This window comes from Prauserella sp. PE36, assembly GCF_003311655.1.
In the GTDB taxonomy this organism is placed as follows: Bacteria; Actinomycetota; Actinomycetes; order Mycobacteriales; family Pseudonocardiaceae; genus Prauserella_A; species Prauserella_A endophytica.
This window is the reverse complement of record NZ_QEQT01000110.1, coordinates 169,087-225,175: the sequence shown is the minus strand read 5'-3', so window position 1 is coordinate 225,175 and position 56,089 is coordinate 169,087. Positions and strand designations below refer to the sequence as shown.

The window sequence follows — 56,089 nt, the reverse complement described above, 5'->3', positions numbered from 1 at the left end:
TGCAGGGAGCCCCCTTCTGCAGTGAAGGCCACCTTGCCTGCGTTCAACGCAGTGAAGGTGGCCTTCACTGCAGTCGGGCCCACCCCCGGCCGCCACGTAGTGAGCAAGGGAGCTTTGCTCCCGGAAAACGGGAGTAAAGCTCCCTTGCTACCCCCTGGATGTGGCTACTGGGACTGCTGGGGCACCGGTGAGGGGCGCCGGAAGAGCAGGCCGGCCACTACGGCGCCCACCGCGAGAACACCGGCCGCCCAGCCGCTCGCCGTCGCGTAGCCGTGCACCGTCGCCGCGGCTCCACCCGCGACGACCGACGCCGTCGCGCTCGCCGCGATCGTGTTCAGCGCCGCCGTGCCGAGCGAGGCTCCCACCTGCTGCGACGTCGTGATGAACGCCGAGGCTACGCCCGCGTCCTTCGGCGCCACCCCCTGCGTCGCCGCGTTCACCACCGTCGGCATCACCAGACCCGCACCCGCGCCCAGCAGCACCTCGGCAGGCAGCAGCAGGCCGACATAGGAGCTGTCCGGCGTCAGCCGCGTCAGCAGCGCCATGCTCACCGCCAGCAGGAGCAGCCCGCCAACCAGCAGCGGCCTCGCCCCGACCCTCGGCGCGAGCCTGCTCGTCACCTGCGTCGACATCAGCACGTTGCCCGCCACGAACGGCAGGAACGCCACCCCTGCCAGCAGCGCGCCGTAGCCCATGATCACCTGCAGCTGGAACGTCAGGAACAGGAACATCCCGAACATCCCGAACGCCGCGAAAGCGACCCCGAGGAACGCAGCCGCCCGCGACCGCTCGGTCACGACGCTCAGCGGCAGCAACGGTCCCCTCACCCGCGCCTGCCGCGTCGCGAACACCGCCACCAGAACCAGCGCTGTCGCGAGCAGCCCGAGCACGAGCCCTGAGCCGAAGCCGCGCTCCGCCGCCTCCGACAGCGCGTAGACGAGTGACACGATTGCCCCGCCGCCGAGTGCGGCGCTGATCCAGTCGAGCGGGGTCTCGCGATGTCCCTCGACCTTCGGCAGCACGAAAGCGCCCAGCACGGCGGCCAGCGCCGCGATCGGCAGGTTGACGTACAGGCACCAGCGCCAGTCGAGGTACTCCGCGAGCGCCCCGCCCGCGACGAGTCCGAGCGCGGCGCCCGACATCATGATCGCGCTGAAGATGCCGAACACGCGCGCCCGCTCGCGCGGTGCGGTGAACGTCGTGGTCAGCAGTGAGATCGTCGACGGCGCGAGCAGCGCCGCGAAAACGCCCTGGCCCGCCCTCGCCGCGATCAGCATCTCCGTGCTGATCGCGGCGCCTCCGACGGCCGAGGCGAGCGCGAAGCCGACGGCGCCCACGAGCAGTGTGTTCTTGCGGCCGAGCCGGTCTGCCAGCCGCCCGCCGAGCAGCAGCAGCCCGCCGAACGCCACGGTGTAGGCGGTGATCGCCCACTGCCGGCCGGCGTCGGACATGCCAAGCTCCCGCTGCGCCGACGGCAGCGCGATCGTCATGATCGTCATGTCGACGATGACCAGCAGCTGGGCCAGTCCGATCACCGCGAGTGCCCACCATCTGCGCCGGTCGGTGGTTTGCCCCACCGGTGCAGGAGCGGTCGTTGTCATGATTTCCCCTTGTGAGACTGTGTGGAGGCCCCGAAATGACTGGAAAGCACCGGGTTCGCCGATTGCTTACCGGTCGGCTAGTTAGCTTGTATGGTGGAACCGTAAGTGATTGCTAGTCGGGCGTCAAGTAAGTTGAAGACGGTCTCAGGAAGGGCTGGCTGACATGGTGGGGCGGCGCAGCGACACGAGGGAGCGCATCCAGCAGGTCGCGCTGGAGCTGTTCGCCGAGCACGGCTACGAGAAGACGTCCCTGCGGGAGATCGCGGAGCGCCTCGCCGTGACGAAGGCCGCGCTGTACTACCACTTCAAGACCAAAGAGGACATCGTCCACAGCCTCGTCGAGAACCTGGTCGACGGCCTCGATGAGCTGCTCGCCTGGGCCAAGGAGCAGCCGAGGTCGCAGGGGACCACGGAGGAGGTTCTGCGCCGGTTCTCCGCGCTCGTCAACGACGAGCACGGGCCGGAGATGCAGTTCATCCAGCAGAACATCCCGACGCTCAAGAAGTTCGGCGTCATGCACCCGCTCGGCGCGAAGGTCAGGGAGCTCTTCCAGCTGATCAGCGCCGAGGGCGGCGACCCGGCCACGGAGCTGCGGGCCAGGCTCGCCCTGGTCGCACTCGTGCTCGGGATCAACCCGATGTTCGGCGGACCCGGAGCGGCCCCGCCGCCCGAGGTCGCGCTCCAGGTCGCATTGGAGCTGGTCGCGCCGCGCGGCTGAGCCGGCCAAGTACCCTTGACCCGTGCTCGCCGTCGTTCCACCGCCCGTGACCGTGAGGGTGCCCTCCAAGGTGAACCTGCACCTCTCCGTCGGTGACGTTCGCGACGACGGGTTCCACGAGCTGACCACCATCTTCCAGGCCCTATCCCTGACCGACGAGGTCACCGTCGCCGCCGCCGAGGAACCGGGCGTCGAGGTGTTCGGCGAGGGCGCCAAGTCCGTGCCCACCGACGAGGGCAACCTCGCGTGGCGGGCGGCCCGGGCGCTTGCCGAGCACGTGGACCGCACCGAGGACATCGACAAGGTCGGCGTGGTGCTGCGCAAGGGCATTCCCGTCGCTGGCGGCATGGCGGGCGGCAGCGCCGACGCCGCCGCAACGCTCGTCGGCCTCAGCTCGCTGTGGAAGCTCGACCTCGCCAGGGACGAGCTCGCGCAGATCGCCGCCACGCTCGGCAGTGACGTGCCGTTCGCGCTCTACGGTGGCACCGCGCTCGGCACCGGCCGCGGCGAGGAGCTCGTCCCCGTGCTTTCCCGCCACACGTTCCACTGGGTGCTCGCGTTCGACCAGCGCGGCCTGTCCACGCCCCGCGTCTACGGCGAGCTCGACCGGCTGCGCGCCGACGGCGACCCGCCGAGGGTCGGCTCCCACGCGCCGGTGGTCGAGGCGCTCGCCTCAGGCGACCCGAAGCAGCTCGCGCTGCTGCTCGGCAACGACCTCCAGGCGGCCGCCGTCTCGCTGCGGCCCGGCCTGCGCCGGACCCTGCGGGCCGGCGTCAACGCCGGTGCCCTCGCCGGCACGGTCTCCGGCTCGGGTCCCACGTGCGCGTTCCTCTGCGAGAGCGCGGACGCCGCCCTGGAGGTTGCCGCCGAGCTGGCCGGTGCCGGAGTGTGCCGTACGGTGCGGGTCGCGCACGGGCCGGTCCCCGGCGCACGCGTCGTCGGCGGCGACGACGCTCCCCGGCACCCAACGCCGCCCCAAGTGCACGCCTAACCTCAACAGCTTTCGAAGGGTTACCTGCCGGATGGCCAACCTGGTCAACCTCGAATCGGTCAGCAAGTCCTACGGCGAGCGCATGCTGCTCGACGGCGTCTCACTCGGCGTCGGCGAGGGTGAACGCATCGGTGTCGTCGGCCTCAACGGGGGCGGCAAGACCACGCTGCTCGAGGTGCTCGCGGGCCTCACGCCGCCCGACTCAGGGCGGGTGAGCCGCGTCCGCGACCTGCGGATGCGCGTGGTCACCCAGCGCACGGCGCTGCCGGAGGGCAGCACGGTGCGCGACGTCGTGCTCGCCGAGTACGCCGCCGAGCACGAATGGGCCGCCGACGCCCGCGTCCGCTCCATTGTGGACGGACTCGGCATCTCGGCGATCGGGCTGGAGACCCCCACGGCCACGCTGTCGGGCGGGGAGCGGCGCCGGGTCTCGCTCGCCGCGGCGCTGGTGGCCGAGCTGGATCTCGTCGTGCTCGACGAGCCCACCAACCACCTCGATATCGAGGGTGTGCGCTGGCTCGCCGACCATCTGCTCGCGCGCCGGATCTCCCTCGTGGTCGTCACTCACGACCGCTGGTTTCTCGACACCGTGTGCGGCCGGACGTGGGAGGTCGTCGGCGGGAGTGTCGAGCAGTACGAGGGTGGCTACGCGGACTGGGTCTACGCGCGGGCCGAGCGGGCCCGCCTCGCCGCGACGGCGGAGGAGAAGCGGCAGAACCTGGCGCGCAAGGAGCTCGCGTGGCTCCAGCGGGGCGCGAAGGCCCGCACGTCGAAACCGCGTTACCGGGTCGAGGCCGCCGAGTCGCTGATCTCCGACGTGCCTCCGCCCCGTGACTCCGTCGAGCTGCTGACGTTCGCCAAGCGCAGGCTCGGCAAGACCGTGCTGGAACTCGAGGACGTGACGCTCGGGGCGGGGGAGCGCACGCTCCTTGACGACGTCACGTGGCGCATCGGCCCAGGCGACCGGATCGGCCTGGTCGGCGTCAACGGCTCCGGCAAGACGACCCTGCTGCGGCTGCTCGCCGGCGAGTCGGAGCCCGAGACGGGCAGGCGGATCGAGGGCAAGACGGTGCGGCTCGCGCACCTGCGCCAGGAGCTCGACGATCTCCCCGGTGACCTTCGTGTCCTTCAGGCCGTGGAGGCCGTGGCGGGCCGGGTGACGCTCGGCAAGCAGGAGCTGTCGGCCTCGCAGCTGGCCGAGAAGCTCGGGTTCCCGCCCGCGCGGCAATGGACGCCCGTCGACGACCTCTCGGGCGGCGAGCGGCGCCGTCTCCAACTGGTGCGGCTGCTGATGGCGGAGCCGAACGTGCTGTTGCTCGACGAGCCCACCAACGACCTGGACATCGACACGCTCCAGCAACTGGAGGATCTGCTCGACTCGTGGCCGGGCACGCTCGTGGTGGTCTCGCACGACCGCTACCTGGTGGAGCGCGTGTGTGACACGGTGGTCGCCCTCTTCGGCGACGGCAAGATCACCCACCTGCCCGGCGGCATCGACGAGTACCTCACACGCCGCGCCCAGGCCCCCGCGCCCAACGGCCCCCTTGGTAGCGCTGAGCGCAACCAGGGTGGCCTTGGGGAGCGTTCAGCCGGCGGGAACGGGAAGGTTTCCGCCGCGGAATGGCGGGCCGTCACCAAGGAGCTGGCAAGGCTGGAGCGCAGGCTCGACGTCGTCCACGAGAAGGAGGCCAAGCTGCACGATGCGCTGGCCGCCGCGGCGACCGAGCCCGAGCGTCTGATGGAGCTCAATTCCGAGCTGAAGGCCGTCCAGGCGGAAAAGGACGAGCTCGAGCAGAAATGGCTGGAGACCTCTGAGGCCGTGGAGTAAAGACGCGGCCTCTAGAGTTCTCCCCATGAGTCGGTTCGTGGAGACGATGGTCGCCACCGCGAACGCGGTTGGCCGGCAGCGGGGCATGGTGACGGGGGAACCCAAGGAGCCTGTCCGCAGGACGTGGTACGAGGTGCACGAGCGGGCCCGCCGGGTCGGGGGTGGGCTGGTCCGGGCGGGACTGGAGCCGGGCAGCGCCGTCGCGGTGCTGGCCGCCGCGCCCGAGCTGATCGCGCCGACCGTGCAGGGCACGTGGCTCGCGGGCGGCAGCGTCACGATGCTGCACCAGCCGACGCCGCGCACCGATCTCGCGCAGTGGGCCGCCGACACCATCCAGGTGCTCGAGATGATCGGCTCGCGCCTGGTGCTGCTGGGGGAGCCGTTCGACCAGCTCGCGCCCGTGCTCACCGAGCACGGCATCGACTACCGCAAGATCGAGGACCTGCTCACCGACGAACCGATCGCCGAGGCCGTGCCCATCGGCGAGGACTCGCTCGCACTCCTGCAGCTCACCAGCGGCTCCACCGCCGAGCCCAAGGCGGTGCGGATCACGCACGGCAACCTCTACTCCAACATCCGGGCGATGGTCGACCGCGCCGAGCTGGACTTCGACACCGACGTAATGGTGTCGTGGCTGCCCACCTTCCACGACATGGGCATGGTGGGCTTCCTGACGCTGCCCATGACGTTCGGCGTCGAACTCGTCAAGGTCACGCCGGTGGAGTTCCTTTCCGGGCCGCTGCTGTGGCCCGAGCTGATCAGCCGCTACAAGGGCACCGTCACGGCCGCGCCGAACTTCGCCTACGCGATCGTCGGCCGCAGGCTCGCGAGGGTCGACGACGACAACGCCTACGATCTCTCGCATCTGCGGATCGCGCTGAACGGCGCCGAGCCGATCGACCCGTCCGCGGTGACGACCTTCACCGACGCGGGCGCTCGGTTCAAGATGTCGGCCGAATGTGTGTTCCCCGCCTACGGCCTGGCGGAGGCGACCCTGGCAGTGTCGTTCGCACGGTTGTTCACCGGCCTGACCGTGGACGTCATCGAGGCGCACGCGCTGGAGTCCGAGAACCGCGCCGTGCCGGTGCCGGAGGGCGACCCGCGCCGGGGCACCGACGACGTCCGCGCCTTCGCGGTGCTCGGCCCGCCACTCGACGGGCTGACGGCCCAGATCGTCGACGAGCACGGCAAGGTGCTGGGCGAGCGCGAGGTCGGCGAGATCCGGCTGCGCGGCGAGGCCGTGTCGCCCGGCTACCTGACCGTGAACGGTCCCGCGGCGACGCAGGACGCCGAGGGCTGGTTCGCCACCGGCGACCTCGGCTACCTGGTCGAAGGTGGACAGATCGTCATCTGCGGGCGCAGCAAGGACGTGATCATCCTCGGTGGCCGCAACATCTACCCGACCGACGTCGAACGCGCCGCGGGCTCGGTGGAGGGCGTGCGAGCGGGCAACGCGGTGGCCGTGCGGATCGACGCGGGCACCAGGCGGGAGCGCTTCGCCGTCGTGCTGGAGTCCAAACTGGCCGGCGATGAGGCCGAGGAGCACCGGCTCGCCAAGGAGGTCGCCGCGCGCGTGCGCGACGCCGTGGACGCCCGGCCCTACGCCGTGGTGGTGCTGCCCGCGGGCAGCCTGCCCAAGACGCCGTCCGGCAAGGTAAAGCGCGCCGCCACGGCCATCCAGTTCCGCGACCAGATCGCTGCCCGCGCCTAGACACCCCGTCCGCAGTGAAGGCCACCATGCCTGCGTTCAACGCAGGCATGGTGGCCTTCACTGCAGTTGGGACGGGTTACCTGCGGCCGCGACGCCAGAGGGGCTTGCGGACGTGGGTGTGTTCCAGGGCCGGGGCGACGTAGGGGCCGCTCGGGGCCGCCGCTCCCGACCGCGCGGCGAGCGTGGTCTCGACGGCACGCAGGAACGTGTCCACCGCCGTCTGGTCGTAGCCACCCCGCTTGGCCAGCGGGGTGAGGCGAAACGCGACGTCGTGGACCTCCGCCGCGCTCACGTCGTCCTCGCCGTCGAGGGTCGCCGCGATGCGATCGAGGAACGCGTCGACCTGCACCTCGTTGTAGCCGCGAGTCCCGAACGGCGCCTCCGGGAACCGGATGTCGCGCACGTCGTCGGACGTCACCGTCATCTAGCGATCCCGCACCGGCTCGATGGCGGGGGACGTCGTCCGCGCGGCAGGCACGTGGTGCGAGCCCGGCCGGACGCCGGTCCGGGCGAGGAGGGTCTCCTCGACCTCGTCCAGGAACTCGTCCACCTCGCGCTCGTCGTAACCGCGCTTGCCGATGAGCGGGCGCCCGAACTGGACGTGGTGCACTTCGGCGGCGGTCAGGTCGTCCTCGTCTGCGAGCGTCTTCACGATCCGCTGGACGAACTCGTCCACCTCGTTCTTCGCGTAGCCACGGCGACCGATGGGGGCGTTGCGGAACTCGACGTCGCGGACGTCGTCTGCCGTGAACGACATGTGGGGCCTCTCCTGGGTTCGGCTCGGGTCGGGACACATCCCGCATTCCGTCCTAGCCCCCGGCGAACTCAGCGGGAAGACTCAGGGAGGTTTGTCGACTCGACCAGGTGCGCGCGACAACGCCATCGAGTGACGATGAAGTCACCGGTAGTGAGAATCCGCGTCAGCCCGCGTGGAAGGTGTTCTGCGCCGCCGTGAGGCCCTTGCCGACGAGCTCCTCGACGGCGTCGGCGCAGCGGTCGAGGTTGAGTGCGAGCTCGCGCCGCTCGACCGTCGAGAAGTCCTTGAGCACGAAGTCGGCGGGATCCATCCGGCCGGGCGGGCGGCCGACGCCGAACCGGACCCGGTAGTAGTCCTTGGTGCCGAGCGACTTCGTGATGGAACGGAGCCCGTTGTGGCCGTTGTCGCCGCCGCCGAGCTTGAGCCGCAGCGCCCCGTAGGGGATGTCCAGCTCGTCGTGGATCACGACGACCCCGCTCGGCGGGATCTTGTAGAAGCGGGCGGTGCCCGCCACGGGCCCGCCGGAGAGGTTCATGAACGAACGGGGCTTGGCCAGCACCACCCTGCGCCCGGCGAGGTGCCCTTCGAGAACCTCGGCCCCGCCCTTGTGCGCCTTGAACTTGCCGCCGACGCGGGCGGCAAGCTCGTCCAGCACCAGAAAGCCCACGTTGTGCCGGTTGCCGGCGTAGCGGGGCCCGGGATTGCCGAGGCCGGCGAGCAGCACCTGCTCGCCGGCCCCCGGCAGATCTTGCTCCACGGAAGTGGCCTTACTCGCCGTTCTGGCCCTCGGTCGTCTCCGGCTGGTCCTCGACCACGCCGGCGCCCTCGGTGTCGACCTCGGCCTCCATCGCGGCCTCGGACGGCGCCTCGTTGACGGCGACGACGAGCGCGTCGGGATCGGTCACCAGCTCGGCGCCCTTCGGCAGGGTGACCTGCGAGGCGAGGATCTGGGTGCCGGCCTCGACGTTCTCGATCGAGACCTCGAACTGCTCGGGGATGTGCAGCGCCTCGACCTCGATCTGGATGGTGTCCACATCCTGGTTCACCAGCGTGCCGGGGGCCGGGTCGCCGGTCAGCGCGATCGGGACGTCCACGGTGATCTTCTCGCCGCGGTGCACGATCAGCAGGTCGACGTGCTCGATGTAGTTCTTGAGCGGGTGGATCGTGACCGTCTTGGTCAGCGCCAGCTCGGTGGCCTTCTCGGCCTTGTCGGCCGCACCGGCGACGTCCAGCGTGAGCACGGCGTTCTGGCCGTTCTCGCGGATGACGCGGGCGAACTCGATGGCGGGCAGCGCCAGGTGGCGGGGGTCGACACCGTGGCCGTAGAGGACCGCAGGGATCTTGCCGGAACGGCGGGTTCGGCGGGCCGCGCCCTTGCCGAACTCGGTGCGTGGTTCGACCGTCAGACGTACCTCGGACACGGGGATGCACTCCTTGCGGTGGGGTCTTCTGCGTTGCTGGTGGCTGTCCGGCGGCGAGTTCCACGACGTGTACGCACACGGGTGGCCGCTCAAGCCGCCGCGTCGATCACGTCAGACACCGAGCGCACCCGGGGCCCGCCTCGCCGAGACAACCTGCACAGTCTAATCGAGCCTGATTCCGGTTCTTTACGGGGCCGTCACTCCCCGGCCAGTGCACGCAGCACGGGCGCGAAGGTCTCGAGCGCGGGTTCGAACACGGTGAGGTAGGAGAAGCCGTAGTGCTCGCGTCGTTCGTGCAGGGTCGCGGCGATCTCGTCGGAGGTGCCGGCCAGCAGCTGAGGTGCCTTGAGCAGTCGGCCGGTGTCCGGTTTCGGGCCCGGGATCGGCGCGGCCCACGCCTCGATCTCGGCCTTCGGGTCGCCGGAGGTGGCGACGTACTGGACGAGCAGGTTGAACTCCAGCTCGTGGGCGCGCGTGCCGGCCCGGTCACGGACGAACGTGGTGCGCTCGTGCAGCTCCTCGGGGCTGATCAGCGTGAGCGTTCCCGGCGGCTCGCCCTCGGCCTGACGCAGGCCGCCGAAGCCCACGATGTCGGCCTCGCGGGCGGCGAGGTCGAGCACCAGGTCGCCGTTGCCCGCGATGAGCAGCGGCGGCAGGCCGGTGCCCAGTCTGCGCCGCAGCTCGGCGACCGTCTCCGCGAGGAAGGCGACGCGCTCGCGCGCAGGGCGCCACGGCAGGCCGGCGTCGTCGAACTCGGACTTCATGTGCCCGGCGCCGAGGCCGAGGTCGAGCCTGCCGCCGGTGACGCCCGCGACCGTGGAGACCTCCCTGGCCAGCAGCGCGGGGTTGTAGAACGGCACGTCGAGCACGAACGGCACCACGCGCGGCCGCTCGGTCACCGCGGCGGCGACCGCGAGCGCCGGCAGTGGAGCGGCCCTGCCCTCGCCGAGGTGGTCGGGCACGGCGATGACGTCGTAGCCGAGCTCCTCGGCCCTGCGGCACTTGGCGACCCATTCGTCGCGGTCTCCGACGGACCGGAAACTGATGCCGAAGCGGAACCTTCGTGCGCTCATGACCGGCACGCTATTGATCCGCTACCCGCCGTGGGAGCCCCTTTCGCGCACAGCAAAACGGCCCCCAAGGCCACCTTTGTTGCGCTCAACGCACCGAAGGTGGCCTTGGGGGCCGTTGGGCGAAAGGGTCAGGCGCTGCCGTCGAAGAGGCTCGTGACGGAGCCGTCCTCGAAGACCTCCTGGATCGCGCGGGCCAGCAGCGGCGCGATGGAGAGCACGGTCAGGTTGCCGAACCGCTTCTCCTCCGGGATCGGCAGCGTGTTGGTGACGATCACCTCGCGCGCCTTGCAGTTGGCCAGCCGCTCGGCGGCGGGGTCGGAGAGGATGCCGTGGGTCGAGGCGATGACGACGTCGGCCGCGCCCTCCTCCAGCAGCGCGTCGGCGGCCTTCGTGATCGTGCCGCCGGTGTCGATCATGTCGTCGATCAGCACGCACAGCCTGCCGCGGACCTCACCGACGACGCGGTTGGCGACCGCCTGGTTCGGCTTGTCGGGGTCGCGCGTCTTGTGGATGAACGCGATCGGCCGGTCGCCCAGCTGCTGCGCCCACTTCTCGGCCAGCCGCACGCGGCCCGAGTCCGGCGAGACGACCGTGATGTCGGCGTTGCCGTAGGTGTCGCGAATGTGGTCGGCGAGCACCGTCTGCGCGAGCAGGTGGTCCACCGGGCCGTCGAAGAAGCCCTGGATCTGCGCCGTGTGCAGGTCGACCGTCATGATCCGGTCGGCGCCCGCGGTCTTGAAGAGGTCGGCGATGAGACGCGCGGAGATCGGCTCGCGGCCCTTGTGCTTTTTGTCCTGCCGCGAGTACGGGTAGAACGGCATGATCACGGTGATGCGCTTGGCGCTCGCGCGCTTGAGCGCGTCGACCATGATGAGCTGTTCCATGATCCACTCGTTGATGGGTGGCGGGTAGCTCTGGATGACGAACGCGTCCGTGCCGCGCACCGACTCCTGGAAGCGCACGTAGATCTCGCCGTTGGCGAAGGTGTGCACCGTCTGCGGGGTAATCGTCACATTGAGGTGCTTGGCCACCTCTTCCGCGAGTTCGACGTGTGAACGACCGGAGAAGAGCATCAGGTTCTTCTTCGGCGTGCCGGACTTCGGACTCATTCTGGCGACTCCCCGTCGGTATCGGTTTCCTGCTGTGCGGCGAGTGCCCTTTCCGCTGCCTGAGCCGCAGCAGTACCCGGCCTGCGCCGGGGCACCCAGCCTTCGATATTCCGTTGTGGCGCCCCCGAGACCGCGAGCGCCCCGGGGGGTACGTCGCGGCGGATCACCGTGCCCGCGCCACTGTACGCGCCGTCCCCGACGGTAACCGGCGCGACGAACATGGTGTCCGATCCGGTCCGCACGTGGGAGCCGATCGTCGTGTGGCTCTTCGTGACGCCGTCGTAGTTGACGAACACGCTCGAGGCGCCGATGTTGCTGTACTCGCCAATCGTCGCATCCCCGACGTAGGTCAGGTGTGGGACCTTCGTGCCCGTTCCGATCTCGGCGTTCTTCGTCTCGACGAAAGTGCCGATCTTGCCTTTTACACCGAGACGCGTACCGGGCCGCAGGTAGGCGAACGGGCCCACGGACGCGCCGTCGCCGATCTCCGAGTCGCTCCCATGTGTACGGACGACGCTGGCGCCCGCACCCACCGTCACGTTCGTGAGTGTCGAGTCAGGACCGATCCGGCTGCCTTCACCGACGGACGTGTCGCCGTGCAGCTGCACGTTCGGCGCGAGGACGACGTCACGCGCGAGCCTCACTCCCGCGTCGAGCCATGTCGTCGCCGGGTCGGTCACGGTCACGCCCTCGAGCTGCCAGCGGCGCACGATCCGGCGGTTCAGCTCGGCCGCGAGCACCGACAGCTGCACGCGGTCGTTGACGCCCTCGGTGAGCCAGGTGTCGTCGACCACGTGCGCGCCGACGTGCTTGCCGTCGCCGCGCGCGATGCCGAGCACGTCGGTGAGGTAGAGCTCACCCTGCGCGTTGTCCGTGGAAAGGCGCGAGAGGCCGTCGGCGAGCACGGCCGCGTCGAACGCGTAGACACCGGAGTTGATCTCGCGGATCGCGCGCTGCTCGTCGGTCGCGTCCTTCTGCTCGACGATGGCTGCCACGTCGCCGTCGGCGTCGCGGACGATCCGGCCGTAGCCGGTCGGGTCGGCCACCACCGAGGTCAGCACCGTCACGGCGTTGGCGCTGCGCTCGTGCTCCTCCAGCAGCGCGGCCATGGTCGCCGTGTCGAGCAGCGGCACGTCGCCGTAGGTGACGAGCACGGTGCCGGACAGGCCGGACGGCAGTGCGTCGAGCGCGCACGACACGGCGTGTCCCGTGCCGTTCTGGCTCTCCTGCACGGCGGTGGTCACGGTCCTGCCGAGCGTCTCGCCCAGTGTGCCGAGGTGCTCGGTCACCGCCTCGCGGCCGTGGCCGACCACGACGACCAGTTGTTCGGGATCGAGTCCGGCCGCCGCCCGCACCGCGTGCTCGACGAGCGGCCTGCCGGCGATGGGATGCAGCACCTTCGGGAGGTCCGAGCGCATGCGGGTTCCCTCACCCGCGGCCAGGATCACGGTGCTCAGCGGGCCGGTCACGGCACTCCTCACTTCGCCAGGTCTGTACCGGGCCACGATCCTACGTGTGCTCGCGCGCGTCGAACGTGGGGTCGTCCACCGGCTGTTCCTCGGGCTCGCCGCCGGGCTGCGGCGACGAGGCGATCTGGTTGCCGCCACGGCGTTTCGCCTGGTACATCGCCGCGTCGGCGCGCGAGAGCACCTCCTCGGCGCGCTCCTGCGGGCGCAGGGAGACGAGTCCCACCGACAGGGTCACCCCGTGCGAGAGGTGGTGGGGCAGCGACGCGACCGCCTTGACCGAGCGGTTCAGCGCCTGTGTCGCCGCCGACAGCGGGGCGCCCGGCAGCAGCACGATGAACTCGTCGCCGCCGTAGCGGGCGACGATGTCGTCGCCGCGCAGCGCGTCACGCAGCGTGCTGGCGACCACCCGCAGCACGTCGTCGCCCTCGGCGTGCGAGTGTTGGTCGTTGACGTCCTTGAAGCCGTCGAGGTCGACCAGCGCGACCGCGAGGGGCTGGGCCATCGCGGAGGCGGCCAGCGAGCGCAGCCGCTCGTCCAGCGCGCGCCGGTTGGGCAGGCCGGTGAGCGGGTCCTGGAGTGCCTGCTGGGTGATCGCGCCGTGCTCCGCGGAGAGGCGCTCGTGCTCGCGACGGGTGTTGAGGGTGGCGATCTGCGACTCGCGCAGCGACCACAGCTCGGCCTCCAGCGTCGCCGCGTAGTCGGCGAGCGGGCTCGTCGGCTTGCTCTCCGGCTCGACGGAGGCGACCGCGTCGCCGGCGGGGTCGTCCGGATCGCTGTTCCCGATCCGGGCGAGCTCGCGCACGAGGTTGAGGCGCATGGACGGCTGCGAGTTGTCCTCGGCCTGCGTGTGCCGTGCCTCCAGCAGCACGTCGAGCGCCTCGTCGCGCAGGCCGTCGACCTCCAGGCAGCGGGACAGCGCGATGGTGACCAGGATGTTCTCGTGCGGGTAGCCCTGCGTGCCGTGCAGGCGCCGCAGCCGCTCGATGTGCGCGGCGTTGGGGGCGGCGAAGGCCAGCGACGCCGCGAGCACGCCGACCTGGTCCACCGCGGGCACGCCGGCCTCGCGGGGGAACAGCGACTCCGCGAACGGGGCCTCCACGGCGATCGCCATCGAGGCGGCGGTGCGGAACTTCTCCCCGGCCTCGTCGTAGCGCCCGACCCGTTCGAGCCGCAGGCCCCAGCCGAGCAGCATCTTCACGCGGTTCATCAGCTGCAGCGTGATCTCGTGCGGGCCCGCGCTGTCGCGGATCGCCTGGTGGGCGCGCGTGATGACCTCCTCGGCGGCCTCGTACACGCCGAGCTGGTTGAGCACGATCCAGCAGTCGTTGAGCGCGGACGACAGCAGCCGGTCCCACGCTCGCCTGCCCATCTGCACGTCGGCGCTCGGCGCGTCGTCGAGCAGGGCCAGCGCTCTGGCGATCTCGGTGAGCGCGGCGTCCTCCTGGCCGGCCAGCACGAGCCGTCTGCCCCGCAGCGCGTGTGCGTCGGCCCTGAGCAGCGCGAGGCCGTGCCGCTTGGTGTGGGCGAGCATCTCGTCGAGCAGCTGCTCGGCCTCGTCGACCATGCCGCGGGTGACGAGCCGGGCGAGCGCGGCGGCCCTCAGCAGCTGCGCGACCAGGACTGGCTCGCCCCTGCGCTGGGTCTCGTCGAGCAGCTCGTCGAGGGTCTGGATGACCTTGAGCTGCTCGGTGCGCTCGGTGCGCTGCACGGCGGCGATCAGCTCGCGGGCGCGCCCCAGCAGCCAGGCGTCGGACATGTCACCCAACGCCGGGCGGCGCGTCTCAGCCGCGTCAAGCTCCTCGCCGTGCAGCCGCCACACACCCCCTACGGGCCACCCGAAACTCCGTTGCTCCGCCGCCAGGGCTCGAACCTGGACTGTCAGAACCAAAATCTGAAGTGCTGCCAATTACACTACGGCGGATCGCGCCTGGTCAGGATAGCCAGTCAGAGATTGGGTACTGGCAAGGGGTGAAGACGCTGCTTTCGGCCTCTCCCAAGGCCGTCAAACCTCCTGTACCGTAACTTACGGAAACGTAGGTAAGGTGACCCTTGCCAAGGTCTGTTCGTGGAAAGAAGTGACGCGCATGACGGCGACGCTCGAAGGTTCCCCCGCTCCCGCCAAGGGCCCCAAACCGATTCTCGACGGCAAACGCGGCCCAGGTGTCCAGTTCGCGGTGTACTTCGGCGTCATCGCTCCGCTCGCCGCGCTGATCGCCGCCGTGCCCTTCGCCTGGGGCTGGGGGCTGACCTGGGTCGACGTGGCCCTGTTCGTGGTGTTCTACGCGGTCTCCGGGCTCGGGATCACCGTGTCGTTCCACCGCCACTTCACGCACGGCTCGTTCAAGGCGAAGCCGTGGCTGCGGGTCGTGATGGCCATCGCGGGCAGCATGGCCGTCCAGGGCCCGCTGATCACGTGGGTGGCCGACCACCGCAGGCACCACGCGTTCTCCGACCGCGAGGGCGACCCGCACTCGCCGTGGCTGTTCGGCACGTCGCCGCTGGCGATCGCCAAGGGCTTCTGGCACGCCCACATGGGCTGGCTGTTCGAGCGCGACAAGAGCAACGCCGAGCGGTTCGCGCCGGATCTCCTCAAGGACAGCGCGCTCAAGAAGGTCGACGAGCTGTTCTGGCTGTGGACCCTGCTGTCGCTGGTGCTGCCGGGCATCATCGGCGGGCTCGTGACGTGGTCGCTCTGGGGCGGCGTCACGGCGTTCTTCTGGGCCGGGCTCGTGCGGGTCTGCGTGCTGCACCACGTGACGTGGTCGGTGAACTCGATCTGCCACATGATCGGCGAGCGGCCCTTCGCGGCGCGTGACCGGTCGGCGAACTTCTGGCCGCTGGCGATCCTGTCGTTCGGTGAGTCGTGGCACAACCTGCACCACGCCGACCCGACGTCCGCGCGGCACGGCGTCAAGCGGGGTCAGATCGACATCTCGGCGCGCCTCATCTGGCTGTTCGAGAAGTTCGGCTGGGCGTACAACGTGCGCTGGCCGACCCCGACCAGGCTGGAGAAGCTCTCGGTCGCGGCGAAGTAGCCGCGCCGGATGCTGCCGTGAGGCCCGCCCGTCTCCCGCCACCACCCGAACGGAGGCGCTGCACGCCGCAGCTACTCTTTCCAAGTGGCAGGGAGACGGCGAGCCAGGCGTGAGGCTGCCGGGGCGCGGCCGAACGCCCCGGTGCCCAGGGTGCGGATGACCGGCACCGAACGCAGGCAGCAGCTGCTCAACGTCGCCCGCGCGCTCTTCGCCGAGAAGGGTTTCGACGGCGCCTCGATCGAGGAGATCGCCCACCGCGCGAACGTGTCCAAGCCCGTCGTCTACGAGCACTTCGGCGGCAAGGAGGGCATCTACGCCGTCGTGGTCGACCGCGAGACCCAGCTGCTGCTCGACCGCATGGTGTCCACTTTGCACGGTGGGCACCCCAGGGCGATGCTGGAGCAGGCCGCGGTGGCGCTGCTCAGCTACGTCGAGGAGTCCCACGACGGGTTCCGCATCCTCGTGCGCGACTCCCCGGTGGCCAGCTCCACGGGCACGTTCTCGACCCTGCTCAACGACATCGCCAGCCAGGTCGAGCACATCCTCGGCAAGGAGTTCTCGGCGCGCGGCTACGACGGCAAGCTCGCGCCCCTGTACGCGCAGGCGCTGGTCGGCATGGTGGCGCTCACGGGTCAGTGGTGGCTCGACGCGCGCAAGCCCAAGCGCGACGAGGTGGCCGCCCACCTGGTGAACCTCGCGTGGAACGGCCTCTCGCACCTGGAACACAAACCGAAACTGCGCCTGACCGATTCGTGAGCGCGCCCATCCGCAGCGAAGGCCACCTTCACTGCGTTCAACGCAGTGAAGGTGGCCTTCACTGCGGACGGGGTGGCCGGGGTGGGGTGGGCCTTGTCAGGTTGGTGTTACGCGCAGCAGCTTGTCGTCGGAGCCTTCCGACGTGGTGATGTACAGCGCGCCGTCTGGGCCCGTGCGCACGCCGCGCAGCCTGCCGTAGGAGTTGTTCAGCTCCGTCGGCAGGGCCAGTTCGGTCACCTCGGTGCCTTCCTCGTTGAGCTGGAACAGCAGCACCTTCTGCCCGCGCAGCGCCACCACGGCGAGGCGGCCGTCGAGGGCGCCCCACTGCTCACCGGAGAGGAACGCCGCGCCAGAGGGCGCCTCGGTCGACGTCTCTCCGGACGTCCACAGTGGAGGGACCGCGTCGGGGAAGCGCTCCAGGTCGGTCATCGGCACGTCCTCGTCGTAGAAGTCGACCGTGCCGCCCTGCGAGGGGTCCCAGCCGTAGTTCGCACCGGCCTGTGAGCGGTTCATCTCGTCGAAGCCCGTCGGGCCGTGCTCGGAGGTGAACACCTGGCCCGTGCCGGGCCGCACGGCCACGCCCTGCACGTTGCGGTGCCCGTAGGTGTAGACGCGGCGTTCGTTCGCGTCCGCCGACGACGCGAACGGGTTGTCCGGCAGGCCTTCGCCCGTGCGCAGGTCGATGCGCAGCACCTTGCCGCCGAGGCTGGTGCGGTCCTGCGGGATCGTCGGGTCCTCGGCGATGTCGCCGGTGCCAACGAGAAGGGCCCCGTCCTGAGCGATCGTCGGGCGGCAGCCCGAGTGCCGGCCACTGTCGTTCACCGGCAGCCCGGTGAGCAGGTCGCGCACCCGGTTCGCGCTCGTGCCGTCCTCCGAAAGGGCCCACGTGACCAGGCGGACGTCCACGGCCTGCCCGTTCTCCTGGTGCGTCTGGCACGTCGTGAACTGCCGCGACCGCTCGAAGTCCGGGTGCACCACCAGGCCCATCAGTCCGCCCTCGCCCACGACGTGCACGCTGGAGAGGTCGGCGCGCACCTCGCTCACGGCGCCGTCGTCGATCAGCTTGAACCGGGCGGGCCGCTCGGTGACGAGTATCCGGCCGTCGGGCAGGAAGCCGAGGTCCCACCCGTGTTCGAGTCCGCCGGCCACCTCCTCGACGCGGAGCGCGGGCACACCCGCCTGCGAGCTGTTGGCGGTCGGCGGAGCTTGCGGCGTGCTCGGGTCGGTGGTGGGCTCGGCGGCGTCCCCCGTGCAGGACGTGGTGATTCCGGCGAGCAGGGCGAAGCCGACAATGGCGATCTTTCGCGCGCGCATGGAGACAGTCTGCCCCCATAGCACGTCGGGTCGCGGTGAACCGCATACCCTGGAGAGTGAGAGCCCCTGCCGCATCCTCGTCCCGGGCAGGGGTCTGTTCTCGTGTGGTTCTTACACAGGTGAGGGGAATTCGTGGCCGACTCGCACGCGCCGTCGCTGTCCGGGCTGCTCTCCGCTGTTCTTCCTGATCCCGCGCTGCGCGGCGTGGTCGAGCGCGCGGGCGCGCCGCTGCTCGACCTCGACGGCGCACCGGCGACGCGCCAGCTCGTGCTCGCCGCGCTGGCCTCCGACCAGGGCGCGGGCAGGCCGGTGCTCGCGGTGACGGCCACCGGCAGGGAGGCCGAGGAGCTCACGGCTGCGCTCGGCAGCTTCCTCGGCGCCGACGTGGTCGCCGACTTTCCGTCCTGGGAGACGCTGCCGCACGAGCGGCTCTCGCCGAGGGCCGACACCGTCGGCAAGCGGCTCGCCGTGCTGCACCGGCTCGCACAGCCGGACCACGGCGGCCTGCGCGTGGTCGTGGCCACCGTGCGCAGCCTCATCCAGCCGATGGCGCCCGGTCTCGGCAGCCTCGCCCCGATCGAGCTGAAGGTCGGCGAGGAGAGCGAGTTCGAGGCCGTGCTCGAACGGCTCGTCGAGCTGGCCTACACGCGCGTGGACATGGTCGAGAAGCGCGGCGAGTTCGCCGTCCGCGGCGGCATCCTCGACATCTTCGCGCCCACCGACGAGCACCCGCACCGCATCGAGTTCTGGGGTGACGAGGTGAGTGAGATCCGCGCGTTCGCGGTCTCCGACCAGCGGTCGCTGCCGGGCGAGATCGCAGGGGTCACCGCGCCGCCGTGCCGCGAGCTGCTGCTGACTGCCGACGTCAAGGCCCGCGCGGCCAAGCTCGCGGAGGTCCATGCGGCCGACGCGCATCTCGCGGAGATGCTCACCAAGCTCGCCGACGGCATCCCCTGCGAGGGCATGGAGGCCCTCATCCCGGTGCTGTGCGAAGGCGAGTTGGAGCTGCTCACCGACGCCATGCCGGAGGGCGCCCACGTGGTGCTCACCGACCCGGAGAAGATCCGCGCCCGCGCGGGCGACCTGGTGCGCACCGGCCAGGAGTTCCTGGAGGCGTCGTGGATGAGCGCGGCCGGGGGAGGCGCGGCGCCGATCGACCTCGGCGCGTCGGCGTACCGGAGTCTCTCCGAGGTGCGCACCCACGCGGCCGACACCGGCCGGAAGTGGTGGACGCTGTCGCAGCTCACCAGCGAGCAGGACGTGCACCACGTCGCCATCGAGGGCGCGCCCGCCTACCGGGGTGAGCTGGAGCGCGTGAGCACCGACCTGCGCGCCCACACCGCGGCGGGCGGCAGCGCCGTCGTGGTGGTGGCCGGTGCCGGCACGGCGACGCGTGCGGTCGAACAGCTCTCCGCCGCCGAGGTGCCCGCGACGCAGGTCGAGAGCCTCACCGAGCCGCCCAAGGCAGGCGTCGTCACGGTCACGTGCGGCGGTCTCACGGAGGGCTTCGTGGCGCCGGAGTCGGCGCTCGTGGTGCTCAGCGAGGCCGACATCACCGGCCGGGGCGCCACCGCGGGCCGCTCCACCCGCGACCTGAACACGAAGATGCCGTCGCGCCGTCGCAACGCGGTGGACCCCATCGCGCTCAAGTCCGGCGACTACGTGGTGCACGACCAGCACGGCATCGGCCGGTTCGTGGAGATGGTGCAGCGCACCGTCGGTGGGGCGACGCGTGAGTACCTGGTGCTGGAGTACGCGCCGTCGAAGCGCGGGCACCCCGGCGACCGCCTTTTCGTGCCCACCGACCAGCTCGACGAGGTGTCGCGCTACGTCGGCGGCGAGCTGCCGACGCTGAACAAGCTCGGCGGCTCCGACTGGAAGAACACCAAGGCCAAGGCGCGCAAGGCGGTCAAGGAGATCGCCGCCGAGCTCGTGCAGCTCTACGCCGCCCGCCAGGCCGCGCCGGGCCACGCTTTCGGGCAGGACACTCCGTGGCAGCGGGAGCTGGAGGACGCGTTCCCGTTCGTGGAGACCGCCGACCAGCTCGGCGCCATCGACGAGGTCAAGGCCGACATGGAGCGCGGCGTGCCGATGGACCGGGTGATCTGCGGTGACGTGGGATACGGCAAGACCGAGATCGCGGTGCGCGCGGCGTTCAAGGCGGTGCAGGACGGCAAGCAGGTGGTGGTGCTCGTGCCGACGACCCTGCTCGCGCAGCAGCACCTGAACACGTTCTCCGAGCGCATGCGCTCGTTCCCGGTGACGATCAAGGGCCTCTCCCGGTTCACCGAGCCCGCCGAGTCGGAGAAGACGCTGGAGGGACTGGCCTCCGGCGAGGTCGACATCGTGATCGGCACGCACCGGCTGCTGCAGACCGGCGTGCGGTACAAGGACCTCGGTCTGGTGATCGTGGACGAGGAGCAGCGGTTCGGCGTCGAGCACAAGGAGCACATCAAGGCCCTGCGCACCCACGTCGACGTGCTGACGATGTCGGCGACGCCGATCCCGCGCACGCTGGAGATGAGCATGGCCGGGATCCGTGAGATGTCGACGATCCTGACGCCGCCCGAGGACCGGCACCCGATCCTGACCTACGTCGGCGCCTACGACGACAAGCAGGTCGCCGCGGCGATCCGGCGCGAGCTGCTGCGGGACGGCCAGGTGTTCTTCGTGCACAACCGCGTCTCCTCGATCGAGAAGGCGGCGCGGCGGCTGCGCGAGCTGGTGCCCGAGGCGCGCGTGGTGACCGCGCACGGCCAGATGAACGAGCACCGCCTTGAGCAGATCATCCAGGGCTTCTGGGAGCGCGAGTTCGACGTGCTCGTGTGCACCACGATCGTCGAGACCGGGCTGGACATCTCCAACGCCAACACGCTGATCGTCGAGCGCGGCGACCTGCTCGGCCTTGCCCAGCTGCACCAGCTGCGCGGCCGCGTCGGCCGGGGCCGGGAGCGCGGCTACGCCTACTTCCTGTACCCGCCGGAGTCGCCGTTGACCGAGACCGCGCACGACCGGCTCGCCACCATCGCGCAGAACACCGAGCTGGGCTCTGGCATGGCGGTGGCCATGAAGGACCTGGAGATCCGCGGCGCGGGCAACATCCTCGGCGCCGAGCAGTCCGGGCACATCGCGGGCGTCGGCTTCGACCTCTACGTCCGGCTCGTCGGCGAGGCGGTGGACGTCTTCCGCAAGCACGCGGGCGCGGGCGGCGCGGCCGAGGAGGACGCCGCGCCCACCGAGGTGCGGGTGGACCTGCCGGTGGACGCCCACATCCCGCATGACTACGTGCCCGGCGAGCGGCTGCGGCTGGAGGCGTACCGCAAGATCGCGGCGGCTTCCGACAAGGATGGCCTCGATGCGGTGCTGGACGAGCTGATCGACCGCTACGGCCAGCCGCCTGAGCCGGTGCGCAGGCTGCTCGCGGTGGCGGCGTTCCGCCAGGCGTGCCGCGACGCGGGTGTCACCGAGGTGACCATGCAGGGCAACAACCTGCGGTTCACGCCGCTGGAGCTGGCCGACTCGCAGCTGGTGCGACTGAAGCGGCTGTACCCGAAGGCGGTCTACAAGGCGGTGACGCACACGGTGTCGGTGCCGAAGCCCACGGAGGGTGGTGCGGGCGGCCGCATCGGTGCTCCTCCGCTGCGGGACGAGGCCCTGCTCGACTGGTGCACGAAGCTGCTGACGTCGCTGACGAAGCAGCCCGCGGGCGTGTGATCAGGCGCGTTTCTTCCACGCCTCCAGCGCGGCGATGACGACGACCGCGCCCAGGATCACCAGCAGCGGCACGACGTAGCCGAGTGCCCCCCGCTGTTCGCCGAAGACCAGCCGGAACGGTCCGCTGTGCCTGCCCGCGATCAGCCAGCCCGCAAGCGGGATCACCCCCAGCATGATCCCGGCGAACGCGACTATTCCCTGCAGGCCGTTGGCCGTGCCGGTGCGTTCCTGTGCCATCGTGCCTCCCCCATGTCAATGCGATCGCATCGTAAAAGCGGCACGCTCGCGGTGTCAATGCGATCGCATTGCTACGCTGACGGCGTGCCGAGGAAGGTCGACGTCGAAGCGCAGCGAGCCGGGATCGCCGCCGCCGTGCTGCGACTGGCCGCGCGGTCGGGCCTGGAGGCCGTGAGCCTGCGCGAGGTCGCCGCCGAGGCCGGGGTCTCGATGGGCCGCGTGCAGCACTACTTCCGCACCAAGGAGGAGATGCTGCTGCACGGCGTGCGCCTCGCGATGCGGCGCATGGAGACCCGCATAGCCGATCGGCTGCGCCGCCTGCCCGACGAGGTCGGCGAGGAGCAGGTGCTGCGCGCCGCGATCGACGAGGTGCTCGGAGACCACCCCGAGACGCGCCAGGTGATCCGCGCGAGCGTCGCCTACTACGCGCGGGCGCAGGAGAACGCCGAGGTCTTCGAGGTCCTGTTCGGCGACGACGCCGTGCTGCACGACCTGGCCGCCCACGTGGTCCGCACCGCGCAGGCGGAGGGGCGGGCGCCCGCCGGGCTCGACCCAGAGCAGGAGGCGCGCGTCGTCTGGTCGCTCGCCGACAGCCTCGGCATCAAGGTCGCGTTCGGACAGACGTCGAGCGAGCAGGCGATGGCGACGATGCGTTATCACCTCGACCGCGTGCTCGGTTGCGAGGCCCACCCGGGGGTGTGAGAGGGTACGCGCTGTGATCCGGATCATTCGCCGCCCCGTCACGCTCCTCACCGCCGTTGTCGCCGGTCTCGTGCTCGCCGGCTGTGGATCCGGACCGAGCCAGGTCGGCTCCGCCGCGATCATCGGTGACCGCTCGATCCCGCTGGAGGACGTCCAGCAGGAGGTCCGCTGGCTGCTGGACAACGTGCCCGAGGCCGAGCAGGCGCAGGAGCAGCGCAAGCTCGACCTGCAGGCGCGCGAGGTGGTGCGCAGCCGGATCATCCACGAACTCACCATGATCGCCGCGCAGCGCGAGGGCCTTCGGGCCGATCCCGCCGAGGTCGACGCGCTCATCGAGGGCAGCGGCGGCGTCGACGCGGTCGCCAGGGGCGCGGGCGTGATCCCCGAGCGGGTCCGCGAGCTCGCGACCGATCAAGTTCTGCTGCAGCAGCTCGCGCAGCACTACGTCGACCGTGTGTCCGTGCGGCTCGTCGGCACCTCGATCGTCACCGAGAGCCCCGGCGCGACCGCGAAGGACCAGGCGCTGGAGATCGGCCGCGACATCGCCGCGGACCCCGGCCGCGTCGAGCAGATCGTTCGCCAGAGCGGCAACCAGCTGATCGACAGCGAGTTGCCGATGGCACAGACCCTGCAGAACCAGCCCGAGATCGCGGCGAGCGCGGTGTTCGGCGCCTCGGAAGGCTCGGTGCTGGTGATCCAGCCCAGCCAGGAGCAGGCGGAATGGCTGGTGGCTCTGGTCCAGGAGCGCAACGTCTCCGCCGGCGACGGCTCGGCCTCCACGGCACAGGCCGACCCGCAGTACCTCTACTTCGCGGGCCTGCGGCTGCTGCAGCCCATCGCGGACGAGCTCGGCGTGCGCGTGAACCCCCGCTATGGCGTGTGGGACGCCACGGCCCTCTCGCCCGCGGCCAGCGAGGGCGAGCTTTCCGGTTACCAGCTCCAGTCCCGTACCGTGCAGCCATGACCTGGCTTTCCCCGACGGTGGTGCTCGTCTCTCCCGCACTGCCGGCGGTGCTCCCTGCCGCGGCACTGACCGCGCTGAGGCAGGCCGAGCACGTCTTCGCCGCCGCCGACCTGCCCGAGGTGACCCGCACGGCACTCGACGCGAAACCCGCGCCGCAGCCAGCGGAGCTGACGCGGCACTCCGGGGTCGTGCTCATCACGACCAGCACGGACGAGCCGGGTGCCGCCGCTCTCCTCGCCGCCGGCGCGACCGTGGTCGAAACCCCCGTGCCACCACTGGCGGAGGCTGCCGAGGTGATGGACCGCCTGCGCTCGCCGGGCGGCTGCCCGTGGGATGCCGCGCAGACGCACGACTCGCTGCGGCAGTACCTCGTCGAGGAGACGTACGAGCTGCTCGACGCGATCGAGGAGGGCGACCGCGCCGCGCTGCGCGAGGAGCTGGGCGACGTGCTCCTGCAGGTGCTGTTCCACGCGCGGGTCGCCGCCGAGCACGAGACCGACCCGTTCGACATCGACGAGGTGGCTGGTGAGCTCGTCGCCAAGCTCGTCGGCAGGCATCCCAACGTGTTCTCTGGCTCCGAGGCCGTGCACACCGCCGAGCGCCAGCAGGTGCGGTGGGAGGAGCTCAAACAGGCCGAAAAGCGCCGTGAGTCCATTGTGGATGGTGTGGCACTCGGTCAGCCCGCCGCCGCGCTGGCCGGGAAGCTCGGGCACCGCACGGGCCGCGCCGGGCTGCCGTACGACCTGTTGCCCTCCGGCGCCGACGAGGGCTCGAAGCTGTTCCGCATCGCGGCGGGCGCGCGGCGGGGCGGGGTCGACCCCGAGGGCACGCTGCGCGCGGTGGCGAAGGCGTTCGCCAACGACGTCCGGGCCGCCGAGCGGGCGGCCCGCGAGGCCGGGTTCGACCCGGCGGCCCTCGACGCGGACGGGTGGCGCCGTTTCTGGCCGGTCCAGTCCACGTAACCTGACCGGGTGACCGAGCCCACCCCGTCCGGGCGACCACGCGTGCCGGACGGGCATCGCAGCCCGTTACCCCGGCCCGCCCTCGCCCGGCTCGCGCTCACGCTCCTGGTCGTGGCGACGGGCCTGACGTTGATCCTCACCATCGGCGTGCGCAAGGAGGAGAACGAGCGCGACGCCGCGCTGGTGATCCCCGACCAGCGCCCGCGCTCGCACGAGACCGTGCCGAGAGCGGCGCTCGCCGCCCCGGTCGACCGGCCGAGAGCCTCCGACCAGGCCGAGCTCGACGCTTGGGCCGAACGGGTCGCCGACGCCACGGGCATCCCGGCGCGCGTCGCCGCCGCCTACGGCAGGGCGGAGATGTGGCTGCGCGGCGAACGGCCCGAGTGCCGGCTCTCGTGGGGCACGCTCGCCGGCATCGGCCGGGTCGAGTCGCGGCACGGCAGCCTCGACGGCAACAGCATCGGCGACGACGGCAGGCCCGAGCGGCCGATCATCGGCATCGCGCTGGACGGCTCGCCGGGTGTGCGCGAGATCCGCGACACCGACGACGGCAGGCTCGACGCCGACATCTCGTGGGATCGCGCGGTCGGGCCCATGCAGTTCCTGCCGGAGACGTGGGAACGCTGGGGAGCGCGGGCGACCAGCGACGGCGCCGAGCCGGACCCGCAGGACATCGACGACGCGGCACTCGCGGCGGCCAGGTACCTGTGCGCGCAGGGCCGCGACCTCGCCACGCCGCAGGGCTGGTGGGACGCCGTGCTCGCCTACAACCGCTCGGTCGACTACGGCCAGGACGTCTTCAGCGGCGCCGACGGCTACGCGGAGGCGACCCGGCCGCGGTGAGCCGACCGACCGGCGTTGACCGCAGTGAAGGCCACCATGCCTGCGTTGAACGCAGTGAAGGTGGCCTTCACTGCGGATGCGCGCTAGGTGTTGCCCAATGCGAGGCGGGCGCTGACCTCGCCGATCGCGTCCTGGTACTCCGGCACGGGGTTCATCGCCGACGCCATCCGCAACTGTGCGAGCGCCTCGACCAACCGGCCGAGGCGCTGCAACGTCCTGCCCAGTACGAAGCGGGCGTAGTGATCGGAGGGATCCATCTCCACCACCCGCGTCAACGCCTGTTCGGCCCGGTTGAGCTGCGCGGAGTGGAAGTACGCCCGGCCGGCGAGCAGTTGCACGCTTGGTTTGTCCGGCTCCGCGTCGAGCACCGGTTCCAGTGCCTTCAGCGCGTCGAGCGGGCGCCGCCGCTGGACGAGCGCCTCTGCCTGACGGAACGCGCGGAACCGTGCTTCGCCCGAAGGCGCCGGTACTGGCTCCTCGTCAACCATGATTCTCTCGACGGTACCTCCGGGAGCACCGTTTCTCGACCCTCGCCAAGATCTCGAAACGGCCATGATCCACCCGTTTCCGCTAACGAGAACCGCTGTGCCGCCGATCAACGGACGTTTTCGTGATCACTCAGTTGGAGGCACCGGTGAAGCCGGATCCGTTCGAGAATCCCGATCTGCGAGATCCCGAGTGGGTCCGGCGGGCCGAGCGCAACGCGCGCAAGGGCGCCAGGAAGGGACGCCGGGAGGCGAAGAAGGTCCGTAAGAAGCAGGTCGAGACCTGGGGGCAGCGGCCGAGGAAGCGCTTCCGGCGCAGCCGCGCGATCGCGCTCGTCGCGGTGGTGCTGGCCCTCGCGGGCGGCGGCATCTACTACATCCAGCAGGCTCGTGACGACAAGCCCGTCGGCAGCTACGCCGACCGGCCCTCGGCCGACCCGATCGACCTGAACCGCCCGTTCGCGGACACCCCCGCGCACGACTGGGCCGAGGGCGCCGACGCCATCGTCGTGCCGAGGGCCGTCGCCGTCGGCGATTTCACCGCCGAGCGGGTCGCCAGGGCGTACGAGGAGGTCAAGGCCATGATCGTCGCCTCCCGCCTCGACCCCAGGATGCTCGAACACGGCGACGTGGAACCCTTCCTCGCGCTGCTCGCCGAGGGCCAGCGTGAGGAGATCCGCCACCAGTTCCGGGAGGCGGAGTGGCCCTCTCCCTACGCGACCCGCATCGCGCCTGGCTTCCGCCTGCTCGCGGCGGAGCCGAGGATCAGGGGCGCCATGACCGCCGAGCCGGGGGACGCACCTGGGGCGCTGCGCGTGCGCACCAACTACGTGTTCGCCTACGCCTTCGCCGTGGACGACCCGCGTGAGGCGCTCGCCCCGCTCGACCTCGTCGCCATGTTCCGTGCCGACGTGTCGTACCTGCTGTACGAGGGCGAGCGGTGGGTCCCGCAGGACCGCGGCTACTTCCTCGACGGCGCCGAGTCGTTCACGTACTCGATGTCGTGCGAGGCGATGCGAAAGGGCCTGCTCGCGCCCGCCTACAGCGACCGGACGGCGCTCGGGCTGCCCGACTCGAGGCGCCCGCCGGAGTACTTTGATCACACGAAACCGATCCCCGATGTCAACACGTGCGGGGTGCCCGAGGCGGGGTGAGTGCCGGGGCCGGTTGTCCCATGTGGTGGACTACCCCGTCATGAGCGACGAAGACCCGAGGTATCTCGGCCTCGCGCCGTACCTGTACTACACCGACGCGACCGAGGCTCTGGAGTGGCTGACCCGCGTCTTCGGGTTCGAGGAGAAGGTCCGCTACGTCGACGCGGCGGGTGAGGTCTTCCAGGCCACCGTCATCGCGGGCTCGGCCGAGATCCAGCTCACGTGCGTCGGAGCCGACTACTGGGAGAGCAAGGGCGTCGACGGTCCCGTCGGCCAGCTCAACGTGGTGTACGTCGACGACGTCGACGCGCAGTACGAGCGGGTGTGCGAGGCCGTCGGCGAACAGGTGGAGGTCACCAGGCCTCAGGACCAGCCCTACGGCGCCAGGCTGTTCACCGTGCAGGACATCGGCGGCAACAGCTGGGCGTTCTGGCAGCGCGTCTCCGACACCGTCGAGCTGCCGGCCGGCTGGCAGGAGATCCGTCCCGAAGATCAATGACGGTCCGTATCGCGGACTGAGTGCGTGCCTCCAACGGGTGACCACCGCATGCGGCTACGCTGGTGCCGTCGTCGCAGGCACTACCCGGTGAGGAGCAAGGCGTGGCGGTTATCGAGCAGGTGGGCGCACGCGAGATTCTGGACTCTCGCGGCAACCCGACCGTCGAGGTGGAGGTCGCCCTCGACGACGGGACGCTGGCGCGGGCAGCGGTCCCCTCGGGCGCGTCGACCGGTGAGCACGAGGCCGTGGAGCTGCGGGACGGCGACGCCAAGCGCTACAACGGCAAGGGCGTCGAGCGCGCTGTCGCGGCCGTTCTCGACGAGATCAGCCCCGACCTGGTCGGCGTGGACGCCGTCGACCAGCGCATCGTCGACCAGAAGCTGCTGGACCTCGACGGGACGCCGGACAAGTCGCGGCTGGGCGCCAACGCCATCCTCGGCGTCTCGCTTGCCGTCGCGAAGGCCGCCGCGGACTCGGCCGAGCTGGAGCTCTTCCGCTACCTCGGCGGGCCGAACGCGCACGTGCTGCCGGTCCCGATGCTGAACATCCTGAACGGCGGTGCGCACGCCGACACCGACGTGGACATCCAGGAGTTCATGATCGCGCCGATCGGCGCCGACTCGTTCCGCGAGGCGCTGCGCTGGGGCACCGAGGTCTACCACTCGCTGAAGTCGGTGCTCAAGGGCCGCGGGCTCTCCACCGGCCTCGGTGACGAGGGCGGCTTCGCGCCGAACCTGTCGAACAACCGCGAGGCGCTCGACATCATCGTCACCGCGATCGAGAAGGCCGGCTACAAGCCGGGCAGCGAGATCGCGCTCGCACTGGACGTGGCCGCCACCGAGTTCTTCGACGACGGCGCCTACACCTTCGAGGGCTCCAAGCGCAGCGCCGAGCAGCTCATCGGCTACTACACCGAGCTGGTGGACAGCTACCCGCTGGTGTCGATCGAGGACCCGCTGTCCGAGGACGACTGGGACGGCTGGGTGCGGCTCACCTCGGAGCTGGGCGAGCGCGTGCAGCTGGTCGGCGACGACCTGTTCGTCACCAACCCCGACCGGCTCGAGGAGGGCATCTCCCGCCGCGCGGCGAACGCGCTGCTGGTGAAGGTCAACCAGATCGGCACGCTGTCGGAGACGCTGGACGCGGTGACGCTGGCCACGTCGTACGGCTACAAGTGCATGATGAGCCACCGCTCCGGCGAGACCGAGGACACGACGATCGCCGACCTCGCCGTGGCAACGGGCGTTGGCCAGATCAAGACCGGTGCTCCCGCGCGCAGCGAGCGCGTGGCCAAGTACAACCAGCTGCTGCGGATCGAGGAGACCCTGGCGGACGCCGCGCGTTATGCCGGCGACCTGGCCTTCCCGAGATTCACCCCGGAGAGCTGAGCAGACACGTGGCCGAGCGGGGCAGGGCGCGCGGCAGGCGAGGCGGGGGACGGGCGCAGAGTTCGTCGCCCCGCCGTCCTCAGCGTGCCCGGCGCGAGGACCGTAGGTCGCGCCTGCGTCGGGGTCTGACCGCGACACGGGCGTCGGGCGCCGCGAAGGTGCTCGGCATGTCCACCACGAGGCGGGCGGCGGTCGTCGCGATCGTTGTGTGCGCGCTCGCGTTCACGATCGCCGTGCCGCTGCGCACGTACCTGTCCCAGCGCGCCGACGTCGCCGCGGAGGAAGCTCGGCAGGCGGAGCTGGAGCAGCAGGTGGCGGAGCTGGAGGCGCGCAAGGCGGAGCTGAGCGACCCGGCGCAGGTGGAGGCCGAGGCCAGGCGCAGGCTCCGCTACGTGATGCCCGGCGAGACGCCGTACATGGTGCAGCTGCCGGAGGACAAGCAGTCCGAGCAACGGCCCGAGGGCGACGAGAGCGCCCCGGCTCAGGGCTTGGCCTGGTACGAGATGTTGTGGGATAGCGTGACCAAGGGTGAATGAGACCGATTTCGAGCCCGTGACCGACGCGGACCGGGAGATCATCGCGCAACAGCTGGGCAGGCCGCCGAGGGCGTTGCGCGCAGTCGCGGCCCGGTGCCCAAGCGGGCATCCGAACGTGGTGCAGACCAGTCCCCGGCTGGAGGACGGCACGCCGTTTCCCACGCTCTACTACCTGACTTGCCCCACCCTCACGTCGCTCGTCGGCAAGCTCGAGGCGTCCGGGCTCATGAAGGAGATGACGGCACGGCTCGGCGAGGACCCCGAACTGGCCGCCGCGTACCAGCGCGCGCACGAGTCCTATTTGGCCCAGCGCGACGCGATCGACCCGCTCGGCCACGAGGTGAGCGCGGGCGGCATGCCCGGCCGCGTCAAGTGCCTGCACGTCCACCTCGCGCACACGCTCGCGTGCGGCCCCGGCGTGAACCCGTTCGGCGACGAGACGCTGGAGCTGTTGCGAACGGAGGGTTGGCCCTCAGGAGACTGCGCTCCATTGGTCCAGACGGAGCAATCCTGCTGAGAATTCGCTGACAGCGGCTGATTCCCGCTTCCCGTTGAGGCAGGCTTACCCCACGTCATCGCCAGGAACGCGGGTAAGGGGGGCAGGCCGTGGACGCGAGCCGTACACTCGGCGTCTTCCGGAGATTCGGCCTGCGGCACAAGGCTTTCGCCGCCGCGCTCGGCGGAGCACTCGCCGTGCTTCCCGCGGCGCTGGTGAGCGAGACGGCGGCCCAGTGGGTGAACACGGCCGCCACCGAGTACTCGGGGACCATGGCCCTCGAGGGCGGTTACCCGCCGGAGCCCGGCCAGATCGGTGTGGACGGAAGCCTGCCGGACGCTCCCGATCCCGAAGACCTGACCGCCTACGAACTTCCCTCTCCCGGCCCACTCGGCATCCCGAGCACGGCGCTCGAGGCGTACCGCAATGCCGCCCGCGTCGTCGGCGCCGAGTTCCCCGCCTGCCACATCGACTGGGCGCTGATCGCGAGCATCGGGCGCATCGAGTCGAACCACGCGCGCGGCGGCTACGTGAGACCGAACGGCGACACGCTGGAGCCCATCCTCGGCCCCGTGCTCAACGGCGTCGGCCCGGTCGCCGCGATCCCCGACACCGACGGCGGCCGCTACGACGGCGACACCACCTGGGACCGCGCGGTCGGTCCCACCCAGTTCATCCCGGCCACCTGGGCCCGCTACGGCGCCGACGGCAACGGCGACGGCGTCCGCGATCCGAACAACATCTTCGACGCGACCGTGGCCACCGGCCGCTACCTCTGCTCGGGCGGGCTGGATCTCGCCAAGGACGACCAGCTGCGCGCCGCGCTCTACCGGTACAACAACTCCGACACCTACGTCGAGACCGTGATCCTCTGGGCGCAGGCGTACCGCGACGGCGTCGCGACCGTGCCGGACAGCCGGGTGCCGCTCGCCGTGCCGCAGGTGGTCGCCACCGAGGCGCCGTCACCGGTCGCGCCGCCACCGGCCGCGCCGGGCGCCCCACCGCCGTCGACGGGCGGCACCGGCACCACGCCGCCCGGTTCGCCTCCTCCGGGCACGCAACTGCCGAGCGAGACCGGCCCGCCGCCCGGCACCACGACGACGACACCGCCGACCACCACGGACACGTGCGAGCCGCCGCCCACGACGACGCCGGCCTCGCCAACGGAGACGACCTCGCCGAGCCCGACGCCGCCGAACTGCGAGACCACCACCCCGCCGACGACCACGACCACGCCCACGACCACGACCGGGGAGGTGGCGCCGAGGACACTAGGGTGAGCGCATGCCACGCGTAGCCGCCATCGACTGTGGAACGAACTCCATCCGCCTGCTCGTCGCCGAGCTGACGCACCGCCACGACGGCAGTGTCGACCTGCGCGACCTGCACCGGGAGATGCGGATCGTGCGGCTCGGCCAGGGCGTCGACGCCACCGGGCGGCTCGCGCCCGAGGCGCTGGAGCGCACGCGCGAGGCGTTGGCGGCGTACACGATCGCCGCGCGGCGCAAGGGCGTGGAGAAGGTGCGCATGGTGGCGACGTCGGCCACGCGCGACGCGAGCAACCGTGAGGACTTCTTCGCGATGACCCGCGACGTGCTCGGCGTCGAGGCCGAGGTGATCACGGGAGACGAGGAGGCGCGGCTGTCGTTCACCGGCGCGGTGGGGGAGCAGGATCCGGACGACGGGCCGTTCCTGGTCGTGGATGTCGGCGGCGGCTCCACCGAACTGGTGCTCGGCACGTGGGACGGGCAGCGCGCCGACGTGTTCGCCGCGCGCTCGGTGGACATCGGCTGCGTCCGGATCACCGAGCGGACCCTGCGCAGCGACCCTCCGACGGCCGAGGAGATCGCGGCAGGCCGCGAGCTGGCCGCCGAGGTGCTCGCCGATGCCTTCGCCGCCGTCGACGTGTCGAAGGCGCGAACGTGGATCGGTGTGGCCGGCACGGTCACCACGCTCTCGGCGGTCGCGCAGGAGCTGCCGGAGTACGACTCCGAGCGCACGCACCTCTCGCGGCTCGCCAGGGCCGACATCGACCGCATCGCGAGCGGGCTGCTCGCGGCCGACCACGACGCGCGGGCGGCGAACCCCGTGATCCACCCCGGGCGCGTGGACGTCATCGGCGGCGGTGCGCTGATCGTGCAGGTGCTCGCCGAACAGCTCGCGCAGCGCGGCGGGCCCGCCGACCTCGTGGTCAGCGAGCACGACATCCTCGACGGCATCGCGCTTTCCCTCGCCTGACCCGACTTTCGTTGGTTTTTCGCCCACCCGAGGGCACCGGGGCCATAGGTTCCTCTCATCGCTTTTCGAGGAGGAACCGAGTGAGAAGACCAAGGCTCCTTGCCGCCGCGCTGGCCGTGCCGCTCATCGGCGGTGTCGTGGGCGTCACCGCCCCCGTCGCGACGGCGCAGCCCGCCCTGTCCGGACCGGCCACCGAGTTCACCGTGCTCGCCGAGGCGGGCAGCAGCGCCGCCGACGCCGCACAGGCGGTGCGTGACGCCGGGGGCACCGTGCTCCGCACGAACCCGGCCACCGGCCTGATCACGGCGACCGCGCCGGCCAACGGCTTCACGGAGCGCGTGTCCGCGGACCCCGCCGTCTACGGCGCTGCCGAGGCCCGCCCGATCGGCGAGGCGCCGAGGCAGGACGGCTCCGGCAGGCCGCACGACGCGGTGGAGAAGGAGAACCAGCACGTCGAGCCCGCCCCGGCGCGGGCGAAGCGGCCGACCTCGAGGCCCGTGGGCACCGATCCGCTCGACGACAAGCTCTGGGGCCTGAAGTCCGTTCGTTCCGACCTGGCCAGGACCGTGCAGCCCGGCGACGAGCGGGTCAAGGTCGGCGTGATCGACACCGGTGTCGACGGCACCCATCCCGACCTCGCGCCGAACTTCGACCGCAAGACCTCGCGCAACTTCGTGCGCGACATCCCCGCGGACCCGAACGGCAATGAGGTGGACGGGCCGTGCGAGTTCCGCGGCTGCGTCGACCCGGTCGACCACGACGACAACGGGCACGGCACGCACGTGGCGGGCACGATCGCGGCCGCAGCGAACGGCACGGGCATCTCGGGTGTCGCGCCCGGCGTCACGCTCGTGAACCTGCGGGCCGGACAGGACGCCGGGTACTTCTTCCTGCAGCCGGTGGTCGACGCGATCACCTACGCGGGAGACGCGGGCGTGGACGTGATCAACATGTCGTTCTACGTGGATCCGTGGTTGTACAACTGCGCGGCCAACCCGGCCGACTCGCCGGAGCAGCAGGCGGCGCAGCGCATGACGGTGGAGGCCGTGAACCGCGCGCTGAAGTACGCCCACCGCAAGGGCGTCACGCAGGTCGTCGCGCTCGGCAACCAGCACGCCGACCTCGGCGCGCCGCAGCCGGACGCCAGCAGCCCGAACTACCCGGCCGGCAACGAGCACGAGCGCGACATCGACAACACGACGTGCCTCTCGATGCCCACTGAGGGCGCGCACACGATCTCGGTGTCCTCGTTCGGTCCGTCTCAGTCCAAGGCCGACTACTCCAACTACGGCACGGAGCAGATCTCGGTGTCCGCGCCGGGCGGCTACTACCGGGACTACTTCGGCACGGACTGGTTCCGGGCCAACGAGAACATGATCCTCTCCGCCTATCCGCGCAACGTCGCGGTCGCGGAGGGCAACGTGGACGCCAAGGGCGACATCACGCCGCAGGGCATGGAACTCGGCGTCCAGAAGGCGACCGCCGCCGACGGCACGGTCGGGTACTACCAGTACCTGCAGGGCACGTCGATGGCCGCGCCGCACGCGAGCGGGGTCGCCGCGCTGATCGTGTCGGAGTACGGCCACGGCTGGGGCAAGCGGTTCGGGATGAACCCGGAGGCCGTGGAGCGGGTGCTGCTCGGCACCGCCGCGGAGATCGCCTGCCCCGTGCCGAACACCGTCGACTACCTCGACGAGGGCCGAGACGAGTCGTTCACCGCGACCTGTACGGGCACCCCGGAGTTCAACGGCTTCTACGGCCACGGAGCCGTTGACGCCTACGCCGCGGTGAAGAACGGCGCCCGCCACCTGTAACCCCAACCGCAGTGAAGGCCACCATGCCTGCGTTCAACGCAGTGATGGTGGCCTTCACTGCATAAGGGGTCAGCGGTTGGCGGCGGACTTCACGAACTTCGCCAGGTCCTTCGACTGCTGCACGCGCGAGGGCTCGTGGACGTACATCATGTGCCCCGCCGGGTAGTACACCGTCTCGACGTTGTCCCGCAGCTCCTCGGGGATCTGCAGGCGCGCGAGCACGTGCTCGGCCGCGTAGTACGGAGTGGCGCCGTCGTAGTGCCCCAGCGCCACGTGGACCTTCAGGTGCGGGTTGGCGCGCATCGCCGCGCCCAGACCGTCCACAACGGACACCGGACGGCCCTCGAAGTCGGAGTACGACCACGCGCGGTTGACGTCGAGCGAGAGGATCTCGTACGGCAGGTCGTTGGAGTAGCCGAGCTCCGCGCGCACGTAGTGGTTGAAGCCCGCGGAGTAGGCGCCGATGATGCGCGAGACCGAGGCGTCGTCGCTCATGTGCTCGCGCCCACCGTCGGGCTCCCACGTGGTGAAGCGGCCGTCCATACGGCCCGTGGTGAGCCCCTGGTCGCGCAGCAGCTCGGTGAAGAACCGGACGTGCTCGATGCGCAGGTTCACTCGGTCCACATAGGACTCCGAGAGCCCGGCGAGGTACGCGAGCCTCGACACCGCGTCCGCGCGCTCCTCCTCGGTGAGCCGGGCCCCGCGCTGGAGTGCCCACGGCAGGTCGCGGGAGGCGAACTCCTCGGCCTCGGCGAGGACGTCGTCGAGCGGCCGGTCGCCGTGCTTGCCGTGGTAGTGCGCGATCGCGGCGTACGTCGGCAGGTACAGCGAGTACGGCAGGTCGTTGCCCTCGCTGAAGACGATCGTGCCCATGTCGAGCACCGACGAGATCAGCAGCAGTCCGTTGAGGTAGAGCCCGTGCCGGTCCTGCAGGTGTGTCGCGAGGGCCGCCGCGCGCAGCGTGCCGTAGGACTCGCCCGCCACGAACTTCGGTGAGAGCCACCGCTCGTTGCGTGACGTCCACAGCCGGATCACCTCGCCGACCGACTCCACGTCCGGCGTGAACCCGTGGTAGTCCTTCGGTTTCTCGCCGGCGGCCGCCCGCGAGTAACCCGTGGAGACCGGGTCGATGAACACCAGGTCGCTGTGCGCCAGCAGGGTGTCGGGGTTGTCGGCGAGGCGGTACGGCGGCGGTTCGGGGTCGTTCACGTCGCCCGAGACGATCCGGCGTGGGCCGAGCACGCCGAGGTGCAGCCAGATGCTCGACGAGCCGGGCCCGCCGTTGAAGGCGAACGTCACCGGCCGCGTCGCGGGGTCCGCGCCGTCGAGGGTGTACGCGGTGACGAACACCTCGGCCTTGGGTTTGTGACCCTCGAACTTGCCGTCGGTGAGGATCTCCTTGCGGAGGACGATCCGGCCGGTCTGCGCGGTGTAGGTGAGCTTGCGGCGTTTGACGGTGAGGCTGTGCCGTGTGGTCACCAGGTCGTCGGTGGGTTCGGCGGGTTCCGCCTTCGCGCCGTCGCCGTTCGCGGGGTGCTCGGTCTCGCCGTTGGTGGTCTTCTCGGGCATGCGTCCAACCTAGATCAAGGGACAATGGACGTGTGGTGATCACGGCGAGGACCCTGGCCGAGCTCGACCGGCAGGTGAGCGAGTGCCGCGCGTGCCCCCGGCTGGTGGAATGGCGCGAGCACGTCGCCGAGGTCAAGCGCGCCTCCTACGCGAGCGAGACCTACTGGGGCAGGCCGGTGCCCGGGTTCGGCCCGCCGGACGCGTCGCTGGCCGTGGTGGGCCTGGCTCCCGCCGCGCATGGTGGCAACCGCACCGGGCGGATGTTCACCGGCGACCGCTCCGGGGACGTGCTCTTCCAGGCCCTCTACGACGTGGGCCTCGCTTCGCAGCCGACATCGGTCCGGCGTGACGACGGGCTGACCCTGCGCGGCACGCGGATCACCGCGCCCGTCCACTGCGCGCCGCCCGACAACAAGCCCACGCCCGCCGAGCGCGACACGTGCGGCGCGTGGCTAGCACGTGAGCTCGACTTGCTCAAGCCCACGCTGCGCGCCGTGGTGGTGCTCGGCGGCTTCGGGTGGCAGGCGTTGCTGCCCGTGCTGGCCGCCGCGGGGTGGGCGGTGCCGCGGCCGCGGCCGCGCTTCGGGCACGGCGTGCACCTGCTCCTCGAAGGCCCCGCAGACCTGCATCTCCTCGGGTGTTATCACGTTTCACAGCAGAACACCTTCACCGGCAGGCTGACCCCCGCGATGCTGCGGGAGATCTTCGCGAAAGCGGCGTCACTGGCGGGGCTCAACTGAATCGTTTGCGTAACGTGGCGACGCTGGTCACAGCCAGGTAGGGCCCACGAGCGGTTCGCTTGACACGGTGCGAACATGGAGTCATGGCAGCCAAGTCGGAACCCACGAGGATCCTCGTTCTCGGTGGCGGGTACGTCGGCCTGTACACGGCTCTGGGGCTTCAGAAGAAGCTCCGCGCCAACGAGGCGTCCGTGACCGTGGTCGACCCTCAGCCGCACATGACCTACCAGCCGTTCCTCCCTGAGGCGGCTGCCGGGTCCATCGAGCCGCGGCACGTGGTCGTGCCGCTGCGCAGGGCTCTCCGGCGTTGCCACGTTCTGACCGCGCGCGTCACCAAGATCGAGCACGAGCGGAAGGCCGTGACGGTCGAGGCCGCCGACGGGCACATCGAGCAGCTCAACTACGACGTCCTCGTGGTCGCGCTCGGTTCGGTCGCACGGCTGCTGCCGATCCCCGGCCTGGCCGAGGAGGGCATCGCCTTCAAGACCATCGGTGAGGCGATCTACCTCCGCAACCACGTGCTCACCAAGCTGGACGAGGCCGCAAGCACGCTCGACCCCGAGCTGCGCAAGCGGCTGCTGACGTTCACCGTGGTCGGCGGTGGGTTCGCCGGGATCGAGGCGCTCGCCGAGCTGGAGGACATGACCCGCTTCGCGACGCGCTACTACGAGAACATCCAGCCCGACGACATCCGCTGGGTGCTTGTCGAGGCGGCCGGCCGCATCCTGCCCGAGGTCCGCGAGACCCTCGGCGTCTGGACGGTGGAGCAGCTCGAGAAGCGCGGCATCGAGGTCTACCTTTCGACGGCCGCGAAGTCGTTCGAGAACGGCCACGTGGTGCTGTCGGACGGCACGGAGTTCGAGAGCGACACGATCATCTGGACCGCCGGTGTCAAGGCGAACCCGGTGCTCGCGAACTCGGACCTCCCGATCGACAAGCGTGGCAGGCTCCAGGCGACGGCCGGCCTGCAGGTCGTCGGCCACCCGGACGCCTGGACGGCGGGCGACATCGCCGCGGTGCCGGACCTCTCGCGCACCGAGGAGGACCCGACGGCCACCTGCCCGCCGAACGCCCAGCACGCGGTGCGGCAGGCGAGGCACCTGGCGAAGAACATCATCAAGGTGCTGCGTGGCGGCCAGCCGGTGGACTACTACCACAAGAACGTGGGCTCGGTCGCGAGCCTCGGCCTGCACAAGGGCGTCGCGGACACCTTCAACGTCAAGGTCAAGGGCTTCGTCGCCTGGCTGATGCACCGCGCGTACCACGTCAAGGCCATGCCGACGTTCAACCGCAAGGTCCGCATCTTGCTGGACTGGCTCCTGGGCGGCCTGCTCCGCCGCGAGGTCGTCTCGCTGGGTCAGATCAACAACCCGAAGGAAGAGTTCACGCGGGCTTCCAAGTCGTAGCAGCTACGGGGGCTTAAGCTGCTCATGCCCCCGTAGCCCAACCGGCAGAGGCAGTCGACTTAAAATCGATTCAGTGCGGGTTCGAGTCCCGTCGGGGGCACTAACCCCAGGTCAGCGACCTGGGACAGGGCATCCGAGATCATTTCCCGGTTCATCCCCGGAGTTCGAATTGCCCACAGAGTCAAGGCGGCCCCGGCGGGGCCTCCTGCTCCCGGCCGAGCCTGCGCGGGGCGTGCGGCTGGCGCCGGTCCCCGCGCATCGGCCGGGCCGAGGCAGGCCGGGGAGCCGGTGAGCTGAACAAGAAGAAGCGCATGTCCTCGCCAGACGGGCAGGCTCCGGGATGGCCGGAAGTAGCCGCGGTGCGGTTGGCGGGATGACCACCGAGCTCACTGTGAGTGAGTCGTGAAAACGTCCAGTCCACTTTTCTGCCGCGGACCGGTGTGGTCGAGTGTTGGGGCGGCAGCGGTGGCAAGTTTCGTCCCGCTGGTCGAGCTTTCACGCTGTGAGCCGAACCGCTGTCGCAGGCAGGATCCGGTAAGCACACTTCGGCTATGGACTTGGGTTTTCGTGGTGACGTGGTCGACTTCTATCATCGGTTTCGGCGTGGTTATCCGCCGACCGTGATCGACTCGCTAGCGGGCACCCTCGGGTTGACGACCGACGACGTCGTGGTGGACCTCGGGTGCGGAACCGGCCAGCTGACCCTGCCGGTCGCCGAGCGGGTGCGGTCGGTGGTTGCCGTGGATCCCGAGCCGGACATGCTGCTACGCGCCCGGCGCGCCGCGCGTGATCGTGGAGTGGTCAACGTGAGCTGGATGCTCGGGACCGACACTGATGTTCGCACGCTTGGAGCTCTGATCGGCGATCGACGCCTGGGTGCAGTGACCATTGGACAGGCGCTGCACTGGATGGACCATGAGGAGTTGTTCCGCGCGGCGGTTCCCTTCCTCCGGCCGGGTGGTGGGGTAGCTGTGGTAACCAACGGAACACCGTTGTGGCTGCAGAACACGGCCTGGTCTCGGGTTCTGCGTGGGTATCTGGAGGACTGGCTGGGCAGCAAACTGACCGGCACCTGTGGTACTGATGAAGCCAGCCAGCGGCAATATCGCGACAGCTTGACCGCGGCAGGTTACGACGTAACCGTCACTAGCGTCGACTACATCGACGAGCTCAGCGCCGACCAGATCGTCGGTGGCGTCTATTCAGCGTTATCTGTCAACCGCCTCCCCTCCCCGGAACAACGCCCACACTTCGCCGAGCGACTTTGCCACGTACTTGAGCCACATCTGCCGATCACCGAACGGATTCAGGTGACGATGCTGATTGGCCGGGTTCGGCGAGGCAAGCAGATTCCCTAGGATCGGAGACACGCCCTAGTCGCAACAGGTCTTGGGTGCGCAACTCTGCCGCGCCGATTCGAGCACGACCTCATCGGCGGAGGTCCCACACACTGGTCTTGGTGCTTTGGGTGTCGCGATCGCACTCCGATCGGTGAACCGACCGCTTCGCCCCGTCCGTCCACAATGGGCGGATCTGCTTCGGTAGCGCCTGCTACTGGGAGGTCGCCTCCCCGGGAGGGTCGGCTTCCGTGGAGGGTCCAAGATCGACTGTCTTCTCCTAAGCGTCTCTTGTGGATGGACGACCGGCGGAATCGACCCTCGTCACGGGAACCTCCGATTCACGCCGGGTGAGCACCAAGGGTGCGTCCTCGGTGATGGCGATAGTGTGCTCGGAGTGGGCCGTGCGCGAGCCGTCGGCCGACCGGATGGTCCAGCCGTCCGCGTCATAGACGATCTCGTCGGTCGTGCGGGCGAACCAGGGTTCGAGCGCTAGGGTCAGACCCGGCCGGAGCTTCAGGCCGCGGCCTGCCCGGCCCTTGTTGGAGACGTGTAGTTCCTCGTGCATGGTGCGGCCGATGCCGTGACCACCGAACTCGGTGTTCACCGGATAGCCGTAGTCGCAGGCCACCGCCCAGATCGCCGCCGAGATGTCGCCAAGGCGGTTGCCCGGACGCGCCACCTCGATCGCCGCCTCCAACGCCTCCTCGGTGGCACGGATGATCCGAAGGTCCTCCTCGGCGGCGGTCCCGACGACGACCGTGCGCGCCGAGTCGGCCACCCAGCCATCGATGCTGACCGCGAGATCCGCGCTGAGCACGTCCCCGTCGCGCAGCGTGTAGTCGTGCGGCAGGCCGTGCAGGACGGCGTCGTTGACCGACAGGCAGATGACGTTGCGGAACGGACCCTTGCCGAAGGACGGAGCGTAGTCCCAGTAGCACGATTCCGCCCCACGCCGTTTGATCATGCCGCGCACGTGGTGCTCCAGGTCCAGGAGGTTGACGCCAACGTCGGCGAGCCTGCCGACCTCGGAGAGCACCTCGGCGACGAAACGGCCCGCCACGTGCATGCGTTGGATCTCCGCAGGCGTCTTCAGTTCAATCACGAAAACCTCGCGTCACAGAGTGTTGGTATTATTATACCGCCACCCTAACACTTGTCGGTATAGTAATACCAACTCTATTCTGGGGGCATGGTCCGCCAACCGCTCACACCCGAGCAGATCGAAGCAGGCAGGCGTCTCGGCGCACTGCTGCGCCACGCGCGAGCGGGACGCGACCTGGCGGAGGTCGCGCACGCGGCGGGCATCTCACCGGAAACCCTCCGCAAGATCGAGACCGGGCGGCTGCCCTCTCCCGGGTTCGGCACGATCATCTGCCTCGGCGAGGCGCTCAACCTGCCGGTGCAGGAGCTGGCAGCCACCTGGCGCGGTAGCGACCAACCGCTGGAAGCCGTCTTGTAGTCGCCGCTCCACGTAACGATTTCCCTCGACGGGTTCATCGCGGGCCCGGGACTCCATGGACTGGCTGGCCGAGACTCCCGCGCCGCCGATGGTGCTCGACATCGACGGCGCGAGGCGGAAGGGTAGGCGGCAGCGGCGGCTTCGCGCCTACTCGGTCGTCGCGGGGTGCGCCGCCGTGGTGCTCGCGGCCGGCCTGGCGATTCCCGCGGCGCTCGGTTCGTCCGGCCAGAGTTCAAGGCCGCCCATCCCGACCGGTCGACGGCCACCGCGACGACCGGTCCTGACGAGCAGGAGGCGACAGGGATGGTCGATCGGCAGCACAATCCATTGATTGCCAAGGCGTCGTTCGGCTGGTTGCCGGAGGTGATCACCGGCGTCGAGTACGGAGTGGGGGCGCACGGCGACTACGCGCTGGCGATCGGGCAGGGGGAGTTCCCGGCGATGATCTGGCTCGCTGTCCACGACGAGGAGCCACCGCTCGACCGGCGAGGCGACCTGGGCGGCGACCCGGTCCGCATTCCCGTCAGGGTGGGCACGCAGGACGGCTACTGGGTCACCGTCGACCCAGGGGACCCGCTGAACGGCGGAGACACGTGGCTGCGCTGGCCGACCGGCGATGGGCGATGGGCGGAGATCAACGCCTACTACCTCGACTACCGCGACCCCCGGCAGGCATTGCTCAGGGTGGCCGCGGATGTGACGGTCGGGGACCGTGCGGTGCCGTTGCCGCTGCACATCAGTGCCCTGCCGGACAACTTCCGCCTCGGTGACGTCACGACGTCTCGCAGGCCCGAGCTGAACGACGGCCTTCCGTGGCAGGTCCAGTTGTTCTACACCGTCAACGGCGCCAACGTGGCCTTCCACGTGAAGCCCGAGGGCGGGGCGCCGCCCGGCTTCGGCAACCCCGTCTGCAAGACCGGGAACGACCTGCAGGTGTGCGTCACGGTCGATCGGCCCGCGGCCGCCGACCTCGGCCCGATCGGCGGGGTGCAGGGCCTGCTGGACCGCGTCACGTTGCTCGGCCTCGACGAGAGCGAGTGGACGGATCGGGTGATCGGATAGCTATATAAGCGCTGTTACAATCGCCGGCATGACGACCGCCGAGCACAGCGCGGGCGAAGGCGCGGACCCCACGGAGCGGAGCCAATGGGGTCCGCTGCGCCGGTTGCTGAACGCGATGGACGACGACATCGCCAAGCTCTACGACGAGCGCGGTGTCGTCGGGGTACGGCCGAGGTTCACGATGCCGCTGATCCGGCTGAGCCGTCGTGGGCCCATGACCATCCGCGAGCTGGCGAAGTCGCTGGGCGTCACGCATTCGGCCATGAGCCAGACCGTGAGCGCGATGCGCCGCGAGGGCCTGGTCACCAGCAGCCCCGGGGCCGACGCGCGCACCCGCGAGGTGACACTCACCGATCGCGCCCGCGAGCTCGTGCCCTTCCTGGAGGCCGAGTGGCGGGCCACCGAGGACGCGGTCGCTGAGCTGGAGGCGGAGCTGCCCTACGCGATGACCAGCGTCGTCAGGGATATCGAGGCCGCACTCGGGCGGCGGTCCTTCCACGACCGCATCGTGCGGCGGCTCGCCCACGGCGAGTGAGGCTCGCGACCTCCGCCCGCTGCGGCTCAGCCGCGTTCCGGAGGCGCTGGATCGGCGCCGTCCTGTCCACTGTGGGCGGTCAGCTCGCCCTCGCCGCCGTACTCGAACAGGCGCGGGAGCTGACGGGAGGCTCGCGACGCCGGACTCCCGCCGGGGCCGGGTGAGCGCGCTGGAGCACGAGCGAGGTGCCGCCGCGCCGGACCTCGGCAACTTCCGTGGCGGGCTGGTGGCGGGTACGACGCCCGCGGCGTTCGCCACGGTGTCCGGCGGCGTCCTCGCGCTCGCGCTGGCCGACAAAACCGTTGCGGCGCTTCAGGATCCGGCCGAAGCGGCGTCACCGGGTGATCGGGGAGGCCGAAAGAAAAGCGGCTGCGGACCCGTGCGGTGACGGGCCGGCAGCCGCACCCCCAGTCGAGCGACTGCCGACCCGAGTCTGCAGGAGCGACACAACGCCGCGGTTGTTCCATCCAGCGGCGGATTGAGTCTGCCGGAGGCTTCGGCGGCCGATCAATGAGTGTTTACTAATAGAACGATTAGCCTAGCTAATGTTCGGTTTTCTGTTGGCGCTGCATCGCTTTCGCCGCCTCGGCCGCGGCCTGCGCGAACGCGCGGAAGGTGGCGTTCTCAGTGCTGGCCGCCCAGACCGGAACCAGCGCCATCGGCGGCAGGTCCGTGACCGGGATCAGCGTGAGCCCACGGAACGGTATGTGCTCGAGCAGGGTCGCGACAGTGAGGTGCAGGCCATGCCCGCGGGCGACGAGCGTCAGCACGTCGTCGGCGGTCAGCTCGGCCCGGTTGGTCAGGCCGACGATGTCCTCGCCGGTGTGCCGCAGTGGCCGCCCTGACGGGGTCACGGGCGGGCTCCACAGCTCGCGCTGCTGCACCGGGGCCGACTTGGACGGGTTGATCAGCACGTGGTCGGCGAGGTCGTCGAGGGTGACGCTGCTGCGCTTCGCCAGCGGATGATCGTCAGGCGCGAGCACCGCCCTCGGCACCTGTTCGAGCACGGGACCGACCACGAGCCTCGGCGTTTCCAGCGCGCGGCCGTCACCGCCTGGCGACCAGCACAGCGCGATGTCCGTCTCGCCCGCCAGCAGTGCGGGCTCGGGGTCGAGGCTGTGCCGCAGGTGCAGGGTGTGCAGGTAGACGTGACATTCGGGGTGCCGCTGCTCGAAGGCGCCGACGATACGGGTGACCACGTCGTTGCCCATGCTGGGCAGGTAACCGACGCGCAGCTGGCTGGTGATGTTGCGGGCCGCGGCCCGGCAGTCCCGCAGGGCGCGGTGCAACTCCTCGTAACCTCGTTGCGCGCCGACCCGGAACCGGGCGCCCAGCGGGGTGAGGCTCACCTGCCGGTTGGTGCGCTCGAACAGCGCCCCGCCGATCTCGTTCTCCAGCGCGCGGATGGTCTGGCTGACGCGGCCCTGCGTCAGACGCAACCGGGTGGCGGCACGGCCGAAGTGCAGTTCCTCGGCCAATGCCAGGAACACCTCGACCTCGCGAAGCTCCACGCCGACCCACTCCCCGGATGACTCACCCTGACCAGGCACTACTACCAGATTGGACGACGTCAGGGGCGGAGTTCGGCCCACACGATCTTGCCCTCGTCCGTCTGCCGCACACCCCACTCGTCGGCCATCGCGGAGACCAGCAGCATCCCGCGGCCGTGCGGCTGCCGCGGTGAGGGACTGCGCACCACCGGTCGCTCGGGTGCGCGGTCGGCGACTTCCACCCGCACGCGGCCTGCCCCGGCTAGCACACGCAACGAGCTGGCGGAGCGCGCGTGGAGGACGGCGTTGGTGACGAGCTCCGTGACGATCAGCAGCACGCTCTCGCGCACCGCCCGATCGATTGGCCCGAGTGCGCGCTCGGTGGCGTGCCTGGCCTCGGAAGGCGCGTTCGGATCGGCACGAAGCCGCAGGTCCAGCAGCAATGTGTCAGGTGGTCGTCGCCCCGTCCGCTCAGTCATCGGGCTCGGCGTCGGGGCCGATCGCCTGCTCGATCTCGAAGAGCGGAACGAGGCCGGCGATCTGCAGCACCCGGTGGGCGTAGCGGTCGACGTTGACCAGCCTGACCGTCCCGCCGCGCTCGGTCACCTTCGAATGGGCGCGCACCAGCGCACTGATGCACGCCGAGTCGAAGAACGAAAGGCGGGCGAAGTCCACCACGAGTCTGCCCGCCCCGGCCGAGAAGAGCGACTCGAGCGCGGCATCGAGTTGAGGCGCGACGCCGTGGTCGATCTCACCGCTGAGCGCGATGTGACCCTCGCCGTCACTGACGAGCTCGGCATGCACCACCGTCGGGTTCGCGGTGGCGCCGTTTCCCTCGCTGCCGTTGGTCATCGTCAGATCACTCCTGGTCGAGCGCGCTTCGCAGGCGCCTGGGTTTGTACCTCCCCTGGAGGTGGGTCATGCTGTGCCCTAAGTTTGCCAGGAGGTAAGCGAATCCTCAGCACAACGAGAAGTGGCTCAAGGCGCGACGGAGGACGTGGGGCATGACCGCCGGCACCGGCCAGACCATCCGCGACAGCTTGGCCGAGTTCCTGAAGGAACACCGGTCCGACATCGAACGAGCGTGGGCCGCGACGCCCGTGTTCACCGCCCGGCGCCCCGCCGACGCCGCCGAGGAGTGCGCCGAGTTGCTCGCCGGGATCAGGCACGTGATCGAGACCGGCGCGGAGGAGGACCCCTCCGCCGACGGTTTCGCGACCGTGCGCCCCGTGCTCGCGTCGCTCGCCGCCCGCTCAGCGGGCGGTCCCTCCGGCAGCGACCGTCCCGACGTCACCGTGCTGAAGGGTCCGCTGCTACGGCTGTGGCACGACCAGGACCTGCCCGACGAGGTCTCCCATCGCGGCGACATGGTGCTGTCCACAGTGCTCAACACGCTGCGCATCGCGTTGCTGGAGATCGAGCTTTCGGCGGGAACGGAGACCATCCTCGCGCAGCGGGCGCAGCTCACCGAGCTGTCGACCCCCGTGATCAAGCTGTGGGACGGCATCCTCGCCATCCCGCTCATCGGCACCCTCGACAGCACGCGTGGCCAGATCGCGACCGAGAGCCTGCTCGAGCAGATCGTCGCGCAGCAGGCGCGGGTGGCGATCCTCGACATCACCGGCGTCACGGCGGTGGACACGCTCGTCGCGCAGCACCTGCTCAAGACCGCGGTGGCGGCGCGGCTGATGGGCGCGGAGTGCATCATCAGCGGAATTCGCCCCCAGATCGCGCAGACGATGGTCCAGCTCGGCATCGACCTCGGTGAGGTGGCGACCCGGGCGACGCTCGCCGACGCCTTCGGGCAGGCGCTGCGCGTCATCGGGCTCACCGTGTGCCCCGACGAGCGCGGTGCGGGGTAACGGCCATGAGCGCGACTTCCGTCGTCGAGCTGCAGGACGTGTTGCTCGTGACCATCCAGGGTGAGCTGACCGACGAGGACGCGATGGCGTTGCAGGAGGAGCTCACCACCAACGTCGCGAGGAGCAGCGCCAGGGGCGTGCTCATCGACGTGTCCGGACTCGACCTCGTCGACTCCTTCCTCGCCAGGACCCTGCACGACATCGCGGGAGCGAGCGCGCTGCTCGCCGCGGAGACGGTGGTCGTCGGGATGCGGCCAGAGGTGGCGATCACACTCGTGGAGCTGGGACTGACCCTGCCCGGCCTCGGCACGGCGCTGACGGTGGCGGACGGGTTGGACAGGCTGAACGGCTCCGCGAGGCGACGATGACGAGCGTCCTCACCGTCCAGGAGGTGCGGATCAACGAGGAGATCGACATCGTTCACGTTCGCCAGGCCGTCCGGGAGGTGGCCGTCTCGATCGGCTTCTCCCTCGTCGAGCAGACCAAGCTCGTGACGGCGGCGAGCGAGCTCGCGCGCAACACGCGGGTCCACGGCCACGGTGGCGAGGCCAAGATCGACCTGGAGAAGGCCGACGACGGCACCACCACGCTGCGGCTGGTGTTCACCGACAACGGTCCCGGCATCGCGGACGTCGAACTCGCGCTCACCGACGGATACAGCAGCGCGGGTGGGCTCGGCCTCGGGCTCAGCGGTGCGCGCAGGCTCGCCGACGAGTTCGACCTGCGCACGGCGCCGGGGGAGGGCACCACGGTCTCGGTGGGGTTCCGGGCCCGTAAGCCGGCCCGAGGATGAGCGGCCTCGTCCTGCCGGTCGCCGAGCCGGCGCACGTGGGACAGGCCCGCTCGCTCGCGACCACGGCGGCGCGCGACGAGGAACTGCCCGCCGCGACCGTCGACCGGATCGCCATCGCCGCGTCCGAGCTGGCGACCAACCTGCTCAAGTACGCGCAGGACGGACTGTTCGCGATCACCCACGGCCCGCTGGGCCTCGACCTGATCGCCACCGACCGGGGCCCCGGGCTGCGCAGTGTGGACGAGAGCATGCGGGACGGGTTCTCCACCACCGGCTCGATGGGCACGGGGCTCGGCGCGGTGCGGCGGCTCGCCGACGAGTTCGACGTCTACTCGCGCCTCGGCGCGGGCACCGCCGTGCTGGCGCGCTGGCTGATCGGCGCGCCCCGCTGGCGCGGCGTGCGCGTGGGGAGTGTGCTCTTCGCCGCACCCGGTGAGTCGGTCAGCGGCGACGGCTGGACCGCGGTGGACGCCGACGGGCTCGTGACGATCGCCCTCACCGACGGGCTCGGCCACGGGCCGGCCGCAGCCGCGGCCAGCGCGGCGGCGATCGGTCATGTCACGGCCGACCCGGCCGCCTCGCTGCCCGTGCTGCTCGCCGCGATGGACGAGGACCCCGCCGCGGCACGCGGCTCCACCGTCGCGCTCGTGCAACTCGATCTCGCACGGGGCACACTGTCCTTCTCCGGGGTCGGCAATGTCACCGCGCGCCTGTTCGGGCCGGGTGAGACCCGGGAGACACTGGTCTCTGTTCCGGGCATAGTGGGAAGGAGGCAGCGGCGGGGACGGCGGGCGAATCCGCTGGTCCGACCGTGGTCCGCCGACAGCTGGCTGATCATGCACACCGACGGAGTGTCCGAACGATGGAACGCCGCCGAATGGCCCGGCCTCCTCGGCCACGATCCCGCCACGGTGGCGGGCTGGCTGCTGGGGCAGCACATCCGGCGGCGCGACGACGCCTGCGTGCTGGCCATCGCGGGAGGTGAGGCCTCGTGACCGCGGACCCTCGCCTCACCAACGAGCTCAAGGCCGAGGTGGAGCGCGTGCTCAGCGCGCGCGACCTGCCGCCCCGCGCCTGGGAGACGATCACGGCCGAGCTCGCCGCCATCGAACCGGGCAGCCCCATCGGTGACGTGCTCGAGGCGCTCACCGCGGTCATCCGCGAGCAGCGGGGCGAGCTGAGCTGGCACCAGTCGGAGCTCGAGCAGACCAACGCGGGCCTGCTCGCCCTGCACGCAGAGATCGACCGGCAACGCCAGCGGACCGCGTTCCTCGACGACGTCAGCCGCGCGTCGGCGACCTCGCTGGACAGCGTGGAGATGCTGGACGAGGTCGCGTCGCTCGTCCGCAGCAACGGCCTGGCCGATCGCACCCGGGTGTGGACGGCGGCGGGCGACGGCCTCGCCTGTCCTGCCGACCCGCACCGCAAACCCGACGTGACCACCCGAAGGGCCCTCGTCTCGCACAAGCCCGTCCAGGATGGCGACCACCGCGTCAGCGTGCCGCTCACTGCGGGCCCGCACGTGCTCGGCATCTTCGACCTGCACCGCGAGTCCGCCCCGTTCGTCCACGACGACATCACGCTCGCCAAGGCCGTCGCGAACCGCGCCGCCGTGGGCCTGCGCAACGCCAACGAGTACGAGCGCGAGCACGAGCTCGCCGAACGGCTCCAGCGCGCGATGCTGCCCGCGCTCGCCTCCCACGACGAGCTCGACATCGTCGCTCGGTACCGCTCCGCCACGCGTGGCGTGCACGTCGGCGGCGACTGGTACGACGCGTTCCACCGGCCGGACGGCAAGGTGGTGCTCACGGTCGGCGACGTCACCGGGCACGGGCTCGACGCCGCGGTGGTGATGGGCAAGCTGCAGAACGTGCTGCGGGCCTACGCGATCGAGGGCCACGGTCCCGCGGCGTCCCTGCGGCTCGTGCACGACCTGCTTCGCGGCGAGCCGGGCACGTTGTTCGCGACCGCCGTCGTGGCCGAGGTCGAGCTCGGCACCGGCGTCATGCGGTGGGCGAGCGCGGGTCACCCGCCGCCGCTGGTGCAGGCGCCGACCGGCGAGGTGGAGTTCCTCGACGTCGACCACGGGCCGATGCTCGGGATCAACATCCCGTACGACATCCCCGAGCACGAGCGCGCGCTGTCGCCCGGCTCGTCGGTGGTGCTCTACACCGACGGGCTCATCGAGCGGCGCTCCAGCGACATCGACGCTGGCATGGAGCGGCTCGCGGGCGCGTTCACCACGTGCGAGGCGGTGCGGCTGGAGGAGCGGACCGAGCACGTGCTGAAGGTGATGCTCGGTGGCAGCGACCACGACGACGACGTGTGCCTGCTGCTGTGCCGGTGGGCGGGTCCGGAACGTTCCGGCGAAACCGCGCCGGCATAGCTCACACTTGCTTCCCGCTGAGCTTAGGCTTAGCTAAGTTGACCGGCATGGTTTCCACTCTCTCCCGCCGGAGCCTGCTCGGCGGCGCCGCGGCGGTAGCGGCCTCCGGCCTGCTCGCCGCCTGTGGCCGTGGCGGCTCCGCCGCGTCCGGCTCCGGCGCCTGGTCCTTCACCGACGACACCGGGGCCACGGTGGAACTCGACGCCAGGCCCACCACGATCGCCGGGTTGAACGACGCCATCGCGTCGCTGTGGAACTACGGCATCACGCCGGTGGGCTCGTTCGGGCAGACCGGCCTCGCCGACGACGTCAACTTCAAGGGCAAGGACCTCTCCAAGGTCACCGAGCTCGGCACCACCCACGGCGAGATCAACCTGGAGAAGCTCGCCAACCTGGCCCCCGACCTGATCCTCACCCACGCCTACCCCGTGGACTCCTCGGGCAAGCTCGACCCGTCGAAGCCGCTGTTCGGGTTCAAGGACCTCCAGCAGCAGAAGCTCGTCGGCGAGATCGCTCCGATCGTCGCACTGGCCATGAAGGGCTCGGCGGCGGGCGTCGTGGACCGCACCGTCGAGTTCGCGAAGTCGATCGGCGTCACCGACCAGAAGCTGAAGGGGCCCCGCGAGGACTACGAGGCCGCCCGCACGCGGCTGGAGAACGCCGCGACGTCGGGGCTCTCGGTGATGGCCGTCGCTGCCTACCAGGGCGACGGCATCTACATCGCCAAGGCGAAGGACGACCCCGCCCTGCGCAGCTACACCGAGCTCGGGGTGAAGTATCCCGACCCCGGCGGCTCGGAGTATTTCTGGCAGCAGGTGAGCTGGGAGAACGTCGCCGACCACCCCGTCGACGTGGTGCTGTACTCGCTGCGCGCGATGAGCGGCGAGGACATGCTGAAGCAACCGACGTTCGCTGCGACGCCCGCGGCAAAGGCCGGGCAGGTGTTCCCGTGGGAGTTCAGCTCGATGGACTACGTCGCGCAGGCCCGCACGCTCGACAACCTGGCCGAGAACCTGGAGAGCTCGCGTAAGGTCACCTGATGGTGACTTCTGGCGCCGTGGACATCGCCGCGGCAGTGCGAGCGAGCAAGCTGGACCCCGTGCGCCCCACCGAGGACGCGCTGAGCCGGATCAAGGCCTCCGACGGCGCCGTCGGCGCCTTCCGCAGTGTCCGTGCCGCCGAGGCGCTCGCCGAGGCCAAGGCCCTGCGGGACCGCCCCGACCTGCGCGAGCTGCCGCTGGCGGGGGTTCCCGTGGCGGTCAAGGACGTCGTGAGCGTCGAGGGCGCGAGCGTCGAATGGGGTTCGCGCGCCACCGACCACGCCCCGGCGAGCGCCGACCACGAGGTCGTCGCCCGGCTGCGGGCGGCCGGTGCCGTGATCGTGGGCCTCACGCGCGTGCCCGAGCTGTGTATCTGGCCCATGACCGACACCCCGGAGGGGATCGCCCGCAACCCGCGGCAACCGTCCTATGTGGCCGGTGGGTCTTCGGGAGGCAGCGCGGCCGCGGTGGCGGCGGGGCTGGTGCCGCTCGCGCACGGTACCGACGGCCTCGGCTCGATCCGGCTCCCGTCCGCGATGTGCGGCCTGGTCGGCATAAAGCCGGGCAGGGGCGTGGTGGCCGAGTCCAGCGACCCGCAGTGGTTCGGGATGTCCGCACACGGCGCGATCGCCACGACCGCGGCCGACGCCGCTCTGCTGCTCGGCGTGCTCGCCGAACGCCCCGGCCTGCGTACGCCGCGCGACCCGGGCAGGCTGCGCGTCGCCGTGTCGACGCAGGTGCCGCTCACGCACGCCCCGGTGCCGGGCCCGATGCGGGAGGCCGTGCGGCGTGCGGGGGCGCGCCTCGGGGCGGCCGGGCACCGGGTGGTCGCCGCGACGCCCGCCTACGGAGCCGCGGCGCTGGGCCTGCTCACACGCTGGTTCGCGGGCCCCGCCGAGCAGGCGGACGACCTCGGCGTCGACTCGGCCTTGCTGCAGCGCCGTACCCGTACGCACGTGCGGATCGGCAACGCCGTGCGCAGGGCCGGGCTCGTCCGCGAGGACAGCGCGCGGGAGTGGACGCGGCGCGCGGAGGCGTTCTTCGCCGACCACGACGTGCTGGTCACGCCCACCCTCGCGGCGAGGCCGCCGAAGGCGCGACGCTGGCACGAACGGTCGTGCCTGGCCAACGCGGCGCCGTCGATCCGGCTCGCCGGCTTCGCGGGGCTGTGGAACCTGGCCGGCTTCCCCGCCATGTCGGTACCCGCGGGGCAGTTCGCCGACGGTCTGCCGATCGGCGTGCAGCTGGTGGCCGCCCCGGGCGGCGAGGCGACCCTCCTGGGCCTGGCGGCGCAACTGGAGGAGACCAACCGACTGCAGTGAAGGCCACCTTCACTGTGCCCACCCGTCTCCCGCCGCCACCCAGGCGGAGGCGCTTCGCGCCGCTGTGCCTGGTCGACGCAGGCAGGGTGGCCTTCACTGCGGGAGCGGGTTGGGGTGGTTGGTGGGGTCGCCCGGTTGCAGTGAGGGCCACCTTCACTGTGCCCACCCGTCTCCCGCCGCCACCCAGGCGGAGGCGCTTCGCGCCGCTGTGCCTGATCGACGCAGGCAGGGTGGCCTTCACTGCAGGGGCCGGGTTGGCGTGGCTGGAGGGGGTCGCCCGGTTGCAGTGAGGGCCACCTTCACTGCGTTGGGCGCAGGCAAGGTGGCCTTCACTGCGGGGCCAGCTGCAGGGGCCGCTTGAAGGGGCCGCCCGGCTGCGGGTGAGGGCGCGCCTCAGGGCCTGGGCTTGGTAGCGTAGGCCGAGTAGGTCGTCTGGCGGTCGCCGCTGGGCGTGGGCCGCGGCTTGTCCCGCTTGCCGTCCTTCGGCGGCACATCGGCCAGCTCGCTGTCCTCGTCGTGCACCGGCACGAGCGCCGACTCACCGCGCTGGAGCACCTCGTCGGCCTCCCGGAGCCGCGCGCGGGCCTCCTCGCGGATCTTGGTGAGCCGCTCGACGGTCTCGTTGGCCTCCGTGGTGCGCCGGTCGGCCTCGGAGGTGGCCTCCTCGAGCAGGCGCTTGGCCTTCGCCGTCGCCTCGTCGACGAGGCGCTTGGCCTCGGCCGTCGCCTCCGCGATTCGCCGCTCCGCCGCGTTCTTGCTCGCCGTTTTCTGGTCGGCGATGTGCTTCTCCAGAGCCGTCCGCTCCGCGCTCATCTTCGCGTCGAACTCGCGCTCGATGTTGCGCCGCTTGCGCTCGGCCTCGGCATCGAGCTGCTCGCGCCGCCTCGCCGCCTTGGTGGTCAGCGCCTCGACCTCGGCCTTGGTGGCGGCCAGCGCCTCCTCGTGCTCCTCCTGCAGCGCCTTCGCGTGGCTGTCGAGCGTCTCCACGAGCTTCATGTAGCGCTCGTGCAGCTTGTTCGCGACGTCGCTGCTCTCCGCCCAGTTCTTCTCCGCGGCCGCCTCCGCGCGGGCGACGATCTCCTCGGCGCGCGTGTTGGCGAGCTGGACCGTGCGCTGCATGCGCTCGTCGAGATCCTCGACCCGCTCCGGTGGCTTCTTCAGCTCCTCCACGCGGTTCTGGAGCCTGCCCAGCTCCCGCCGGGCGTTCTCCAGCTCGCGGGAGACGGTGCTCGACTGCGCCATCGCCGAGTCGCGTTCGGCGAGTACCCGCCGCAGCTGCGCTTCGACATGGTCGACGTACTGCAGCACCTGATTGCGGTCGAACCCGTGCCACGCCTGGGTGAAGTCGCGCCGGAGCGGCAGCAGGCGGTTGTCGTGCTCGGAAGCCATGCCCCGACCGTACCCGCGCACGGGGTGTCGTCGGCATCAGGCAGGCCGAGAAGGGGTGTGGTGTCTGTCCACCTGAGAGTTCGTGGTATCCGCGCGGGCAGCGGTTACCGAGGGTGTGTCACCAGTGGAATCCGCGCGTGAGCTTGACGAGCGCGCCCGCCGCCCTCGACAGGTGGCGATCACCCTTGCCGATGTTCAGCTTTCCAGTGCCGCCGGCGGCAGTGGAGTCGGGGAACACGCGGTAGCCCTCGTACGCGACGGCGTTCACCAGGTTCGGCGCCACGGCGTACGCGGCCTGGATCAGGTAACCCTCGGGGGAGCCGATGTGCTTCGGTCGCTCCTTCAGCGCCCGCACGACCATTCTCGCCGCCTGCTCGGGGGATTTCGTCGGGAACGCGTCGTAGATCTTCGTCGGGCGGATCATCGGCGTGCGCACGAGCGGCATGTGGATGGTCGTGAACGTGATGCCGTCACCGTGCGTCTCGGTCGCCACGATCTTGCTGAAGTAGTCGAGCGCGGCCTTCGAGGCGACGTACGCGGAGAACCGCGGCGCGATGCCCTGTACCCCGATCGACGAGACGTTGACGATGTGCCCGAACTTCCGTTCGGCCATGTGCGGCAGCAGGGCGAGGATCAGCCGCACGGCGCCGAAGTAGTTGATGGCCATCGCGCGCTCGAAGTCGTGGAAGCGGTCGTAGGAAAGCCTCACGGAGCGGCGGATCGACCGGCCGGCGTTGTTCACCAGCATGTCCACTCGCCCGTGGTCGGCGAGCATCGCCTCGACGGCCTTGTTCACCGACTCCTCGTCGGTCAGGTCGGCCGGGTACACCGACGCCTGCCCGCCCGCGGCGACGATCTCGTCGCGCAGCTCCTCCAGCTCGGGCCTGCGCCGGGCGACGAGCAGCGGGACCCCGCCCTCGGCCGCCACCTGGAGCGCGGTCGCCCGCCCGATACCCGACGACGCACCGGTTATCACGATCCGGCGGCCGTCCAGCTCGCCGCGGGGGCCGTGTTTGCGCGCGCGGAACGGGTCGAGGTGCTCGCGCCAGTACCGCCACAGCGCGGGCGCGTAGCTCTGCAGCGGGGGAACGTCCACACCGGACCCGGCCAGCTCCCTGCGAGTGGCGGCCGACGAGAACACGGACGGGAAGGTGAGGTTCTCCAACAGCACCGGCGGGATGCCGAGGCGACCGAGCACGGCGTTGCGCGCGATCGTCACGCCCGGCACGTGCTCGGAGAGCCTCACCAGGCCGACCACACCGCGGGAGATCCGCTCGTCGAGCTCGACGTTGACCGTGGGCGCGCCGGCCGCGCGGGCGAAGGCGTTGTAGACCGACACCACCGGCTGCGGCTCGGGGTTGACGAGGTGGAAGGCGCGACCGTCGAGGCCGTCCTTGGAGACGAGTTCCAGCAGCGCCCTGGCGACGTAGTCCACCGGCACGATGTTGGTGTCGCCGATGTCGGGGCCCACCACCGGCAGGTTCGGCAGCGACGTCAGCCGGTTGATGGCGCTGAACAGGTAGTACGGGCCGTCGATCTTGTCCATCTCGCCGGTCTCGGAATGCCCGACGACGATCGCGGGCCGGTAGACGCGCCACGGCACGTCGTGCTGTTCGCGCACGAGCCGTTCCGCCTCGAACTTCGTGCGGTGGTACGGCGTGAGCAGGCGCTGGCCCACGTCGAACATGTCTTCGGTGAACACGCCGGCATAGTCACCGGCGACCGCGACGGAGGAGACGTGGTGCAGGCATCCGGCGCGCAGGTCGGCGGCGAGCTCGATGACGTGCCGGGTGCCGTCGACGTTGGCCCTGACGCTGGCGTCGTCGTCGGCGGTGAGGTCGTACAACGCGGCCAGGTGCACGAGGTGGCTGACGTTGCCGCGCAGCCGGTCGCGCTCGCCCTCCCCGACACCGAGCCCCTCGGCGGCGAGGTCGCCGGTCACCAGCGACACCTTCTCCGGATGCGGCCACTGCTGCACGAGGTCGGCGAGGCGCTCCCGCGAGGTCTCGCGCACGAGCAACGTGACGTGCTCGGTGTCGTCCCTGCCGAGCAGCAGCCGCGTGAAGTGACGCCCGATCAATCCCGTCGCGCCGGTCACCAGATACGTCGCCATTGGCGCATTGTGTCAGGCGGGTTCCGCGATGACGACCCGGTTCTCGGCATATCCGGTGTTTCCGCCGAGCCAGCGTCCACCGCAGGTGACCAGCACGATCCGGTGCCCGCCGCTCTGGCTGAACAGCTCCGTGGCGCGCGCGGGCAGCTCGTCCTTGTGCAGCGTGACGATCTGGGCGACGCGGTAGCGCCACACCTTTCCTCCGGTGTCGCTGACGGTCACCTCGTCGCCGACGCCGATCTCCCACAGCTCGGAGAACGGGCCCGTCCGCCCGTTCCAGTTGACGTGTCCCGCGAACACGCTCGCGCCGCTCGGCGCGTCGAGTCCGGCGCCCCACCAGGTGGCCTCGTCCAGGTCGTCCGGCACGGGCAGCACCGCGTCGGGGCCGACCTCCCTGCGCACGAGCTCGGCCGTGCCGCCCTGGGGCAGCTGGATGGTGCCGGGACGCTGGCCGCTCGCGACCGGACGGTCCTGTGTGGGCGGTGGCGCGGGTTCCGGTTCCGGCCTCGGGGCAGGAGGCGGCGCCGGTTCGGGCTCCGGGGCCGCCGTGGTGGGCTCCGGCGTCGCCGTGGTGGTCTCCGGTGCCGCCTGCTCACGAGGTTGCGGCACGGCGACCGGTTGCGGGCTGCCCGCCACCGCGACCGTCGGCGGCAGCAGCACCAGGCCGACCACGGCCAGCTCGGCGGCGAGCACCGTGCCCGCTCCCAGCAGGTAGGCCTTGGCCCACCTGCCCCTGCCGCGTTTCAAGTACGTCATCAGTCCCGGGTGAACCGCCTTCTGGCGACAAGGCCGACGAGCCCGGACACCATGACCGCGAGCACGCCCATCCCGGCGAGCGCGCCAACCGGGGTGCTCGTGGTGGTGGCGCTCTGGGCGACCGTCGTCGGTTGCTCACCGGCGGGGATGGTGCGGGGTACCTGGTCGGCGACGTTCTCGATCGTCAGGACGAGCGTCTCGCCTGGTTGCACCGTGCCGCACGCCGATGGCGGGTCGGCGGGGTCGAACGCGTCGTCGTAGCCGCTCGGCGGGCTCACCTCGATCACGCAGATCTCCTGCGGCGTGCGCAGGTTCTCCACCGTCACCAGGCCGTCCTCGCCCTCGGTGGTGACGACGGCGGGCTTGCCGTCCTCGCCGACGAGCGGCTGGTCGTCCTGCCCGAGCGCGGGTGAGGTCTTGTCTGCGGCCGTGATCCGCAGCGGGACGCCGGCGATGCCCCTGTCCGTTGCGGCGTCGACCTTCGCGACCCGCACGACGCCGGGCGGCGTGACGGCCTGCGTGGTGGCCTCGGCGGTCAGCTCCTGCTCGCCGCCGGTGGAGACCACGCGCTGGGTGTCGGTGGTGACCGGGTCCTGCACGTACGGCCGCTCGGCCGGGGCCGAGAGCGCGCCGGCGACCTTCGGGTTCTCGCCGGTGGGCACCACCTGCAGCGTGGCGGTGCCGTCCTCGCCGGTGGTGACGGTCTGCTCGCCGTCGACCTCGGCGTCGGCGAGGGTCAGCGCCACCGGCACCCCTGGGACGCCCTTGCCGGCCGCGTTGGTGACGCTGATCGTCCACTCGCCGGGCGTGCCGATGGTCTGCGCCTCCTCCGGCGCGGTGACCGCGGCCGTCCACGGGCCCCGGTTGGCCTCGGCGTCGGCGCGCAGGCGCTCCACGGCCTGCTGCGCGCTCGCGGGGAGCTTGCCGTACTGCAGGTCGATGTCGTAGCCGATCTCGGTGAACGGCTTGTCCGGGTCGAGGTCGGCGGGCGAGCGCGGCGCCGCGGTCCACG

Annotated in this window: 53 protein-coding genes, 2 tRNA genes and 1 pseudogene (1 of these 56 cut by a window edge); 34 read left to right on the top strand and 22 right to left on the bottom strand. The window is 70.8% G+C overall.

Annotated elements, in window-relative coordinates:
* Positions 1–164: 164 nt before the first annotated feature.
* Positions 165–1,601, bottom strand: coding sequence for an MFS transporter (locus DI005_RS36375; protein ID WP_113645034.1), 1,437 nt, complete (start codon positions 1,599–1,601; stop codon positions 165–167).
* A gap of 163 nt (positions 1,602–1,764) precedes the next feature.
* Here DI005_RS36375 and DI005_RS36370 point away from each other — a divergent pair, with 163 nt between their 5' ends.
* The 4 genes from DI005_RS36370 to DI005_RS36355 are packed head-to-tail and all read left to right on the top strand — an operon-like array spanning position 1,765 to position 6,849.
* Entirely contained in the window at positions 1,765–2,319 is a 555-nt protein-coding gene (locus tag DI005_RS36370) for a TetR/AcrR family transcriptional regulator (RefSeq protein ID WP_112276537.1), read from the top strand.
* 22 nt (positions 2,320–2,341) lie between these two features.
* On the top strand, positions 2,342–3,310 hold the full coding sequence (locus DI005_RS36365) for a 4-(cytidine 5'-diphospho)-2-C-methyl-D-erythritol kinase (protein WP_113645033.1): 969 nt from the start codon (positions 2,342–2,344) through the stop codon (positions 3,308–3,310).
* A gap of 31 nt (positions 3,311–3,341) precedes the next feature.
* On the top strand, positions 3,342–5,138 hold the full coding sequence (locus DI005_RS36360) for an ABC-F family ATP-binding cassette domain-containing protein (protein ID WP_113645032.1): 1,797 nt from the start codon (positions 3,342–3,344) through the stop codon (positions 5,136–5,138).
* 25 nt (positions 5,139–5,163) lie between these two features.
* Positions 5,164–6,849, top strand: coding sequence for a fatty acyl-AMP ligase (locus DI005_RS36355; RefSeq protein WP_113645031.1), 1,686 nt, complete (start codon positions 5,164–5,166; stop codon positions 6,847–6,849).
* Between the two features lie 76 nt (positions 6,850–6,925).
* Here DI005_RS36355 and DI005_RS36350 read toward each other — a convergent pair whose 3' ends face one another.
* The 9 genes from DI005_RS36350 to DI005_RS36310 form a co-directional block, all read right to left on the bottom strand.
* The gene (locus DI005_RS36350) at positions 6,926–7,273 is read right to left on the bottom strand and encodes a DivIVA domain-containing protein (RefSeq protein WP_112276545.1); all 348 of its coding nucleotides are present in this window, start codon (positions 7,271–7,273) and stop codon (positions 6,926–6,928) included.
* Positions 7,274–7,606, bottom strand: coding sequence for a DivIVA domain-containing protein (locus tag DI005_RS36345; RefSeq protein ID WP_112276547.1), 333 nt, complete (start codon positions 7,604–7,606; stop codon positions 7,274–7,276). It abuts the gene before it with no gap.
* A gap of 163 nt (positions 7,607–7,769) precedes the next feature.
* Positions 7,770–8,363 carry an aminoacyl-tRNA hydrolase gene (pth, locus tag DI005_RS36340; RefSeq protein WP_113645030.1) on the bottom strand — a complete coding sequence of 198 codons (594 nt, stop codon included), beginning with the start codon at positions 8,361–8,363 and terminating at the stop codon, positions 7,770–7,772.
* A 10-nt stretch (positions 8,364–8,373) separates the two neighbouring features.
* Positions 8,374–9,027 carry a 50S ribosomal protein L25/general stress protein Ctc gene (locus DI005_RS36335; RefSeq protein ID WP_113645029.1) on the bottom strand — a complete coding sequence of 218 codons (654 nt, stop codon included), beginning with the start codon at positions 9,025–9,027 and terminating at the stop codon, positions 8,374–8,376.
* A gap of 197 nt (positions 9,028–9,224) precedes the next feature.
* Positions 9,225–10,100, bottom strand: coding sequence for a TIGR03621 family F420-dependent LLM class oxidoreductase (locus tag DI005_RS36330; protein ID WP_113645028.1), 876 nt, complete (start codon positions 10,098–10,100; stop codon positions 9,225–9,227).
* Between the two features lie 128 nt (positions 10,101–10,228).
* Positions 10,229–11,209, bottom strand: a complete 981-nt coding sequence (locus tag DI005_RS36325) for a ribose-phosphate diphosphokinase (RefSeq protein WP_112270718.1) — start codon at positions 11,207–11,209, stop codon at positions 10,229–10,231.
* Positions 11,206–12,678, bottom strand: a complete 1,473-nt coding sequence (glmU, locus tag DI005_RS36320; RefSeq protein WP_112270720.1) for a bifunctional UDP-N-acetylglucosamine diphosphorylase/glucosamine-1-phosphate N-acetyltransferase GlmU — start codon at positions 12,676–12,678, stop codon at positions 11,206–11,208. Before glmU ends, DI005_RS36325 begins: the two co-directional genes overlap by 4 nt.
* 40 nt (positions 12,679–12,718) lie before the next feature.
* Positions 12,719–14,434, bottom strand: coding sequence for a diguanylate cyclase (locus tag DI005_RS36315; protein WP_113645071.1), 1,716 nt, complete (start codon positions 14,432–14,434; stop codon positions 12,719–12,721).
* Positions 14,435–14,527: 93 nt separating this feature from the next.
* A tRNA-Gln gene (locus DI005_RS36310) sits at positions 14,528–14,599 on the bottom strand.
* 163 nt (positions 14,600–14,762) lie between these two features.
* Between DI005_RS36310 and DI005_RS36305 the strand changes: the two genes are divergently transcribed.
* Positions 14,763–15,713 carry an acyl-CoA desaturase gene (locus tag DI005_RS36305; RefSeq protein WP_113645027.1) on the top strand — a complete coding sequence of 317 codons (951 nt, stop codon included), beginning with the start codon at positions 14,763–14,765 and terminating at the stop codon, positions 15,711–15,713.
* A gap of 156 nt (positions 15,714–15,869) precedes the next feature.
* Entirely contained in the window at positions 15,870–16,469 is a 600-nt protein-coding gene (locus DI005_RS36300) for a TetR/AcrR family transcriptional regulator (protein WP_112270722.1), read from the top strand.
* A 174-nt stretch (positions 16,470–16,643) separates the two neighbouring features.
* Here DI005_RS36300 and DI005_RS36295 read toward each other — a convergent pair.
* Positions 16,644–17,783: pseudogene (locus DI005_RS36295) on the bottom strand (sorbosone dehydrogenase family protein); the annotation flags it as partial.
* 132 nt (positions 17,784–17,915) lie between these two features.
* On the opposite strand from DI005_RS36295, the gene mfd reads away from it, so the two are divergent.
* Complete coding sequence (gene mfd / locus DI005_RS36290) at positions 17,916–21,497, top strand: transcription-repair coupling factor (protein ID WP_113645025.1); 3,582 nt, start codon at positions 17,916–17,918, stop codon at positions 21,495–21,497.
* Here the strand turns inward: mfd and DI005_RS36285 are convergent, their stop codons facing one another.
* Complete coding sequence (locus DI005_RS36285; protein ID WP_112270728.1) at positions 21,498–21,734, bottom strand: hypothetical protein; 237 nt, start codon at positions 21,732–21,734, stop codon at positions 21,498–21,500.
* Positions 21,735–21,818: 84 nt separating this feature from the next.
* On the opposite strand from DI005_RS36285, the gene DI005_RS36280 reads away from it, so the two are divergent.
* The 4 genes from DI005_RS36280 (at position 21,819) to DI005_RS36265 (ending at position 25,205) form a co-directional block, all read left to right on the top strand.
* Positions 21,819–22,436: a TetR/AcrR family transcriptional regulator gene (locus tag DI005_RS36280; protein ID WP_158303210.1), complete on the top strand. Its 618-nt coding sequence runs from the start codon at positions 21,819–21,821 to the stop codon at positions 22,434–22,436.
* A gap of 13 nt (positions 22,437–22,449) precedes the next feature.
* On the top strand, positions 22,450–23,400 hold the full coding sequence (locus DI005_RS36275; protein ID WP_112270732.1) for a SurA N-terminal domain-containing protein: 951 nt from the start codon (positions 22,450–22,452) through the stop codon (positions 23,398–23,400).
* A complete protein-coding gene (locus DI005_RS36270) occupies positions 23,397–24,362 on the top strand; it encodes a MazG family protein (protein WP_113645023.1) in 966 nt (321 codons plus the stop codon). The genes DI005_RS36275 and DI005_RS36270 overlap by 4 nt, the downstream gene beginning before the upstream one ends.
* A 111-nt stretch (positions 24,363–24,473) precedes the next feature.
* A complete protein-coding gene (locus tag DI005_RS36265; protein ID WP_112271272.1) occupies positions 24,474–25,205 on the top strand; it encodes a murein transglycosylase in 732 nt (243 codons plus the stop codon).
* Positions 25,206–25,288: 83 nt separating this feature from the next.
* Here the strand turns inward: DI005_RS36265 and DI005_RS36260 are convergent, their stop codons facing one another.
* Positions 25,289–25,693 (bottom strand): M48 family metallopeptidase, encoded by a 405-nt coding sequence (locus DI005_RS36260; RefSeq protein ID WP_110343109.1) that lies wholly within the window; start codon positions 25,691–25,693, stop codon positions 25,289–25,291.
* 122 nt (positions 25,694–25,815) lie between these two features.
* Between DI005_RS36260 and DI005_RS36255 the strand changes: the two genes are divergently transcribed.
* From DI005_RS36255 to DI005_RS36220, 8 genes are all read left to right on the top strand, one after another.
* A complete protein-coding gene (locus DI005_RS36255) occupies positions 25,816–26,844 on the top strand; it encodes a hypothetical protein (protein ID WP_233520438.1) in 1,029 nt (342 codons plus the stop codon).
* 40 nt (positions 26,845–26,884) lie between these two features.
* Positions 26,885–27,343: a glyoxalase/bleomycin resistance/extradiol dioxygenase family protein gene (locus DI005_RS36250; RefSeq protein WP_112271276.1), complete on the top strand. Its 459-nt coding sequence runs from the start codon at positions 26,885–26,887 to the stop codon at positions 27,341–27,343.
* A 101-nt stretch (positions 27,344–27,444) separates the two neighbouring features.
* Positions 27,445–28,731 (top strand): phosphopyruvate hydratase, encoded by a 1,287-nt coding sequence (eno, locus tag DI005_RS36245; protein WP_113645022.1) that lies wholly within the window; start codon positions 27,445–27,447, stop codon positions 28,729–28,731.
* 8 nt (positions 28,732–28,739) lie between these two features.
* Entirely contained in the window at positions 28,740–29,267 is a 528-nt protein-coding gene (locus tag DI005_RS36240; protein ID WP_112270737.1) for a septum formation initiator family protein, read from the top strand.
* 16 nt (positions 29,268–29,283) lie between these two features.
* Positions 29,284–29,784: a DUF501 domain-containing protein gene (locus DI005_RS36235; protein WP_369973660.1), complete on the top strand. Its 501-nt coding sequence runs from the start codon at positions 29,284–29,286 to the stop codon at positions 29,782–29,784.
* A gap of 89 nt (positions 29,785–29,873) precedes the next feature.
* Positions 29,874–31,043: a lytic transglycosylase domain-containing protein gene (locus tag DI005_RS36230; protein ID WP_113645021.1), complete on the top strand. Its 1,170-nt coding sequence runs from the start codon at positions 29,874–29,876 to the stop codon at positions 31,041–31,043.
* Positions 31,044–31,047: 4 nt separating this feature from the next.
* The gene (locus DI005_RS36225) at positions 31,048–32,001 is read left to right on the top strand and encodes a Ppx/GppA phosphatase family protein (RefSeq protein ID WP_112270743.1); all 954 of its coding nucleotides are present in this window, start codon (positions 31,048–31,050) and stop codon (positions 31,999–32,001) included.
* An 80-nt stretch (positions 32,002–32,081) separates the two neighbouring features.
* Entirely contained in the window at positions 32,082–33,815 is a 1,734-nt protein-coding gene (locus tag DI005_RS36220) for a S8 family serine peptidase (RefSeq protein ID WP_113645020.1), read from the top strand.
* Positions 33,816–33,884: 69 nt separating this feature from the next.
* On the opposite strand, the gene DI005_RS36215 is transcribed toward DI005_RS36220, so the two are convergent.
* Positions 33,885–35,384: a S10 family peptidase gene (locus DI005_RS36215; RefSeq protein WP_113645019.1), complete on the bottom strand. Its 1,500-nt coding sequence runs from the start codon at positions 35,382–35,384 to the stop codon at positions 33,885–33,887.
* 32 nt (positions 35,385–35,416) lie between these two features.
* Between DI005_RS36215 and DI005_RS36210 the strand changes: the two genes are divergently transcribed.
* From DI005_RS36210 to DI005_RS36195, 4 genes are all read left to right on the top strand, one after another.
* Complete coding sequence (locus DI005_RS36210) at positions 35,417–36,124, top strand: uracil-DNA glycosylase (protein WP_112270748.1); 708 nt, start codon at positions 35,417–35,419, stop codon at positions 36,122–36,124.
* Between the two features lie 83 nt (positions 36,125–36,207).
* Positions 36,208–37,530, top strand: coding sequence for an NAD(P)/FAD-dependent oxidoreductase (locus DI005_RS36205; protein WP_112270750.1), 1,323 nt, complete (start codon positions 36,208–36,210; stop codon positions 37,528–37,530).
* Positions 37,531–37,556: 26 nt separating this feature from the next.
* A tRNA-Leu gene (locus DI005_RS36200) sits at positions 37,557–37,630 on the top strand.
* A 451-nt stretch (positions 37,631–38,081) separates the two neighbouring features.
* A complete protein-coding gene (locus DI005_RS36195) occupies positions 38,082–38,888 on the top strand; it encodes a class I SAM-dependent methyltransferase (protein WP_113645018.1) in 807 nt (268 codons plus the stop codon).
* Between the two features lie 259 nt (positions 38,889–39,147).
* Here DI005_RS36195 and map read toward each other — a convergent pair whose 3' ends face one another.
* Complete coding sequence (gene map, locus DI005_RS36190; protein ID WP_113645017.1) at positions 39,148–39,972, bottom strand: type I methionyl aminopeptidase; 825 nt, start codon at positions 39,970–39,972, stop codon at positions 39,148–39,150.
* An 87-nt stretch (positions 39,973–40,059) separates the two neighbouring features.
* Here map and DI005_RS36185 point away from each other — a divergent pair, with 87 nt between their 5' ends.
* The 4 genes from DI005_RS36185 to DI005_RS36170 all read left to right on the top strand — a co-directional run bounded on the left by DI005_RS36185 (position 40,060) and on the right by DI005_RS36170 (position 42,314).
* Positions 40,060–40,329: a helix-turn-helix domain-containing protein gene (locus tag DI005_RS36185; RefSeq protein ID WP_112270753.1), complete on the top strand. Its 270-nt coding sequence runs from the start codon at positions 40,060–40,062 to the stop codon at positions 40,327–40,329.
* Between the two features lie 303 nt (positions 40,330–40,632).
* Complete coding sequence (locus DI005_RS36180) at positions 40,633–41,391, top strand: hypothetical protein (RefSeq protein WP_233520437.1); 759 nt, start codon at positions 40,633–40,635, stop codon at positions 41,389–41,391.
* Positions 41,392–41,419: 28 nt separating this feature from the next.
* A complete protein-coding gene (locus DI005_RS36175; protein ID WP_112270759.1) occupies positions 41,420–41,926 on the top strand; it encodes a MarR family winged helix-turn-helix transcriptional regulator in 507 nt (168 codons plus the stop codon).
* Positions 41,927–42,086: 160 nt separating this feature from the next.
* The gene (locus DI005_RS36170) at positions 42,087–42,314 is read left to right on the top strand and encodes a hypothetical protein (RefSeq protein ID WP_113645016.1); all 228 of its coding nucleotides are present in this window, start codon (positions 42,087–42,089) and stop codon (positions 42,312–42,314) included.
* Between the two features lie 154 nt (positions 42,315–42,468).
* Here the strand turns inward: DI005_RS36170 and DI005_RS36165 are convergent, their stop codons facing one another.
* The 3 genes from DI005_RS36165 to DI005_RS36155 are packed head-to-tail and all read right to left on the bottom strand — an operon-like array spanning position 42,469 to position 44,268.
* Complete coding sequence (locus tag DI005_RS36165; RefSeq protein ID WP_158303275.1) at positions 42,469–43,437, bottom strand: LysR family transcriptional regulator; 969 nt, start codon at positions 43,435–43,437, stop codon at positions 42,469–42,471.
* Positions 43,438–43,496: 59 nt separating this feature from the next.
* On the bottom strand, positions 43,497–43,895 hold the full coding sequence (locus tag DI005_RS36160; RefSeq protein WP_112270765.1) for an ATP-binding protein: 399 nt from the start codon (positions 43,893–43,895) through the stop codon (positions 43,497–43,499).
* On the bottom strand, positions 43,888–44,268 hold the full coding sequence (locus tag DI005_RS36155) for an STAS domain-containing protein (RefSeq protein WP_112270767.1): 381 nt from the start codon (positions 44,266–44,268) through the stop codon (positions 43,888–43,890). The genes DI005_RS36160 and DI005_RS36155 overlap by 8 nt, the downstream gene beginning before the upstream one ends.
* Positions 44,269–44,420: 152 nt before the next feature.
* Between DI005_RS36155 and DI005_RS36150 the strand changes: the two genes are divergently transcribed.
* Genes DI005_RS36150 through DI005_RS36120 form a run of 7 tightly spaced genes read left to right on the top strand, consistent with a single transcriptional unit; the run spans position 44,421 to position 50,819 of the window.
* Complete coding sequence (locus tag DI005_RS36150) at positions 44,421–45,278, top strand: STAS domain-containing protein (RefSeq protein ID WP_112270769.1); 858 nt, start codon at positions 44,421–44,423, stop codon at positions 45,276–45,278.
* Positions 45,279–45,283: 5 nt separating this feature from the next.
* Positions 45,284–45,646, top strand: coding sequence for an STAS domain-containing protein (locus DI005_RS36145; protein ID WP_110343125.1), 363 nt, complete (start codon positions 45,284–45,286; stop codon positions 45,644–45,646).
* On the top strand, positions 45,643–46,071 hold the full coding sequence (locus tag DI005_RS36140) for an anti-sigma regulatory factor (RefSeq protein ID WP_112270771.1): 429 nt from the start codon (positions 45,643–45,645) through the stop codon (positions 46,069–46,071). The genes DI005_RS36145 and DI005_RS36140 overlap by 4 nt, the downstream gene beginning before the upstream one ends.
* Positions 46,068–47,066, top strand: a complete 999-nt coding sequence (locus DI005_RS36135) for an ATP-binding SpoIIE family protein phosphatase (RefSeq protein ID WP_113645015.1) — start codon at positions 46,068–46,070, stop codon at positions 47,064–47,066. The genes DI005_RS36140 and DI005_RS36135 overlap by 4 nt, the downstream gene beginning before the upstream one ends.
* Positions 47,063–48,457 carry a PP2C family protein-serine/threonine phosphatase gene (locus DI005_RS36130; RefSeq protein WP_113645014.1) on the top strand — a complete coding sequence of 465 codons (1,395 nt, stop codon included), beginning with the start codon at positions 47,063–47,065 and terminating at the stop codon, positions 48,455–48,457. Before DI005_RS36135 ends, DI005_RS36130 begins: the two co-directional genes overlap by 4 nt.
* Positions 48,458–48,504: 47 nt before the next feature.
* Positions 48,505–49,497 (top strand): ABC transporter substrate-binding protein, encoded by a 993-nt coding sequence (locus DI005_RS36125; RefSeq protein ID WP_113645013.1) that lies wholly within the window; start codon positions 48,505–48,507, stop codon positions 49,495–49,497.
* The gene (locus tag DI005_RS36120; protein ID WP_112270787.1) at positions 49,497–50,819 is read left to right on the top strand and encodes an amidase family protein; all 1,323 of its coding nucleotides are present in this window, start codon (positions 49,497–49,499) and stop codon (positions 50,817–50,819) included. The genes DI005_RS36125 and DI005_RS36120 overlap by 1 nt, the downstream gene beginning before the upstream one ends.
* Before the next feature lie 393 nt (positions 50,820–51,212).
* Here DI005_RS36120 and DI005_RS36115 read toward each other — a convergent pair whose 3' ends face one another.
* From DI005_RS36115 to DI005_RS36100, 4 genes are all read right to left on the bottom strand, one after another.
* Entirely contained in the window at positions 51,213–52,208 is a 996-nt protein-coding gene (locus DI005_RS36115) for a cell division protein DivIVA (RefSeq protein ID WP_233520436.1), read from the bottom strand.
* A gap of 118 nt (positions 52,209–52,326) precedes the next feature.
* A complete protein-coding gene (locus DI005_RS36110; protein WP_113645012.1) occupies positions 52,327–54,321 on the bottom strand; it encodes an SDR family oxidoreductase in 1,995 nt (664 codons plus the stop codon).
* A 12-nt stretch (positions 54,322–54,333) separates the two neighbouring features.
* Positions 54,334–55,077 (bottom strand): class F sortase, encoded by a 744-nt coding sequence (locus DI005_RS36105; RefSeq protein WP_113645011.1) that lies wholly within the window; start codon positions 55,075–55,077, stop codon positions 54,334–54,336.
* Positions 55,077–56,089 carry the 3' portion of an Ig-like domain-containing protein gene (locus DI005_RS36100; RefSeq protein WP_233520435.1) on the bottom strand. It continues 394 nt past the right edge of the window, so the window shows 1,013 of its 1,407 coding nt (coding positions 395–1,407); the start codon falls outside the window, past its right edge; its stop codon occupies positions 55,077–55,079. Before DI005_RS36100 ends, DI005_RS36105 begins: the two co-directional genes overlap by 1 nt.

Coding starts and splice junctions, on each gene's coding strand:
- DI005_RS36110 (WP_113645012.1), bottom strand. CDS start 54,321: ATGGCGACGTATCTGGTGACCGGCGCGACGGGATTGATCGGGCGTCAC.
- DI005_RS36360 (WP_113645032.1), top strand. CDS start 3,342: ATGGCCAACCTGGTCAACCTCGAATCGGTCAGCAAGTCCTACGGCGAG.
- DI005_RS36375 (WP_113645034.1), bottom strand. CDS start 1,601: ATGACAACGACCGCTCCTGCACCGGTGGGGCAAACCACCGACCGGCGC.
- DI005_RS36330 (WP_113645028.1), bottom strand. CDS start 10,100: ATGAGCGCACGAAGGTTCCGCTTCGGCATCAGTTTCCGGTCCGTCGGA.
- DI005_RS36125 (WP_113645013.1), top strand. CDS start 48,505: ATGGTTTCCACTCTCTCCCGCCGGAGCCTGCTCGGCGGCGCCGCGGCG.
- DI005_RS36345 (WP_112276547.1), bottom strand. CDS start 7,606: ATGTCGTTCACGGCAGACGACGTCCGCGACGTCGAGTTCCGCAACGCC.
- DI005_RS36300 (WP_112270722.1), top strand. CDS start 15,870: ATGACCGGCACCGAACGCAGGCAGCAGCTGCTCAACGTCGCCCGCGCG.
- DI005_RS36285 (WP_112270728.1), bottom strand. CDS start 21,734: ATGGCACAGGAACGCACCGGCACGGCCAACGGCCTGCAGGGAATAGTC.
- DI005_RS36160 (WP_112270765.1), bottom strand. CDS start 43,895: ATGACTGAGCGGACGGGGCGACGACCACCTGACACATTGCTGCTGGAC.
- DI005_RS36325 (WP_112270718.1), bottom strand. CDS start 11,209: ATGAGTCCGAAGTCCGGCACGCCGAAGAAGAACCTGATGCTCTTCTCC.
- DI005_RS36155 (WP_112270767.1), bottom strand. CDS start 44,268: ATGACCAACGGCAGCGAGGGAAACGGCGCCACCGCGAACCCGACGGTG.
- DI005_RS36140 (WP_112270771.1), top strand. CDS start 45,643: ATGACGAGCGTCCTCACCGTCCAGGAGGTGCGGATCAACGAGGAGATC.
- DI005_RS36260 (WP_110343109.1), bottom strand. CDS start 25,693: ATGGTTGACGAGGAGCCAGTACCGGCGCCTTCGGGCGAAGCACGGTTC.
- DI005_RS36175 (WP_112270759.1), top strand. CDS start 41,420: ATGACGACCGCCGAGCACAGCGCGGGCGAAGGCGCGGACCCCACGGAG.
- DI005_RS36145 (WP_110343125.1), top strand. CDS start 45,284: ATGAGCGCGACTTCCGTCGTCGAGCTGCAGGACGTGTTGCTCGTGACC.
- DI005_RS36305 (WP_113645027.1), top strand. CDS start 14,763: ATGACGGCGACGCTCGAAGGTTCCCCCGCTCCCGCCAAGGGCCCCAAA.
- DI005_RS36120 (WP_112270787.1), top strand. CDS start 49,497: ATGGTGACTTCTGGCGCCGTGGACATCGCCGCGGCAGTGCGAGCGAGC.
- DI005_RS36115 (WP_233520436.1), bottom strand. CDS start 52,208: ATGGCTTCCGAGCACGACAACCGCCTGCTGCCGCTCCGGCGCGACTTC.
- DI005_RS36195 (WP_113645018.1), top strand. CDS start 38,082: ATGGACTTGGGTTTTCGTGGTGACGTGGTCGACTTCTATCATCGGTTT.
- DI005_RS36350 (WP_112276545.1), bottom strand. CDS start 7,273: ATGACGGTGACGTCCGACGACGTGCGCGACATCCGGTTCCCGGAGGCG.
- DI005_RS36180 (WP_233520437.1), top strand. CDS start 40,633: ATGGTCGATCGGCAGCACAATCCATTGATTGCCAAGGCGTCGTTCGGC.
- DI005_RS36250 (WP_112271276.1), top strand. CDS start 26,885: ATGAGCGACGAAGACCCGAGGTATCTCGGCCTCGCGCCGTACCTGTAC.
- DI005_RS36315 (WP_113645071.1), bottom strand. CDS start 14,434: ATGTCCGACGCCTGGCTGCTGGGGCGCGCCCGCGAGCTGATCGCCGCC.
- DI005_RS36270 (WP_113645023.1), top strand. CDS start 23,397: ATGACCTGGCTTTCCCCGACGGTGGTGCTCGTCTCTCCCGCACTGCCG.
- DI005_RS36355 (WP_113645031.1), top strand. CDS start 5,164: ATGAGTCGGTTCGTGGAGACGATGGTCGCCACCGCGAACGCGGTTGGC.
- DI005_RS36225 (WP_112270743.1), top strand. CDS start 31,048: ATGCCACGCGTAGCCGCCATCGACTGTGGAACGAACTCCATCCGCCTG.
- DI005_RS36135 (WP_113645015.1), top strand. CDS start 46,068: ATGAGCGGCCTCGTCCTGCCGGTCGCCGAGCCGGCGCACGTGGGACAG.
- DI005_RS36185 (WP_112270753.1), top strand. CDS start 40,060: ATGGTCCGCCAACCGCTCACACCCGAGCAGATCGAAGCAGGCAGGCGT.
- DI005_RS36215 (WP_113645019.1), bottom strand. CDS start 35,384: ATGCCCGAGAAGACCACCAACGGCGAGACCGAGCACCCCGCGAACGGC.
- DI005_RS36105 (WP_113645011.1), bottom strand. CDS start 55,077: ATGACGTACTTGAAACGCGGCAGGGGCAGGTGGGCCAAGGCCTACCTG.
- DI005_RS36205 (WP_112270750.1), top strand. CDS start 36,208: ATGGCAGCCAAGTCGGAACCCACGAGGATCCTCGTTCTCGGTGGCGGG.
- DI005_RS36370 (WP_112276537.1), top strand. CDS start 1,765: ATGGTGGGGCGGCGCAGCGACACGAGGGAGCGCATCCAGCAGGTCGCG.
- DI005_RS36150 (WP_112270769.1), top strand. CDS start 44,421: ATGACCGCCGGCACCGGCCAGACCATCCGCGACAGCTTGGCCGAGTTC.